General features: G+C 60.3%; 61 protein-coding genes and 1 pseudogene (1 of these 62 cut by a window edge). 22 read left to right on the forward strand and 40 right to left on the reverse strand.

Going from position 1 to position 54,475, the window contains the following annotated elements; genetic code table 11:
* A pseudogene (locus YA0848_RS24720) lies at window positions 1-232 on the reverse strand (hypothetical protein); the annotation flags it as partial.
* Between the two features lie 150 nt (window positions 233-382).
* Window positions 383-646: a hypothetical protein gene (locus YA0848_RS24725; RefSeq protein WP_169902622.1), complete on the reverse strand. Its 264-nt coding sequence runs from the start codon at window positions 644-646 to the stop codon at window positions 383-385.
* Between the two features lie 261 nt (window positions 647-907).
* On the opposite strand from YA0848_RS24725, the gene YA0848_RS24730 reads away from it, so the two are divergent.
* From YA0848_RS24730 to YA0848_RS24740, 3 genes are all read left to right on the forward strand, one after another.
* Window positions 908-1,516, forward strand: a complete 609-nt coding sequence (locus tag YA0848_RS24730; protein WP_034098069.1) for a LysE family translocator — start codon at window positions 908-910, stop codon at window positions 1,514-1,516.
* A 346-nt stretch (window positions 1,517-1,862) separates the two neighbouring features.
* On the forward strand, window positions 1,863-2,846 hold the full coding sequence (locus YA0848_RS24735) for a GlxA family transcriptional regulator (RefSeq protein ID WP_047882161.1): 984 nt from the start codon (window positions 1,863-1,865) through the stop codon (window positions 2,844-2,846).
* Between the two features lie 36 nt (window positions 2,847-2,882).
* Complete coding sequence (locus YA0848_RS24740; RefSeq protein ID WP_034113819.1) at window positions 2,883-3,797, forward strand: ADP-ribosylglycohydrolase family protein; 915 nt, start codon at window positions 2,883-2,885, stop codon at window positions 3,795-3,797.
* 9 nt (window positions 3,798-3,806) lie between these two features.
* Here YA0848_RS24740 and YA0848_RS24745 read toward each other — a convergent pair whose 3' ends face one another.
* The 3 genes from YA0848_RS24745 to YA0848_RS24755 form a co-directional block, all read right to left on the reverse strand.
* Entirely contained in the window at window positions 3,807-5,057 is a 1,251-nt protein-coding gene (locus tag YA0848_RS24745) for an NAD(P)/FAD-dependent oxidoreductase (RefSeq protein WP_169902621.1), read from the reverse strand.
* Between the two features lie 85 nt (window positions 5,058-5,142).
* Window positions 5,143-6,090: a dihydrodipicolinate synthase family protein gene (locus YA0848_RS24750; RefSeq protein WP_169902620.1), complete on the reverse strand. Its 948-nt coding sequence runs from the start codon at window positions 6,088-6,090 to the stop codon at window positions 5,143-5,145.
* Between the two features lie 33 nt (window positions 6,091-6,123).
* Window positions 6,124-7,050 carry a 4-hydroxyproline epimerase gene (locus tag YA0848_RS24755; RefSeq protein ID WP_034113815.1) on the reverse strand — a complete coding sequence of 309 codons (927 nt, stop codon included), beginning with the start codon at window positions 7,048-7,050 and terminating at the stop codon, window positions 6,124-6,126.
* Window positions 7,051-7,342: 292 nt separating this feature from the next.
* Here YA0848_RS24755 and YA0848_RS24760 point away from each other — a divergent pair, with 292 nt between their 5' ends.
* Together YA0848_RS24760 and treS are read left to right on the forward strand one after the other, a co-directional pair.
* Complete coding sequence (locus YA0848_RS24760; RefSeq protein WP_034113813.1) at window positions 7,343-8,131, forward strand: AraC family transcriptional regulator; 789 nt, start codon at window positions 7,343-7,345, stop codon at window positions 8,129-8,131.
* Between the two features lie 75 nt (window positions 8,132-8,206).
* Entirely contained in the window at window positions 8,207-10,270 is a 2,064-nt protein-coding gene (gene treS / locus YA0848_RS24765) for a maltose alpha-D-glucosyltransferase (protein WP_034113811.1), read from the forward strand.
* A gap of 250 nt (window positions 10,271-10,520) precedes the next feature.
* Here treS and YA0848_RS24770 read toward each other — a convergent pair whose 3' ends face one another.
* The 5 genes from YA0848_RS24770 to YA0848_RS24790 all read right to left on the reverse strand — a co-directional run bounded on the left by YA0848_RS24770 (window position 10,521) and on the right by YA0848_RS24790 (window position 15,656).
* Complete coding sequence (locus YA0848_RS24770) at window positions 10,521-12,140, reverse strand: methyl-accepting chemotaxis protein (RefSeq protein WP_169902619.1); 1,620 nt, start codon at window positions 12,138-12,140, stop codon at window positions 10,521-10,523.
* A gap of 150 nt (window positions 12,141-12,290) precedes the next feature.
* Window positions 12,291-13,211: an ABC transporter six-transmembrane domain-containing protein gene (locus YA0848_RS24775; RefSeq protein ID WP_169902618.1), complete on the reverse strand. Its 921-nt coding sequence runs from the start codon at window positions 13,209-13,211 to the stop codon at window positions 12,291-12,293.
* Window positions 13,184-13,582, reverse strand: coding sequence for a hypothetical protein (locus YA0848_RS24780; RefSeq protein WP_034113807.1), 399 nt, complete (start codon window positions 13,580-13,582; stop codon window positions 13,184-13,186). Before YA0848_RS24780 ends, YA0848_RS24775 begins: the two co-directional genes overlap by 28 nt.
* Before the next feature lie 254 nt (window positions 13,583-13,836).
* A complete protein-coding gene (locus YA0848_RS24785) occupies window positions 13,837-14,913 on the reverse strand; it encodes an ATP-binding protein (protein ID WP_169867773.1) in 1,077 nt (358 codons plus the stop codon).
* Window positions 14,910-15,656, reverse strand: coding sequence for a response regulator (locus tag YA0848_RS24790; protein WP_169902616.1), 747 nt, complete (start codon window positions 15,654-15,656; stop codon window positions 14,910-14,912). The genes YA0848_RS24785 and YA0848_RS24790 overlap by 4 nt, the downstream gene beginning before the upstream one ends.
* A 233-nt stretch (window positions 15,657-15,889) precedes the next feature.
* Here YA0848_RS24790 and YA0848_RS24795 point away from each other — a divergent pair, with 233 nt between their 5' ends.
* A complete protein-coding gene (locus YA0848_RS24795) occupies window positions 15,890-16,348 on the forward strand; it encodes a GFA family protein (RefSeq protein WP_169902615.1) in 459 nt (152 codons plus the stop codon).
* Between the two features lie 2 nt (window positions 16,349-16,350).
* Here YA0848_RS24795 and YA0848_RS24800 read toward each other — a convergent pair whose 3' ends face one another.
* The 7 genes from YA0848_RS24800 to YA0848_RS24830 all read right to left on the reverse strand — a co-directional run bounded on the left by YA0848_RS24800 (window position 16,351) and on the right by YA0848_RS24830 (window position 21,336).
* Window positions 16,351-16,878 carry a DinB family protein gene (locus YA0848_RS24800; RefSeq protein ID WP_169902614.1) on the reverse strand — a complete coding sequence of 176 codons (528 nt, stop codon included), beginning with the start codon at window positions 16,876-16,878 and terminating at the stop codon, window positions 16,351-16,353.
* An 84-nt stretch (window positions 16,879-16,962) separates the two neighbouring features.
* Complete coding sequence (locus YA0848_RS24805; RefSeq protein ID WP_034098042.1) at window positions 16,963-17,574, reverse strand: LysE family transporter; 612 nt, start codon at window positions 17,572-17,574, stop codon at window positions 16,963-16,965.
* 75 nt (window positions 17,575-17,649) lie between these two features.
* On the reverse strand, window positions 17,650-18,441 hold the full coding sequence (locus YA0848_RS24810) for an AraC family transcriptional regulator (RefSeq protein ID WP_034098040.1): 792 nt from the start codon (window positions 18,439-18,441) through the stop codon (window positions 17,650-17,652).
* A 53-nt stretch (window positions 18,442-18,494) separates the two neighbouring features.
* On the reverse strand, window positions 18,495-19,181 hold the full coding sequence (arsH, locus tag YA0848_RS24815; protein WP_034098037.1) for an arsenical resistance protein ArsH: 687 nt from the start codon (window positions 19,179-19,181) through the stop codon (window positions 18,495-18,497).
* 12 nt (window positions 19,182-19,193) lie between these two features.
* A complete protein-coding gene (locus YA0848_RS24820) occupies window positions 19,194-19,664 on the reverse strand; it encodes an arsenate reductase ArsC (protein ID WP_034098036.1) in 471 nt (156 codons plus the stop codon).
* 12 nt (window positions 19,665-19,676) lie between these two features.
* A complete protein-coding gene (locus tag YA0848_RS24825) occupies window positions 19,677-20,960 on the reverse strand; it encodes an arsenic transporter (RefSeq protein ID WP_169902613.1) in 1,284 nt (427 codons plus the stop codon).
* Between the two features lie 19 nt (window positions 20,961-20,979).
* Window positions 20,980-21,336, reverse strand: a complete 357-nt coding sequence (locus YA0848_RS24830; RefSeq protein ID WP_034098032.1) for a metalloregulator ArsR/SmtB family transcription factor — start codon at window positions 21,334-21,336, stop codon at window positions 20,980-20,982.
* Window positions 21,337-21,510: 174 nt separating this feature from the next.
* On the opposite strand from YA0848_RS24830, the gene YA0848_RS24835 reads away from it, so the two are divergent.
* The 3 genes from YA0848_RS24835 to YA0848_RS24845 all read left to right on the forward strand — a co-directional run bounded on the left by YA0848_RS24835 (window position 21,511) and on the right by YA0848_RS24845 (window position 22,801).
* Complete coding sequence (locus tag YA0848_RS24835; protein WP_003191339.1) at window positions 21,511-21,726, forward strand: hypothetical protein; 216 nt, start codon at window positions 21,511-21,513, stop codon at window positions 21,724-21,726.
* 71 nt (window positions 21,727-21,797) lie between these two features.
* A complete protein-coding gene (locus tag YA0848_RS24840; protein ID WP_034098030.1) occupies window positions 21,798-22,493 on the forward strand; it encodes an AzlC family ABC transporter permease in 696 nt (231 codons plus the stop codon).
* Window positions 22,490-22,801: an AzlD domain-containing protein gene (locus tag YA0848_RS24845; RefSeq protein WP_034098028.1), complete on the forward strand. Its 312-nt coding sequence runs from the start codon at window positions 22,490-22,492 to the stop codon at window positions 22,799-22,801. Before YA0848_RS24840 ends, YA0848_RS24845 begins: the two co-directional genes overlap by 4 nt.
* Window positions 22,802-22,955: 154 nt before the next feature.
* Here the strand turns inward: YA0848_RS24845 and YA0848_RS24850 are convergent, their stop codons facing one another.
* On the reverse strand, window positions 22,956-23,171 hold the full coding sequence (locus YA0848_RS24850) for a hypothetical protein (RefSeq protein WP_034098026.1): 216 nt from the start codon (window positions 23,169-23,171) through the stop codon (window positions 22,956-22,958).
* Window positions 23,172-23,350: 179 nt separating this feature from the next.
* Here YA0848_RS24850 and YA0848_RS24855 point away from each other — a divergent pair, with 179 nt between their 5' ends.
* A complete protein-coding gene (locus tag YA0848_RS24855; RefSeq protein WP_034098025.1) occupies window positions 23,351-23,704 on the forward strand; it encodes a hypothetical protein in 354 nt (117 codons plus the stop codon).
* Between the two features lie 145 nt (window positions 23,705-23,849).
* On the opposite strand, the gene YA0848_RS24860 is transcribed toward YA0848_RS24855, so the two are convergent.
* The 11 genes from YA0848_RS24860 to YA0848_RS24910 form a co-directional block, all read right to left on the reverse strand.
* A complete protein-coding gene (locus tag YA0848_RS24860) occupies window positions 23,850-24,554 on the reverse strand; it encodes a YoaK family protein (RefSeq protein ID WP_034098022.1) in 705 nt (234 codons plus the stop codon).
* Window positions 24,555-24,623: 69 nt separating this feature from the next.
* On the reverse strand, window positions 24,624-26,246 hold the full coding sequence (locus tag YA0848_RS24865) for an ABC-F family ATP-binding cassette domain-containing protein (RefSeq protein ID WP_034098020.1): 1,623 nt from the start codon (window positions 26,244-26,246) through the stop codon (window positions 24,624-24,626).
* 123 nt (window positions 26,247-26,369) lie between these two features.
* Complete coding sequence (locus YA0848_RS24870; protein WP_034098018.1) at window positions 26,370-27,419, reverse strand: DNA topoisomerase IB; 1,050 nt, start codon at window positions 27,417-27,419, stop codon at window positions 26,370-26,372.
* Between the two features lie 79 nt (window positions 27,420-27,498).
* Window positions 27,499-28,578 carry a molybdenum ABC transporter ATP-binding protein gene (gene modC, locus YA0848_RS24875; RefSeq protein ID WP_047882170.1) on the reverse strand — a complete coding sequence of 360 codons (1,080 nt, stop codon included), beginning with the start codon at window positions 28,576-28,578 and terminating at the stop codon, window positions 27,499-27,501.
* 5 nt (window positions 28,579-28,583) lie between these two features.
* Window positions 28,584-29,264: a molybdate ABC transporter permease subunit gene (modB, locus tag YA0848_RS24880; protein WP_034098015.1), complete on the reverse strand. Its 681-nt coding sequence runs from the start codon at window positions 29,262-29,264 to the stop codon at window positions 28,584-28,586.
* Window positions 29,265-30,017, reverse strand: coding sequence for a molybdate ABC transporter substrate-binding protein (gene modA, locus YA0848_RS24885; RefSeq protein WP_034113791.1), 753 nt, complete (start codon window positions 30,015-30,017; stop codon window positions 29,265-29,267).
* Window positions 30,018-30,115: 98 nt separating this feature from the next.
* Window positions 30,116-31,174 carry an NAD(P)H-dependent flavin oxidoreductase gene (locus tag YA0848_RS24890; RefSeq protein WP_169902612.1) on the reverse strand — a complete coding sequence of 353 codons (1,059 nt, stop codon included), beginning with the start codon at window positions 31,172-31,174 and terminating at the stop codon, window positions 30,116-30,118.
* A 109-nt stretch (window positions 31,175-31,283) separates the two neighbouring features.
* Window positions 31,284-32,336 carry a bifunctional DNA-binding transcriptional regulator/O6-methylguanine-DNA methyltransferase Ada gene (ada, locus tag YA0848_RS24895; RefSeq protein WP_169867779.1) on the reverse strand — a complete coding sequence of 351 codons (1,053 nt, stop codon included), beginning with the start codon at window positions 32,334-32,336 and terminating at the stop codon, window positions 31,284-31,286.
* Between the two features lie 75 nt (window positions 32,337-32,411).
* A complete protein-coding gene (gene alkB, locus YA0848_RS24900) occupies window positions 32,412-33,077 on the reverse strand; it encodes a DNA oxidative demethylase AlkB (RefSeq protein ID WP_169867780.1) in 666 nt (221 codons plus the stop codon).
* Window positions 33,078-33,081: 4 nt separating this feature from the next.
* Window positions 33,082-33,249, reverse strand: a complete 168-nt coding sequence (locus YA0848_RS24905) for a hypothetical protein (RefSeq protein WP_098100993.1) — start codon at window positions 33,247-33,249, stop codon at window positions 33,082-33,084.
* A 24-nt stretch (window positions 33,250-33,273) separates the two neighbouring features.
* The gene (locus YA0848_RS24910) at window positions 33,274-33,576 is read right to left on the reverse strand and encodes a DUF1883 domain-containing protein (protein ID WP_003191319.1); all 303 of its coding nucleotides are present in this window, start codon (window positions 33,574-33,576) and stop codon (window positions 33,274-33,276) included.
* 213 nt (window positions 33,577-33,789) lie between these two features.
* Between YA0848_RS24910 and YA0848_RS24915 the strand changes: the two genes are divergently transcribed.
* From YA0848_RS24915 to YA0848_RS24930, 4 genes are all read left to right on the forward strand, one after another.
* Window positions 33,790-34,140 (forward strand): hypothetical protein, encoded by a 351-nt coding sequence (locus YA0848_RS24915; RefSeq protein WP_034098008.1) that lies wholly within the window; start codon window positions 33,790-33,792, stop codon window positions 34,138-34,140.
* Window positions 34,141-34,313: 173 nt separating this feature from the next.
* Complete coding sequence (locus YA0848_RS24920) at window positions 34,314-34,961, forward strand: c-type cytochrome (RefSeq protein WP_169902611.1); 648 nt, start codon at window positions 34,314-34,316, stop codon at window positions 34,959-34,961.
* Entirely contained in the window at window positions 34,958-35,881 is a 924-nt protein-coding gene (locus YA0848_RS24925) for a c-type cytochrome (protein WP_169902610.1), read from the forward strand. The genes YA0848_RS24920 and YA0848_RS24925 overlap by 4 nt, the downstream gene beginning before the upstream one ends.
* A gap of 76 nt (window positions 35,882-35,957) precedes the next feature.
* Window positions 35,958-36,188: a hypothetical protein gene (locus YA0848_RS24930; protein WP_034098003.1), complete on the forward strand. Its 231-nt coding sequence runs from the start codon at window positions 35,958-35,960 to the stop codon at window positions 36,186-36,188.
* 10 nt (window positions 36,189-36,198) lie between these two features.
* Here the strand turns inward: YA0848_RS24930 and YA0848_RS24935 are convergent, their stop codons facing one another.
* Window positions 36,199-36,480, reverse strand: a complete 282-nt coding sequence (locus tag YA0848_RS24935) for a hypothetical protein (RefSeq protein WP_034098001.1) — start codon at window positions 36,478-36,480, stop codon at window positions 36,199-36,201.
* Window positions 36,481-36,623: 143 nt separating this feature from the next.
* Window positions 36,624-36,809, reverse strand: coding sequence for a hypothetical protein (locus YA0848_RS24940; protein ID WP_016969599.1), 186 nt, complete (start codon window positions 36,807-36,809; stop codon window positions 36,624-36,626).
* A 307-nt stretch (window positions 36,810-37,116) separates the two neighbouring features.
* Here YA0848_RS24940 and galU point away from each other — a divergent pair, with 307 nt between their 5' ends.
* Window positions 37,117-37,956, forward strand: a complete 840-nt coding sequence (galU, locus tag YA0848_RS24945) for a UTP--glucose-1-phosphate uridylyltransferase GalU (RefSeq protein WP_003173830.1) — start codon at window positions 37,117-37,119, stop codon at window positions 37,954-37,956.
* 105 nt (window positions 37,957-38,061) lie between these two features.
* A complete protein-coding gene (gorA, locus tag YA0848_RS24950; protein ID WP_184316309.1) occupies window positions 38,062-39,420 on the forward strand; it encodes a glutathione-disulfide reductase in 1,359 nt (452 codons plus the stop codon).
* Here the strand turns inward: gorA and YA0848_RS24955 are convergent, their stop codons facing one another.
* Window positions 39,421-40,428 carry a DNA-binding protein gene (locus tag YA0848_RS24955; RefSeq protein ID WP_040268400.1) on the reverse strand — a complete coding sequence of 336 codons (1,008 nt, stop codon included), beginning with the start codon at window positions 40,426-40,428 and terminating at the stop codon, window positions 39,421-39,423.
* 170 nt (window positions 40,429-40,598) lie between these two features.
* Here YA0848_RS24955 and YA0848_RS24960 point away from each other — a divergent pair, with 170 nt between their 5' ends.
* The 3 genes from YA0848_RS24960 to ahpF all read left to right on the forward strand — a co-directional run bounded on the left by YA0848_RS24960 (window position 40,599) and on the right by ahpF (window position 43,926).
* Window positions 40,599-41,531: a site-specific integrase gene (locus YA0848_RS24960; RefSeq protein WP_198731445.1), complete on the forward strand. Its 933-nt coding sequence runs from the start codon at window positions 40,599-40,601 to the stop codon at window positions 41,529-41,531.
* 133 nt (window positions 41,532-41,664) lie between these two features.
* The gene (ahpC, locus tag YA0848_RS24965; RefSeq protein ID WP_003191303.1) at window positions 41,665-42,228 is read left to right on the forward strand and encodes an alkyl hydroperoxide reductase subunit C; all 564 of its coding nucleotides are present in this window, start codon (window positions 41,665-41,667) and stop codon (window positions 42,226-42,228) included.
* A gap of 132 nt (window positions 42,229-42,360) precedes the next feature.
* On the forward strand, window positions 42,361-43,926 hold the full coding sequence (ahpF, locus tag YA0848_RS24970) for an alkyl hydroperoxide reductase subunit F (protein WP_034097991.1): 1,566 nt from the start codon (window positions 42,361-42,363) through the stop codon (window positions 43,924-43,926).
* Window positions 43,927-43,977: 51 nt separating this feature from the next.
* Here ahpF and gloA read toward each other — a convergent pair whose 3' ends face one another.
* Window positions 43,978-44,499 carry a lactoylglutathione lyase gene (gene gloA, locus YA0848_RS24975; protein ID WP_034097989.1) on the reverse strand — a complete coding sequence of 174 codons (522 nt, stop codon included), beginning with the start codon at window positions 44,497-44,499 and terminating at the stop codon, window positions 43,978-43,980.
* A 195-nt stretch (window positions 44,500-44,694) separates the two neighbouring features.
* On the opposite strand from gloA, the gene YA0848_RS24980 reads away from it, so the two are divergent.
* Window positions 44,695-45,231, forward strand: coding sequence for a DUF4946 domain-containing protein (locus YA0848_RS24980; protein ID WP_040268397.1), 537 nt, complete (start codon window positions 44,695-44,697; stop codon window positions 45,229-45,231).
* 111 nt (window positions 45,232-45,342) lie between these two features.
* Here the strand turns inward: YA0848_RS24980 and YA0848_RS24985 are convergent, their stop codons facing one another.
* The gene (locus tag YA0848_RS24985) at window positions 45,343-45,705 is read right to left on the reverse strand and encodes a histone-like nucleoid-structuring protein, MvaT/MvaU family (RefSeq protein ID WP_034097985.1); all 363 of its coding nucleotides are present in this window, start codon (window positions 45,703-45,705) and stop codon (window positions 45,343-45,345) included.
* Between the two features lie 190 nt (window positions 45,706-45,895).
* Window positions 45,896-47,452 (reverse strand): EAL domain-containing protein, encoded by a 1,557-nt coding sequence (locus YA0848_RS24990; RefSeq protein WP_034113776.1) that lies wholly within the window; start codon window positions 47,450-47,452, stop codon window positions 45,896-45,898.
* A gap of 448 nt (window positions 47,453-47,900) precedes the next feature.
* Between YA0848_RS24990 and hppD the strand changes: the two genes are divergently transcribed.
* Entirely contained in the window at window positions 47,901-48,977 is a 1,077-nt protein-coding gene (hppD, locus tag YA0848_RS24995; RefSeq protein ID WP_034097982.1) for a 4-hydroxyphenylpyruvate dioxygenase, read from the forward strand.
* Between the two features lie 63 nt (window positions 48,978-49,040).
* Here the strand turns inward: hppD and rarD are convergent, their stop codons facing one another.
* The 3 genes from rarD to YA0848_RS25010 form a co-directional block, all read right to left on the reverse strand.
* A complete protein-coding gene (rarD, locus tag YA0848_RS25000; protein ID WP_034097981.1) occupies window positions 49,041-49,922 on the reverse strand; it encodes an EamA family transporter RarD in 882 nt (293 codons plus the stop codon).
* Between the two features lie 123 nt (window positions 49,923-50,045).
* Complete coding sequence (locus YA0848_RS25005; RefSeq protein WP_034113774.1) at window positions 50,046-51,053, reverse strand: aldo/keto reductase; 1,008 nt, start codon at window positions 51,051-51,053, stop codon at window positions 50,046-50,048.
* Window positions 51,054-51,154: 101 nt separating this feature from the next.
* On the reverse strand, window positions 51,155-51,859 hold the full coding sequence (locus YA0848_RS25010; RefSeq protein ID WP_047882176.1) for an SDR family oxidoreductase: 705 nt from the start codon (window positions 51,857-51,859) through the stop codon (window positions 51,155-51,157).
* Window positions 51,860-51,959: 100 nt separating this feature from the next.
* Here YA0848_RS25010 and YA0848_RS25015 point away from each other — a divergent pair, with 100 nt between their 5' ends.
* On the forward strand, window positions 51,960-52,877 hold the full coding sequence (locus tag YA0848_RS25015; protein WP_169902609.1) for a LysR family transcriptional regulator: 918 nt from the start codon (window positions 51,960-51,962) through the stop codon (window positions 52,875-52,877).
* A 52-nt stretch (window positions 52,878-52,929) separates the two neighbouring features.
* Here YA0848_RS25015 and YA0848_RS25020 read toward each other — a convergent pair whose 3' ends face one another.
* Together YA0848_RS25020 and YA0848_RS25025 are read right to left on the reverse strand one after the other, a co-directional pair.
* On the reverse strand, window positions 52,930-53,778 hold the full coding sequence (locus YA0848_RS25020) for a hypothetical protein (protein WP_169902608.1): 849 nt from the start codon (window positions 53,776-53,778) through the stop codon (window positions 52,930-52,932).
* Window positions 53,779-53,931: 153 nt separating this feature from the next.
* Window positions 53,932-54,475: the 3' end of an MFS transporter gene (locus YA0848_RS25025; protein ID WP_047882178.1), read on the reverse strand. It continues 767 nt past the right edge of the window; the window shows 544 of its 1,311 coding nt (coding positions 768-1,311); its start codon lies off the right edge, out of view; it ends in the stop codon at window positions 53,932-53,934.

A 54,475-nucleotide genomic window follows, 5' to 3' on the forward strand; every position in this document is an offset into this window, starting at 1 on the left:
GGATGGCGTGGAATCCGCAGCCCTTGGCGTTGGCGGCGTTGATGTTGGCTTGAAGGTCGCGGATTTGTTGCTGGCAGGAGGCGGCGTTGTTGGTGTTGCCGGCGTTGCTGTTATTTGCGCCACCCAGTGCGGTCGACAGGGCGCCGGTGAGGGCGGATAGGTCTGCGGCGTGGGCGGGCAGGGTGAACAGGCTGAGCAGAACGGCGGTAGGTGCGAGAGTGGAAAGGCGCATGGCAAACCTCAATGTTTGATTGCCTGCGCAGGTCAGTGGCCCCGGGCTGGCGCATGGCAATTTCCCTATAGATGAGCGCCCAGGTGCGGCGAAATACTATTTGCTCAAATTTTGAGCTTCAACGCTGGGTCTCTTTAAATGTGATCGATTTCACAGTTTGGATTTGACTTCGGACCGGCTGATGCGCTCCTGTTTCACCTCCTGCGCATAACCCCTGAGCTTGCCCTGCTGGGCCGCGAGCAAATCACAAACCTTCTTCAGCGCCGCTGCCTGTTTGGGCAACGCGCCATCTGCCGCCAGGGTCGCTAGCTCCACCACCGACCAGCCGATCACCGCCGCTGCATCTTCCAGGTCATAGAACAGTTCCTGCTGGGCGGTTCGAGGGCCATCCAGATCATTTATTAATTCCGCCATCTGCTTCTCCGCTATTGCGCAATAAACCGTCGGTAAAACTCAGGCAAAGAAAAGCCCGCGATGGGGAGTGCGGGCTAAAAGGGATGTTCATTAGGAGCTGCTGAATTCACCTTAGGCGATCATCTGTGAAAGGTTTGTGAAACTGCATGGCAATGTGCGCCAAAAGTGTATGCCTCGATCCGCGCCTGGCTGTACGGGGCATTCGCCGGGATAAATCACTAGTGTTCCAGGCTTGCCCCATCTTTGTTCGGATACCTCGCGATGGTCATGTCTACCAGTTTGTTGTCAGCCTTTGTGCTGTTTGCCTTTGTCTCTTCGATAACCCCCGGCCCGAATAACACGATGTTGCTGGCTTCGGGGGTGAATTTTGGTTTTCGCCGCTCCATACCCCATGCGCTGGGCATCAGCATCGGCTTTATGCTGCTGGTGATTTCAGTCGGGTTGGGGTTGGGCGAGGTGTTCAAACTGTTGCCCTGGGCCTACACCCTGCTGCGCTACGTGGGAGCGACGTACCTGCTGTATTTGGCTTGGAAGATCGCCACGGCAGGCGGTATGTCCGATAGCACGGACGAGCGCGGCAAACCCATGACGTTCCTCGCTGCTGCCGCGTTCCAGTGGGTGAACCCCAAGGCCTGGATCATGGCGTTGGGCGCGATCACCACCTATACCCCCGCTGAAGGCTATGTGACCAACGTGCTGGTGATTGCATTGGTGTTCGCCGTGGTCAATCTGCCCAGCGTGTGTGTCTGGTTGGGCTGCGGCACGGGGCTGCGCAACTTGCTGCGTGAACCGCGTTGGGTGCGTCTGTTCAACGGGGTGATGGCCAGTTTGTTGGTGTTGTCGCTGTACCCGATGTTCTTGGCAGGGTAGGCGTTCAGACCGGCGAGATGGTCGCCAACAGGCCGATGCCGATGGTCAATACCAGAAAACCGAACAGGAAGATTGCCATCTTGGTCATAGGACCTCCGAAGGGAAGGGGAGTGGGAACGCTGGCCATTGTCCGCCCGGGCAGGTTTTCGGTACAGACGCAGATAACAAAGAAAAAACCGTATCAGATGCATCAGTCGCGCGGCTGCACCGGGCTTTGGAGGGCGTCGGGTTTTTCCAGATCAGTGCTTGAGACAGACGACGCTTTTGCCCCTAAGATGGCGCCCACGGCATCAACACAATAAGAGTGGGCCAACCCTCGATGGAAAGACGTCAATTCAGCGGTGGCATGAAGGGCAAGAACCTGCGCTACCTTAACGAAACCTCTCAACAACTGGCGTCGGTCACTCGCGTCGGGTTTCTGTTGCTCGAACATTTCTCCCTGCCGGCTTTCACCCAGACCCTCGACACCCTGGTCACCGCCAACCTGCTGCGCCCCGAGCTGTTCGCCACGCGCACCTTTGGCTGTGACGATGGCGAGGTTATCAGTGACCTGGGCCTGGTGATTCGCCCTGACGCATGCTTGGACGCGTCCGTGCTGCACGAACTGGACCTGCTGGTGATCTGCGGTGGCTTTCGCACTGAGCTAAAGGCCAGCGAAGACTTCATCCACCTGTTGCGCAGCGCCGCCGAGATGGGCGTGGGCTTGGCCGGGTTGTGGAACGGGTCTTGGTTTCTTGGGCGGGCCGGGTTGTTGCAGGGCTATCAGTGCGCCATTCACCCGGAACATCGCCCGGCCCTGGCCGAGGTATCCAAGGCCGCCAAGGTCACCAGCGAACCCTTTGTGATCGACCGCGACCGCCTGACTGCATCGAGCCCCTCAGGCGCATTCCATATGGCGTTGGACTGGATCAAGAGCCTGCATGGCAAGGCGTTGGTGGAAGGCATCGAAGACATCCTCGCATTTGAGGAGTCACGCTACCGGCGTATAAAGCCGACTGAGAACATCAGCGTCAGCGCCCCGCTACGGGAAGTGGTTAAGCTGATGGATGCCAACCTCGAAGAACCGCTGGAACTCGACCAGTTGGCGGTCTACGCCGGCCGGTCGCGGCGGCAGTTGGAGCGCCTGTTCAAAGAGCAACTGGGCACCACGCCGCAGCGCTATTACATGGAGTTGCGTGTGACTGAAGCGCGCCGACTGCTACAACACACCGAGCTGTCCCAAGTGGAGGTGCTGGTGGCCTGCGGGTTCGTATCGCCGAGCCATTTCAGCAAGTGCTACAGCGCCTACTTCGGCTACCGCCCCTCGAAAGAGAAGCGCCTGGTCAAGTAGCATGGGCACCGTCTGGAATTTTTCCGAGGAGTGCCGATGTCGATCACCTTGAAGGACCGCTACCGTGGCAGCTTGCTGGGCCTGGCCTGCGGCGATGCTGTGGGGACCACCCTGGAATTCAAACGTCGGGGCAGTTTTGCGCCGATCACCGATATGGTCGGCGGCGGGCCGTTCAATCTCAAGCCGGGGCAGTGGACGGACGATACATCCATGGCTCTGTGCCTGGCCGAGAGCCTGCTGCAAAAAGGTGGGTTCGATGCCCGTGACCAGATGGGGCGCTACCTCAACTGGTGGCAGTGGGGCTATTTGAGTTCGACCGGCGACTGTTTCGATATCGGCATGACCGTGCGCGAGGCGCTGACGCTGTTCCAGAACACCGACAACCCGTTCGCCGGCTCAACCGATCCCTATTCGGCCGGCAACGGCTCGATGATGCGCCTGGCGCCCGTGGTGTTGTTTTATTACCCGGACCTGCAAAATGTCCGCACCTTCAGCGTCGACAGTTCCCGCACCACTCACGCCGCCCAGGAAGCCATTGACTGCTGCCTGGTGTTGGCACAGGCCATCTGTAATGCCCTCGGCGGCGCGTCGAAAGCGCAAGTGCTGGAGTTGGCCGATGTACCGTTGACGGCACCCAAGGTGAAGGCCATTGCGGCAGGCGGGTACCGTGACAAACCCTGCGCCGAGATTGTTGGCTCGGGCTATTCGGTGGCCTCTCTGGAAGCAGCGCTGTGGTGCTTTGATCACACCGATAGCTTTGCCGATGCGGTACTGGCGGCGGCCAACCTGGGCGATGACGCCGACACCACCGCCGCTATAGTTGGTCAATTGGCCGGTGCCTATTACGGGCCAGCGGCGATTCCCTCCGAATGGCTGGGACGGTTATGGATGGCGGATGAGATCCAGGGGATGGCCGACGGATTGTGCAATGCCGCAGGTCATGCGGCCTGACACGCGCCGCTAAAAACGCTCCAGCCGATAAGGCGCCAGTGCCGGCAACCCTGCTGGCATTGGCCCGTCTGCCGCCAACCCGGCGACCATCTCTGCCGTGATCGCTGCCTGGGTCAAGCCCAGGTGCTGGTGCCCGAAGGCTAGGAGTACCTTGCCGTCGGCCACCCGATCGATGATCGGTAGCGAGTCGGGTAGCGACGGTCGAAAGCCCATCCACGGCGTGGCGTCCCTGGCGTCCAGTTCTTCGCGGAACAGCCCATGGCTTAACCGCTGCAACTGCCACGCGCGCTGCATATTGGCGGGGCGTTCAAGCCCGGCGAACTCCACCGTACCGGCCAGGCGTAGGCCGCCGGTCATGGGGGTCATGATGAATTTGCGCTCCAGGGAGGTCACGGCGAACGGCAGGCGCTGGTGCTCATGGGGCAGCATCAGGTGGTAGCCGCGTTCGGTGTCCAGCGGGATGGCTTTACCGGTCAGGGTCGCTGTCAGCGCCGCCGAATGCGCGCCGCAGGCGATCAGCACCTGACGCGCCAGTAGCGGCGCGTGGTCGGTGAACAAGCAGACGCCCTCCGCATCGGGTTGCCCGCTGACCACACGATGCCGAAGAAACTGCACGCCCGCAGCTTCAGCGGCGCTGACCAGTTCGCCCACCACGTGGAACGGGTCGACAAAGTGCCCGGTGGCCGGGAAGAACAGCCCGCCTTGTAGGCGTTCGCTCAAGTGCGGCGCCGCCGCGCGAATCGCCTCGGCAGACCAGTACTCCATCGGCACGTTTTGCTGCTGCATGCGGTGCTGCAACCCCTGGATATCCGCCCGTGACTCGGCCCGTTCGAACACCAGCAGCGAGCCGTCCTGGCGCATCAGCTGCGGCCGATCCAGGCTGGCCAGCAAGCGTTGCCAGGCGCCCAGGCTTTGCTCGTTAAGCGCACGAAGGCCGGCCACCGTGCGCTGGTAAGGCGCCGCGCGCAGGTTGAGCAGCAGACGCGTAAACCAGGGCAGGGCGCGGGGCAGGTAGCGCCAGTCCAGGCGTAGCGGGCCCATGGGGTCCATCAGCATGGCGGGCAGGCGCTTGAGAATCGAATAGTCGGCGATCGGGAATACCTGCTCGGTGGCCAGGTGCCCGGCGTTGCCATAGGAGGCCCCCATGCCCGGGGCTTGCGGATCGATGACCACCACCTGGCGGCCCTGGCGCGCCAGATGCAACGCGCAAGCCACGCCGATAATGCCGGCGCCGACCACCACGATATCCCTACGGCTCATCGGCTATGCCTCTCTCTGTGCGTCGGCCAAGGCTTTCACGTTGCGCCGGTTGACCATCGCGGCGATCACGGCGGCGCGTACGCACTCAGGCACAATGCTGTTCCGCCGACCAGTTGGCATACCACTGGCGGAACAACGCGAACTGCTGCTCGGCATAACGCCGCTGGGCGTCACTGAGCACGTCGGTCGCATTGAAGTGCAGGTCGTAGCCTGTGTCGCCGTTGAGCACCATCAAGTATTTGTAGTACAGCACCAGGTCGCAGCCTTCATCGAATGATGACAACACCGCCAGCGCGCTTTCCAGTTCGCGGGCCAGGCGTCGTGCCTTGGCATCGCCCTTGGCCGCCTGTTGGCTCAGCGTCACCAAGTGCAGCACTTCCCGCGGCAGGGCATTACCGACGCCGGTGATGGCGCCGGTGGCGTTGCAGTTGACGAAACCGTGCACCACCTGGGTGTCCACACCCACCATCAGGGTCACGCTATCGTCCTGGGAGGTGATGTGTTCGGCGGCGTAGCGCAGGTCGGCGCCACCGCCGAATTCCTTGAAGCCGATGAGATTCGGGTGCTCGCGGCGCAGTTCGAAGAACAGCTCGGCGCGGGTGGCGAAGCCGTAGTAGGGGCTGTTGTAGATCACCGCCGGCAGCTCCGGCGCGGCATTGAGGATGGCAGCGAAGTGCGCCTTTTGTGCGGTGACGGACGCACCACGGGACAGCACCCGAGGAATCACCATCAAGCCATGGGCGCCGACCTTGGCAGCATGGGCGGCGTGGGACACCGCTTCACGGCTATTGACCGCTCCCGTACCGACAATGGTCGGCACCTCAGCCGCTACCAACCGCGCCACGCCTTCCTGGCGCTGGGCTTCGGTGAGCAACGGCCAGTCGCCCATGGAGCCGCAGTACACCACCGCGCTCATGCCGGCTTCGATCAGTTCGCGGCCCTTGGCGACCAGCGCATCGAAGTCCGGTTGGCGCTGGGCGGTGCAAGGGGTCATCAGGGCCGGGATGCAGCCGGCGAAAACGCTGTCGCTCATAGTCGTACTCCTTCAAGTCAAATGGGGGTGGGCTTAAATGCCCCAGGCGAAAGGGTCTTGCTCGTCGATCAGCAGCACGCTGTCGGCGGTCATATAGGCGCGGCCGGTAATGAAGGGGATGACCCGCTCGCCGTCCCATTCGTAATGGCCCGTGAACTGGCTGCCGGTGATGCTGGCCTGGGTCCATGTCTGGCCGGGCGCGAGTGTTCCATCGGCGGCCAGGCACGCGAGTTTGGCGCTGGTGCCGGTGCCGCAGGGCGAGCGGTCGTAGGCTTTGCCGGGGCACATCACGAAGTTGCGGCTATCGGCGTCGGGGTCGCTGGCGAACAGTTCGATATGGTCGATCAGCGCGCCATCGGCGCCATGGATACCCTGGTTTTCCAGGGCCTTGAGCATCGCCCAGGTGTACTCGGTGAGGGCGTCGACGTTGTTCATCTCCAACGTCTTGCCATGCTCGGAGACCAGGAAAAACCAGTTACCGCCCCAAGCGATATCGCCCTTGACCACGCCGTGGCCGGGCACGTCCACCGCCACCTGGTGGCGAAAACGGTAGGCCGGTACGTTGCGCAGGGTGACCGCGCCGTCCTCGTGCAGCGTCGCGGCCACCGGGCCCACCGGCGTGTCAATCATGTGCACTCCCGGTGCGATATGCCCCAAATGATGCAGCGAGGCGACCAAACCGATGGTGCCGTGACCACACATGCCCAGGTAGCCGGCGTTATTGAAGAAGATCACCCCGCAGGTGGCGCCCGCTGTGACCGGCTCGCAGTACAGCGCGCCGACCAGTACGTCGTTGCCACGGGGCTCCAACAGGCAGGCGCGGCGCCACTGATCGTGTTCGTTGCGCAAGCTATCCAGTTGCGCGGCAATGCTGCCGCCGCTCAGAGCCGGGAAGCCGCTGAGGATCAGGCGCGTGGGTTCGCCGCCGGTGTGGGAGTCGATCACATGCAATCGTTTCATCAGACGCTCCAATCAATGAGTGGCCGAGGGCGGTTGCCGCCGAAAGAACGCGGTTCCCAGCAGCATGTAGAGGGCGGCGGACAGTAGCGCCGAGAAGATCAACGCAATCGGGTCGGTGCGTTGTGGGTTACTGGAGCGCCATCCACGGCCCTACAGTGAACTCACCGGCGCGCAGGCGATTGATGGTTTACGCGGCCATCGATGACGAAATCGGCACAGTTTTACCTGGCTCGACAGTGCGGCGGGCATCATGCAATCTGCTACGCGAAAAGGCTCAACCGGGGAGGCGATCATGCTGCACAGCGTATTTGCGGGCCTTTGCCAGGGTGAGGCAGCCGCTCGCCCCGACAGCCTCGAACAGCTGGTAAGCGCCGTCGCGCAGTTGCTGCCGATGCTGGATGTGATCCCCAACGCCGCGATTTTCATCAAGGATATGCAAGCTCGCTACGCCCTGGCCAACCGCACGTTGGTGCAGCGCTGTGGCCTCAAACAGCTGCAACCGCTGCTGGGCAAGACCAGCGCCGAGGTGTTCCCCGCCCAACTGGGGCCGGGCTATACCGAGCAGGATCGACGGGTGCTGGAGGAGGGCTTGGTGCTGGCAGATCAACTCGAACTGCACCTGTACGGCAGCCGCGAACCGGGATGGTGCTTGACCCACAAATGGCCGCTGTACAACCGTGGGGGCGCGATTATCGGCCTGGCCGGCATCTCGGTGGACCTGCAATCGGCCAGCGAAACCCACCCGGCCTATCAGCGCCTGGCCGCCGTCGATGAGCATATTCGCCGCCACTTCAACCGCCGCGTCACCCTCGGTGAGCTGACGCACATCGCCGGCATTTCCGTGGCGCAGTTGGAGCGTTACTGCAAGCGCGTCTTCAACCTGACGCCGCGCCAGATGATCCAGAAAGTACGCCTGGAACACGCCCACCGCTTGCTGCACAGCGAACTGCCGATCACCGAGGTCGCCTTGCAGTGCGGCTATACCGACCACAGCGCGTTTACCCGGCAGTTCAAGGCGTCCACGGGGTTTACGCCGCGCCAGTACCGGCAGGCGACGGGGGGAGGGCCCGCGTTGGCGTGATTGCGATGCAACGAATGGCGCCCGTACCCCTCATATGCTTACGAGTCACTTTTTACGACGACAGGTATCAAGCTTATGACGGCGGCGGACAACACCCATGTGAACTGGCTGGTGGAACAATCGATGCTGCACGCGGCGCGTCAGCGCGCCAAGCTCTATTCGGGGCAGGGTCGGATGTGGCAACAGCCGTACGCACAGACGCGGCCGCGGGATGCGTCGGCGCTGTCTTCGGTGTGGTTTACCGCGTACCCGGCGTCCATCGTGACCCGCGACGGCGGCACGGTCCTGGAGGCGTTGGGGGATGAAAGCCTGTGGCACGCCTTGTCGAAAATCGGCATCCAGGGCATTCATAACGGCCCGCTGAAAAAGTCCGGTGGCCTTAACGGCACGCGACACACCCCGACCATCGACGGCAATTTCGACCGCATCAGTTTCGAGATCGACCCACAGCTGGGCACCGAGGCGCAATTGCAAGCGCTGACACGCATGGCCGCTGCCCACAACGCGGTGATTATCGATGACGTGATCCCGTCCCACACCGGCAAAGGCGCGGACTTCCGCCTGGCCGAGATGGCTTATGAGGATTACCCCGGCCTCTACCACATGGTGGAAATCCGCGAGGACGACTGGCCATTGCTGCCCGACGTGGCCGAGGGGCGCGACGCGCAGAACCTCAGCCCATTGCAGGTGGACGCGCTGCGCGACAAGCACTACATCGTCGGCCAGTTACAGCGAGTGATCTTCTTCGAGCCTGGCGTCAAGGAAACCGATTGGAGCGCCACACCGGTGGTGGTCGGCGTCGACGGCAAGCCGCGCCGCTGGGTGTACCTGCATTACTTCAAGGAAGGCCAGCCATCGCTCAACTGGCTCGACCCTTCGTTTGCCGCGCAGCAAATGATCATCGGTGATGCGCTGCATGCCATCGACGTGATGGGCGCGAAGATTCTGCGCCTGGACGCCAACGGTTTTCTCGGTGTGGAGCGCAAGCTTGAGGGCGGCGCATGGTCCGAAAGCCACCCGCTGTCGATCACCGGTAACCAACTGATCGGTGGCGCGATTCGCAAGGCCGGCGGTTTCAGCTTCCAGGAATTGAACCTCACCGTGGATGACATCGCCTCCATGTCCCACGGCGGCGCCGACCTGTCCTATGACTTCATCACCCGGCCGGCGTACCAGCACGCCCTGTTGATGGGGGATGCCGAATTCCTGCGCTTGATGCTGCGCGAGATGCACCGCCAGGGCATCGACCCCGGCTCGCTGATCCACGCCCTGCAAAACCACGATGAACTGACCCTGGAGCTGGTGCACTTCTGGACCCTGCATGCCCATGACAGCTTCCTCTATCAGGGCCAGACCTTCCCCGGCAACATCCTGCGCGAGCACATCCGCGAGCAGATGTACGAGCGCCTGACCGGCGAACATGCGCCGTACAACCTCAAATTCGTGACCAACGGCGTGTCCTGCACCACCGTCAGTATCATCACGGCGGCGCTGGGTATTCGTGACTTGGACGCCATCACGGCGGCCGATATTCAGCAGATCCAGCAGATCCACCTGTTGCTGGTCATGTACAACGCAATGCAGCCTGGGGTGTTCGCACTGTCCGGTTGGGATTTGGTGGGGGCGCTGCCGCTGGCGGCGGATGAGGTTGCGCACCTGATGCAGGACGGCGACACGCGCTGGATTCATCGCGGCGCTTACGACCTGGTGGACTTGAACCCGGAAGCGGAACTGTCCGCCGGTCTGATGCCGCGCTCAAAGAGTCTATACGGCAGCCTGAACCAGCAATTGCAAGACCCGCAGTCGTTCGCCTCGCAACTGCAGAAGATTCTCGCCGTGCGCCGCGCTTATGACATTGCCGCCAGCCGCCAGACTCTGGTCCCGGATGTGGAGCATCCAGGGTTGCTGATCATGGTCCACGAACTGCCGGCCGGTAAGGGCACGCAAATCACCGCGCTGAACTTCGGCGCCACGCCCATCACTGAAACCTTGCACTTGCCCAACATTGCGCCGGGCCCGGTGGTGGACATTATCAATGAGCGGGTCGAGGGTGACCTGACCGAAGACGGCGCCTTTACCATCACCCTGGATGCTTACGAGGGCCTGGCGCTGCGGGTGGTCAGCAGCACGCCGATGTAGGGGAGAGGGCCGCTTCGCGTCTCAGCGCGGGGCAAGCCCTAATGCCAGTCAGCTAAGGCTCAGTTGATCCAGCCCAGGCAATGGCTATCAAAAGTTGGAGGGGGCTTACGCCCGATGGCGGTGTGTCAGTGGCAGAGGGGCTGATTGACCCAGCGCTATCGGGGGCAAGCCCCCTCCCACATTCCCGCTCACCACAAAATACGCCCAATGGGCCCGCAGGCACCGGGGCGATGGGGTCTTCCGGAGGGCATCAGACCACGAAGCGATTGACCAACTGGTTCAGGTTCGCCGCCAGCTTCGACATCTCGCCACAGGCGCTGGCCGTCTGGCTGGCACCGGCGGCGCTTTGGGTGGCCAGTTCGCGGATGCTCACCAAGTTGCGGTCCACTTCGCGCGCGACGTGGGATTGTTCTTCCGAAGCGGTGGCGATCAGCATATTGCGTTCGTTGATCTGGATAATCGCCGCTGCAATCTGATCCAGCGAACTGCTGGCTTCCTGGGCCACGCCGAGGGATTCGGTGGCCAGCTCCTTGCTGGTGCCCATGGCCTTGACCGCGTCGTCGGATTCGTTCTGGATCGCGGCGATCATCTGCTCGATCTCCTGGGTCGACACCTGGGTGCGGTGCGCCAGCGCGCGGACTTCATCGGCAACCACCGCGAAGCCACGGCCCTGCTCACCGGCACGCGCGGCTTCGATGGCGGCGTTGAGGGCCAGCAGGTTGGTCTGTTCGGCAATGGCGCGGATTACTTCCACCACTTTACTGATGCCCTGGGCGCGGTTGGACAGGCCCTGGATCTGCTCGCTGGTGTTTTCCACATTACCCGACAGTTTTTCGATGGAGCGCAGCGTCTGCGTGACGCGCTCCAGGCCCACTTCGGTGAAGCCCTGGCTGCGTTTGGATTCCTGGGCGGCGGACTCGGCATTGCGCGCCACTTCATCCACGGCCGCGCTCATTTCGGTAACGGCGGTGGCCGCCTGATTCACTTCATCGTTTTGCGATACCAGGCCACGGCTGGACTGTTCGGTGACGGCGGTCATTTCTTCGGAGGCCGCGGCCAGCTGTGCGGACGAGTCGGAAATCTGCAGGATGGTGTTGCGCAGGTTGGTCTGCATCTGCGCCAGCGCTTTCAACAGTCGACCGGCTTCATCCGTGCCATGCACACTGACTTCTTTGGACAGGTCGCTGTTAGCAATACGTTCGGCCACCGACAGGGCATCGCCAATGGGCGAGGTGATGCTGCGGGTCAACAGGAACGCCAGGCCGGCGGTCATCGCGATCACCAGTACGATCAAGCCAATTACCAGCCAGGTGCCGGCGTTGAAGGTGTCCGTGGCGGTTTGGCCGGCTTTCGCTGCACCTTCGTTGTTGAAGTCGGTCAGGGCCTTGATCTGGCCTTCCATGGCATTGGTCAGCGGGCGGATGCCGCTGGCGACCAATTTGACGACGCCAGCGGTGTCGCCCTGCTTGAGCAGCGGCTCCAGCGCGTCCAGCTGCTTGGAATAACCGTCAGCCGAGGTTTTCACGGCGGTGAACAGGGCTCGTTCCTGATCGCTTGCAATAAGTGGTTCATAGTTGGATACCGCATCGCTGAATGCTGTGCGATAGCCCGGAAAATCCGCCAGCGTCTTCTGAATCGTTTCAGGGTCGGCGACGGCCCGCTGGGTTTCCAGGCGCAGGCGCAATACCGTGGCGTTCATCAGAGCGGTTTGGCGGATGCTCGCCATCCAATTGAGTTCCACATCCTTTTCCGAGTCACGCAACTTGCCCATTTGCAAAATGGCAATTACGCCGAGCACCAGCACTAAGGCGATGATCGCGGAAAAAAACAACGCGGCACGGGGGGCAAGGTTCAGGTTTCTCAGGCGCATGGGGCGTACTCATAAGGAGGAAAGCGAGCAGTTCTTACAAGCTATCGGCCAGACGCCGCAAAATTGAATACCCACGGGCAGCAGCGGACGACTGGTAGGGAAGAGGGTAGTCTGAAAAACCCAATCGCCATGGCGTCGACGTGAGAGCAGTCAAGGCGCCGTTTCACCCAAACCGGGGTCCACGCGCTCGCCGATATCCTTGAGGCGCGCCAGTTGGTCTACTACGCTGGGCGCTTCGTCCAGACAACTCACGAAGGTCCACAGATAAGTCATCACCGCATACACATGCCCGGCCTTCACCGCAGGGGAGAGCGCCAGCTGGGTAATCGCGACCACGAACAGCAAGGCCGCCAACAGCCCGATGGTGAGAAAGGCGATGGCCTCACGGTCCGACAAGCGAATGCGCAATCGCGACAGCACCCGGTAATGACGGCGTAGCGTATGAGCGCCGACTTGCTCCACTAGGCTGATTTCCTTTTCCAGTCGGTTGTTCAGGCGCTCATGCAGTCGTTGATTGCGCCGCGCAAAGCCTGGCACCACCATCAGACACAGCCCCAGTGCCCCAAGGCATGCCAGCCCAACCCAGGGTTCGATCGCCAGCAGCATGGCGGCGGCGCCAACGATGGAGACCAATGCGGTGGCAATGGTGGGCACGTGCTTCTCAAAGAAGTCCACAAATTCCCGTGCCAGTACCACTCTCGCGGCTGACTTGGAGGTGCTGTGGCGTTGCAGGCGCTGATTGAGGATCACCGGCACCGCAAGGTCAGCATAGATGCGGGTAAATGTTCGCGTATCCAATGCGCGTCTCGCCGCGCCGACTACCCAGAAACCCAGGACCACGGCGGCATAAAGTAGTGCGCTCTTGCCATCGCCACGAATAATGGCGTCCACGGCAAACCCCGCGAACATGGGGTAAGCCAGCAGTAAGGCATTTTCCAGCGCCACCAGGGACAGGGTGCAGAACAACTTGCCGGGGTAGGCTTTGGCGATGGCTTTGAGCGTCTGGCTGGCCGATTGTTGGCCGATCTGGCGGCTGGGTTCGTTCAGTAATGGCGGTGTGACGGACGGCATGGGGCACCTGGTGTGCGTAACGTACGGTGTTGAGGCATGGATGTACCGGCATACAGGCCGCGCGTGATGTCGAGCAGGTAGCGCGTCTCTGCGGTCATCAATAACAGGTCGGTTTGCACTTCTTCGATCACCATCTCCAGGATGATCAAGATGCAAATGGCCGGCGCCAGCAGCAGCCAGTGGTAGTAGCACTGGGTAAACAACGAGGCCACAACCCCGATGATCCACAGCGACAGCACCAGACGCGGCGCGTGTTTTTGCAGGGGAATCCAGAAGCGCTGTAGTTTCCTGAGCTTAGCGCTGCAGCGCTTTATGGAGTCTTCCAGTTGCGTCAGGTCAAGCATGGTCCGGTCGCGAATAGAGTTAGACATGGATGCAATCCGTGGGTGAATTACAACGGTGGTGTAGTTGGCCCGCTCAGCGCCCGCGCAGGTAACACACGGTTCAGCCAGGCCAGATTGATATGTTTGACTTGCACCCATTTGCCGTTCTGGGGCGTTCCTTCGCAGCTTTTAAAAGCGATACAGCGTCCTTGTGTGTCCAGCAAGGCGAAATGGCGATAGCGTTCAACGCCCTTGAATCCGAGGACAAAAAAACACATGCCTGCACCTGGGGCGGTTGGGTTTCAGATAGCGACCGGTCGTTCTGGCCACGTCAGTTCGAACAGGCTGCCGCCACTCTCCAGATTGCGGCAGGTCACGCGGCCCTCGTGGGCCATGGCAATGGCGCGCACCACCGCCAGCCCCAGGCCGCTGCCGCCCTGGGCGCGGGAGCGAGAGCTTTCCCCACGCTGGAATGGCTCAAAGATATGCGCGGCGAACGCTTCGTCGATGCCCGGCCCTGCATCCGCGACGCTCAAGGTATTGACGCCGTCCAGGCTGCCCAGGCTCACCGTGACGGTGCCTGGAGTGGCGTGCCGCTTGAGGTTGTCGAGCATGGCTAGCAGGGCCTGACGAATGCGTGCGGGGTCGCAATGCACCGGTTTCCTGAGCAGGTCCATATGCAGGGTGAATCCGCAGGCTTGCAGGCCCGGTTCGAACAGACGCGCGTCAGCCTCGATCTCGTCGGCCAAGTCGGCCCGTTGGATATGCACATCCAGGTAACCATTGTCTGCCAGGCCCACGACCCGCAGGTCTTCGATCAGTCGGGTCAGGCCCTCGACCTGGCCCAGCAGGCTGTAGAACTGTGCTTGATCCGGAGGAAAGACCCCTTCGGCCAACCCTTGCAGGCGACCGCGCAGGATAGTCAGCGGGGTGCGCAGTTCATGGGCAATCGCGGCGTTCCAGAATGACTGCTCTTGGGCCATGCGCTTCAAACGTGCGGCCATGCTGTTGAAGTCATCCACTAGCACGCTGGCCTCGGCCAATGCGCGATCGGACGCCGTCGCCCGGGCATCCAGGTCGCCGTCGGCAAGGCGGCGAAGGCTGGCCGCCACCGAGTTCAACGGCATCAGAATGCGCCGGGACAATTTGATTGCCACCACCGCACCCACGGCCAAGCTGATGGCGGTGACCAAACCCATCCAGAGCCACTCGACACCGGTTGGCAGCCACTCGTCCACATCGATATCCGTGGGTGGCCAGAACATCCAGAGCAGCGCGTAAAACACATAGGAGCCGACGACCGCGAGGGCGATCACGCAGAGCACCACGGCAGACATCGACAGAATAATCTGCCGGCTCAAGCTATTGGCGGTCCTCATGGGTGGCTCCCAAACCGGTAACCCACCCCGCGGATGCTCGCCGGCACACCTTGCAGGCCCAGGTCTTCGATCTTGCGGCGCAATTTGCTGATATGGCTGTCCACCGTACGCTCCAGGCTGTCGCTCTCTGGCGAGCACAGCGCGAGCAACTCGGCGCGACTGAATACGCGCCTGGGGGCTTTGGCCAGCTGTGCCAACAAGCGGAATTCCGTCGCGGTCAGGCTTAATGCGTGCTGTTGTGTGCCGATTCGCACGTTGACTTCATGGCTGTCGACGTCGATTTCAAAACCCTCCACCCGCAACACGCGCTGGCCGCTGCCATAGCCCTGGTCGCGGGAGCGGCGCAGGACCGCCTGGGTCCTGGCCACCACCTCGGCGGGGTTGAACGGTTTGACGATGTAGTCGTCGGCGCCGATGCGCAGCCCCATCAACTTGTCCATGTCCTGGTCCTGGGCGGTCAGCATGATCACTGGGGTGTTGCCGCGGTGGCGGATCTCGGCCAGTACCATCCAGCCATCCAGTTGTGGCATCAACACGTCCAGCAGCACCAGGTCGGGCTTGAGGGTTTGATGCAGTTCCAGCGCGCGCCGCCCATCCAGGGCATGGACGGTCTGAAAGCCACTGCGTTTGAGGTACGCGGCGAGGATGTCGGCGATTTGCGGCTCGTCTTCGGCAATCAATACCAGAGCCTGGGATTGAGCGGCGAAGTCCGCTGGTGTCGAAGTCAGGTGCGATTCAGTCATGGTCGGCTCGGTGGTGCGGTTCGATGGTCGCAGTATGGCCAATTACCAGGGGGCGACGAAGCCTACTGTGCATCACATGCGTGCGCTTTCATGGGAGGTTTTATGGAGGAACGATGGAGACGCGGGATTATTTGCGTATACGGTACTCAGCCAGGTTGGGCGGCGCACCCGAGGCTGCAGAGTGGCGCGAATACCGCTACGCTGGCGCGTCCCATCATAAACAGGAGAGTGTGATGCGTATCGAAGACCTGCCACGAGAAGGCGGTTGCCGCTGTAATCGCGTGCGTTTGCGCGTGGCCCATGCACCGGTGATGACCATGGCCTGTCATTGCACCGGCTGCCAAAAGATGAGCGCCAGTGCGTTCTCTTTGAGTGCGCTATTCATCGCGGATGCGTTTACCGTCACCCAAGGTTCCCCGGTGATCGGTGGCCTGCACGGCGCGGACCGCCATTACTGCTGCCCCCACTGTATGAGTTGGTTATTTACGCGCCCCCATGGCATCGACGGCTTCGTTAACGTGCGGGCAACGATGTTGGACAGCGCGGCCGATTTTGCACCGTTCATGGAGACCTGGACCTGTGAAAAGCTGCCCTGGGCGCTCACGCCGGCGGTCGAAAGCTTCGCGCAATTGCCCGCGCCCGAGGACTTTCCACGCTTGATGCAGGCCTATGCCGAGCTGACCTCGCACTGATCTCAGTCGATCAGCGCCAGCAGGTCGGTGTCGCCCACATCCTGACCCGCCTGGGTCAGCAGGGTGGTTACCTGGCCTCGGTGGTGGGTCTGGTGATTGAAAAAATGCACGATAAGACTGGCGAATGGTTTGTTGGCGCCAACGCCGCGCATATTGTGGTAGTGCAAGCGCTGATCGAGGTCGCTCTCGGTCAGGCTGTGAGCCCAATCGATAATCATCTGGTCCAGCCAGGCGCGCCGTGCGGACAATTCATGCAGGTCGGCGAAGGCCAGTTGTTTGAGGTCCGGGGGCAGGGCGACGCTGCTCAATGGGGCCAACGCCGAGTAGCCGGCAGGGTGCTCGGCAAAGCGTTTGAGCCACACGGTGTCGCCCAGGATCAGGTGGTTGAGGGTGCCGAAGATCGAACCGAAGAACGCGTGACGGTCCATGCGTAAGTCAGCGTCGCTCAGCCTGCCGGCGGCGGCGTAGACCTTGCGGTTCATCCACTGGTTGTAGGTGGCCAAGAGTGTGAAATGTTCGATGCGGTTCATGTGCCATGCCCGGGGGTGGAGGACTGAGCCATCATAGTGCGTGAGCAGCGTGCCCGCATCATCGGACGCTTGGACGCAACCGCTTCAAATACCCTGCGCAGCGAGTACGGCCAGATAGATCAAAACCAGCCCGCACGTGGCATAACTGATGCGGTGCCATCGCGCCGAGGCATGCTTGCGCATCAGGTTGACCAGCGCGGCGGTCAAGAAACACGACAACACCGAGGCGAGCATAAACCCGGCAAAGAACATCAGCGTCTGCCCATGGCTCGGCGTGGCGCCGACGATGCCGGACAAGGCGCTGCCCAGCGCGCCCCAGTACACGATGTTTTTCGGGTTGGCCAGCGAGATTGCCGCGCCCACTGCCAGCGCACTCTGCCCGGAGCCGGCCGGGGCATTGTCCATGGCTGGCAAGCGCCAGGCATCCAGCAGGCTGCGCACGCCGAGCCAGGCCAGGTACAACGCGCAGATCACCGTTAGGGGCACACGCACGGCATCATGCTGGATCAACAGCGCAATGCCGGTCAGACCGATCACGGCCCATACCGCATCGCCCACCAGCGAACCGACTTGCACCAGCAACGCCGGGGTGAACCCGTGCAGCAAGCCACGGCGCAGGGTCTCGGCCAGCACCGCACCGGGAGAGAGGCAAAAGACAAAACCGAATACCAGTGCGTAAAGAAAAATCGTCAGCATGCCCGCGTTCCCATCCAGTGATGGCCGGCAGTGTGCCGCCGCGTCGCACAGGTGTCTTGGATCAGATTGCGTTGTTCAGCGCTGCAGCACGTTTTGGTAGCGCCCCGGCGTGATGCCATAGGCGGCGCGGAAATGCCGGTTGAGGTGGCTCTGATCGGCGAAGCCCAGGTCATGGGCGACCTGGCCGGCCGATACACCGTTGCGCAGTAAGCCTTTGGCACGACGAGTGCGCAGTTGCATGGCCCATTGGCGCGGGCTGAGGCCCGTTTCTTTCTGGAAGGTGCGCAGCAGGTGGAATTTGGACAGCCCCAGCTCATCGCCCAACTGTTCCAGCGGCAGCGATTGATGCAACTGCTCGGCGAGCAATTCCTGGGCACGGCTGATCAGGCTGTTACCGGTGGCCGTGGTGCTGGGCAGGCGCACGCCGCTGAGGCTGACCACCTCGGCGAGCGCCAGGACAAGGGCGTCCTCGTTCAATTCCCGTATCAGCGCATCGGTACTCAAGGCGCCGTGCACCGCAGCCGCCAGGCGCTGAGCAAGGGCTGGCTGAAAGCACACGGCGCGATCGAATTCCACGTACGCCAGCCCCAGGTCGTGGGCCAACTGATCCGCCGTGGCATACAGGCTGACAAATTGCCAAGGCGCGCCATCAGCCGCGCCGCCGCCCTGGATTTGTCCGGGGTTGTACAGCGTGATGCTGCCCGGCCCGGCGACAAACTCACGCCGGTCGAGCCACACGTTTTCCTCGCCGATAAGATTCACGCCGATCACGCACTCGTCGTGGCTGTGACGGGCGAAGTTCAAGCCCGTGCAGTGCGTACTGCTGATTTCGTAGCTGCCCAGCCAGGCGTGGTGCATGTCGTTCATTCAATCGACTCGGTAGAAAACGCAAGCTTCTGAGCATAACCGGGCCCGGTCATTCAGATCGACCGTTGATTGACCCGTTGCGACAACTCGTCGGCACTTTCCTTGCGTTCCGAGTAGCGGTCGACGAGGTCCGGGCGATCGCGCAGCAGCACCGTGAACTTCACCAGTTCCTCCATCACATCCACAACGCGGTCATACAACGCCGAAGGCTTCATGCGGTCGTGTTCATCGAATTCCAGAAACGCCTTGGGCACCGAGGATTGATTGGGGATGGTGAACATGCGCATCCAGCGGCCCAGGACGCGCAGTTGGTTGACGGTGTTGAACGACTGCGAACCGCCGCACACTTGCATCACCGCCAGAGTCTTGCCCTGGGTGGGGCGCACGGCGCCCAGCGCCAGGGGAACCCAATCGATTTGCGCCTTGAATACCGCACTCATCGAACCGTGCCGCTCGGGCGAGCACCATACCTGGCCCTCGGACCACTGCATCAGCGTCAGCAATTCCTGGACCTTGGGGTGGTCGCTGGGAGCATCGTCCGGCAGCGGCAAACCGCTGGGGTTGAATATCCGGGTCTCAGCGCCGAAATGCTCCAGCAAGCGCGCCGCTTCCTCCACCAGCAAGCGGCTGAACGAGCGTGGTCGCGTCGAGCCGTAGAGCAGCAAGATGCGCGGCGCAGGGGGCGGCCCAGTGTGAAGAGGGGTGGAAAGACCTGCATCGAGATTGGGCAGCGTGCTCATTGTTTGCTCCTGTCACAGTTGCGCAATGCGCTCCAGTTCAACCTTCAGTTCTGCCGGGCACAAACGCTCGAACGGCAATGCAAAAAACGCCCGGCAACGGCTTTCGATGGTTTCCAGGGTGGCCTGGAAGGCGGCATTGAGGTGTGCGTCATCACCGTGGACGTCGGACGGGTCCTCCAACCCCCAATGGGTTTTCATTGCCGGACCGAAGTACACCGGGCAGGCTTCGCCAGCGGCCTTGTCGCACACGGTGATCACCAGGTCCGGCGGGCTGCCTTCGAAGGCGTCGTTGCCCTTGCTGTACAAGCCCTCGGTGCTGATACCGGCTGCTTGCAGGGTGCTCAGGCTGCGGGGCAGCACCTGGCCTTTGGGAAAGCTGCCGGAACTGACCGCTTGGAAACCTGCCGGCGCCAGGTGGTTGAACACGGCTTCGGACAGGATGCTGCGACAGCTGTTGGCGGTACACATAAACAGGACTTTCATGAAACGGCTCCTTCAGACACTCAAGCGCAAGGCGAGGGCGGCGAGGGTGATCAGCAGCACCGGCAAGGTCAGCACAATGCCGACTTTGAAGTAGTAACCCCAGGTGATAGTGATGCCTTTGCGCGACAGGATATGCAGCCACAGCAACGTGGCCAGGCTGCCGATAGGGGTGATTTTCGGGCCGAGGTCGCTGCCGATCACGTTGGCGTAGACCATCGCATCCTTGACCACGCCCACCGCATGGCTGGACTCGATGGACAGCGCGCCGATCAGCACCGTCGGCAGGTTATTCATCGCCGATGACAGCAGTGCCGTCAGCACCCCCGTGCCCATGGCCGCACCCCACACGCCATAGGTGGCGAAGGTATCGAGCCAGGTGGCCAGGTAAGTAGTGAGACCGGCATTGCGCAGGCCATAGACCACCAGGTACATGCCCAGGGAAAAAATCACGATCTGCCACGGTGCTTCTTTGAGCACTTTGCGTGTGGAGATTTTGTGGCCCTTTGCGGCGATCACCAACAGGAGCACTGCGCACACCGCGGAAATCGCGCTGATGGGAATGCCCAACGGTTCCAGGGCAAAACAGCCGACCAGCAGAATGCCCAGCACCCACCAGCCGGCGCGGAACGTGGCGCGGTCGTGGATCGCGTTGACAGGCTCATCCAGGTCGGCCGGGTCGTAGCTCTGGGGAATATCCCGGCGGAAAAACCACAGCAGCACCGCCAGCGTGGCCGCGACGCTGACCAGGTTGACCGGCACCATCACCGCCGCGTATTGGTTGAAACCGATCTTGAAGTAGTCGGCCGAAACGATATTCACCAGGTTCGATACCACCAACGGCAGGCTCGCAGTGTCGGCAATAAAGCCCGCGCCCATCACGAACGCCAGGGTCGCCGCCGGCGAAAAGCGCAGTGCCAACAGCATCGACATCACGATGGGCGTAAGGATCAGCGCCGCGCCGTCGTTGGCGAACAGCGCCGAAACCAGCGCGCCGAGCAGCACCATATACGCAAACAGACGTCGGCCGCGGCCTCGGCCCCAACGCGCCACATGCAAGGCGGCCCAGGCGAAGAAGCCGGCCTCATCGAGCAGCAGGCTGATGATGATCAACGCAACAAAGGTACCGGTGGCGTTCCAGATGATGTGCCACACCACCGGGATATCCGCCAGGCTGATGACACCGGACGCCAAGGCCAGGATCGCACCGAGGCTGGCGCTCCAGCCCACGCCGAGGCCTTTGGGTTGCCAGATAACCAGCACGATGGTGAACAGAAAAATGGCGATTGCGACAAGCATGAATTAACGCTCCGATGGCTCAGCAGCAGTTGCTGGCCCGTTGTGGTCTGTCGCCCATTGCACCCAGACGCTGCGCGTCGTCGTGCAACCATGGCTGGTTGGCTTGCAACGTAGTGGTCAGCACCTGATGCACCCAGTCGGGCAGTGCCGGATTGAGACGGTAGTAGATCCACTGGCCTTGGCGACGGTCCACCAGCAACCCGCCGCTGCGCAATTGCGCAAGGTGCCGGGAAATTTTCGGCTGACTGTCGCCCAGAGCATGGATCAGTTCGCACACGCAAAGTTCGCCTTCGCGCAGGATCAACAACGTCAGGCGGGCACGGGTAGCGTCGGCCAGGCATTTGAACAGTTCGGGAGGAGACAGGAGGTCTGACATGGTTCCATCCGCATATACGTTTATTCGAATATACGTATTTCCATATGTTTCGGTCAAATCTTGTTTCGATTGATGTGGATCAAGTTCATGAAGATCAACCACAAGTGTTTGAAATTAAAATGAAACACTCATGTCTTAGAGTGCCTCCCCATTGCAGATGAAGGAAGACCCCGCGTGACCCGAGCCACTCGCAACCTGCGCAAAACCCTGGATTCCGTCGCGGAAAATAACGAAACCGCGGCGTTCGATCTGATGCGCGCCGTGGAAAAACTCGGCGACGAGGTGTTGCGTCAACGCTTGCTCAACACCATTCACCGGCTCAACCAAGATGCCTACGAGTTGCGCGAAGCGCGGGATTCGGTGGAACAGGTGTCCGTGAAGCTCGCCTGAGCAATATCGTTCAAGACAGGCGCCTCGGCGCGCTGGCATGCTTGGCGACTGTCCGTCGATGAGCCGTTTTTATGCCTGCTGCCTTACCCCGTTATGCGTTCGCGCGCGGTGCGATCGCCGTTATTCCGTTATCCCTGGCCTGCGCGCCCTGGGGGCTGCTCGCCGGCTCCATGGCCATCGATGCGCAATTCACCCCGTTGCAAGCCCAGGGGCTGTCGACCATCGTGTTCGCCGGCGCTGCGCAGTTGGTTGCCATCGGTATGGTCAAAAGTGGCGCCAGCCTGATATCGATCGTGCTGACCACCTTGCTGCTGACCTCTCAGCATTTGCTCTACGGCATGCACCTGCGGCCAGTGCTTTCTCCTTTAAGTGCCCGCTGGCGCATGAGCCTGGGGTTCTTGCTGACCGATGAGTTTTTCGCGTTGGTCAGCCACTACGACCGCCAAACCTTCAATCGGTGGTACGCCCTGGGCGTGGGGCTGACCTTCTATATCATCTGGAACCTGTTCACCCTGGCCGGCATTGTGCTGGGCAAGAGCATTCCGGGCCTGGACCAGCTAGGGCTCGAATTTTCGATTGCCGCGACCTTCATCGCGTTGATAACCCCGGTGGTGCGCGATGTACCGACGGTGGTGTGCGTGGCGGTGGCGTTGCTGTGTTCGGTCTGGCTGAGTTTTTTGCAGTGGGAGTCGGCCGTGGTGGTGTCGGGTTTGCTGGGCATGGGCGCCGGCTTTGCCTGTAAGCGACTGGGGGTAGGGCAGCGATGATTTACCTGATGATTGTGGCCATGGGCCTGGTGGTGTTCTTCAACCGCTATCTGTTTATCGAGCCGCGTCTGCCGGTGCGACTTAATCGCGGTGCGCGAGAGTTTCTAGGGTTTGCGGTGCCGGGCATGCTGACGGCGATCTGCGGGCCGATTATTTTCCTGGCCGACCATCACCTCAACCTGAGCCCGACCAATCCGTATTTGCTCGCCGGCCTCTGCGCGGTGGGGTTGATGGTCTGGACGCGCAATGTGTTGCTCACCGTGTTGCTGAGCATGGCGGTGTTCTATTTGCTGCGCTGGTGGCTGTAAAACCCAGGCGAAAAAAAGCCCGCGGGAGAGCGGGCAGAAGGAAGACTTCATAAAAATGAGCCAGGCCAGTGTAGGTGGCTACGGCGCGTATCACAGTGAGAATAAATTTATCCTGCCAAAGCAAAGCGGCCCCAATCGGGGCCGCTTCAGGGCATCAGTTTTTTGCGTTGAGCTTGCGCAGCTCTTCGTAGGTGGCCGACTGGACGAACCAGAAGCCGGAAATGATGCACCACGTCAACGTTCCCCCTACCAGCACCGCCAGGCCCGACAGGAAGCTGGCGCTGAACATCGACACCAGACCGATCAACCAGACGAAGGCCAGGGCGATGTACAAAACCGTGTTGTTAACGCTGATAACGAAATCTTTCATGACGCTTCCTTGTAGAAAATAACCGGTCGACCTCTTCAGTGAAGCCGACCGCGGCATCATAGTGCCATGTTTGTGCCGATGCCACTCCAGCCTCGATCAGGCACCACCAGAGCAACGTAATAGTCTTTGGCGGGTGCCCGTAAATGGTAGAGTCGCGTTTTTTCCAAGGAAGCGATGGCATGCGGAACGTGGTATTGGGCGCATTGGCACTGGCGGTACTGAGCGGTTGCGCGGGTTCGAAGATGAACGAGGCACGCATCGGCGCACCCTACAAAACCCTGGCATCGGACAAGGCCACACTGGTGGTTGCCGAGTGCATTCAGTTCGGCTGGCAGGATGAAAGTGTGTTCGGCGTGGACGCCGGTGGCTTCAAGGAACCGAGCGAGGCAGGTGGTTTCACCGTATACACCACCGGCGGCGATTACTTCGTCGACATTCAGAGCGTGGGCGCAGGTTCCAGCGTCAAGTACTACGCTGCCGAAGACACGATGCCCGCCAAGCGTCGCTTGGCCGCACTGGCGACCTGTCTGTAGTCCCTTGCCTTAGTCATATTCGGAAACGCCCGGCGGGACAGGGGTTGGGCATTGGCTTATGATTCACCTCGCTCGCCCGGGGTGATGGCTCTTTACCGGTACACGGACGTCGAGGCCGTCGCGCCGGGCGAGCATCCCTCCTTGATCAGCGTGGCATGTAGCCCAAGTGCCAACGCCGCGGAATCTTCAACGACACCAACCCCAACACCGCCGCCAATGCAGCGCTGACCCAAAGCGCGCGCAGGCCCATGTGCTGCTGCAACACTGCACCGATCACGGCGCCGACAAACATGCCGCCCCATGGAATCAGTTGCACCCGCCAACCGCTGCGACGTTCGCCCAGCAGCCAACGGCCCAGCCCGCGACCGAAACGCGAAAGTGCGCCGGTCACATAGGTCAGACCCACCGGCAGGCCGTTCACTTCCTCGACCGCCGCGTTAAGCATGCCCATGGCCACGATGGCAGCCAGTAGCGCAGGCAACATGTCTTCGAATGGCCAGAAGGCGCCGCAGCACAGCAACGCAGCGATATACAGCAGCAGCGGCAGGGCGTGGCGCCGGCTGAATCGGCTGACCACAATCCCCAGCGCGTTCCCCAAAACAAAGGTGGCGACCAGCAACAGTAGCCGTACGGTCAGGCTGTGGTCGCCGGCGCCGATAGCCACCGCCAGGCGCGTGGTGTTACCGCTCATGAACGAAACGAAGTCGCCGCTGGCCATAAAGCCAATGGCATCCGTCATACCCGCCAGCACCGATAAGCTGCCTACCAGCATCATGCCGATGCGGCCTCGCCATAAGCGTCGATGAGCCAGTGCAGCGTTGGCGTACGGTTTGCGGGGCGCAGGCAGCATGGACGCGGGTTCCTCGGTGAGATTATCCGGCCACTACGGTAGGACGCTTTGACCTTACGCGCAATGATCTCAGACAGCTTCCAGGCACCATCCTGTGGATGTCCACTGCAACCGATGGGTCGGGCCGATGGCCTGGATAAACGCCTCGTCATGGGATACCACCACCAATGCGCCGGCAAACCCTTGCAACGCCTGTTCGAAGGCAAGCACCGACTCCAGGTCCAAGTGGTTGGTCGGTTCGTCCAGCAGCAGTAATTGCGCCGGGATCTCACGCCACAGGGCAATCGCCATCGCGGCCTTTAAACGCTCGCCACCGCTGAGCTGCGCGACCGGCTGAGTCACACGCACGGCGTTCAGTTGCAGCAAAGCCAGGCGAGTACGCAGCTCGCCTTCGGCCAGCGGCGTTTCGAGCAGATTGAGGTGCTCGATAACCGAACGTTGGTCCTCCAGAAAGGCCAGTTGCTGATCGATGTAGGCGGTGGGTACCGGCACCCAACACTCACCGCTGACTGGGTGGGAATCGCCCGCCAGCACTTTGAGCAAGGTGGATTTACCGCAACCGTTAGGGCCCTGCACGATTACTCGCACGGGGCCCATCAAACTGAGCGTCAGTGCGGGTGTATGCAACCATGGTAGGCGTGCATCCACCAACCTCAGCACCAGACGCCCCTTAGGCACCGTCGACGCCGGCAAGGCGATCAATGTCGGCGACTGTTCCTCCACGCGCTCATGGGCTTGGCGGACCTGAGTATCCAGTTGTTGTTTACGCGCGTATTGCTCACTGCGCACGCTGCTGACCACTTCGCTGGCGGTGCGCTTCCAGCGCGCCTGGGTAAACCGGTCCACATTCGCGGTTTGTGCGTGCTGGTGCGCACGGGCGGCATTGCGTTGCAGTGTATCGTGGTCCTTTTGTAGGCGACGGCGTTCGCGACTGCGCTCCAGGCGCGCCTGTTCCAATGCCGCGACGGCGGCCTGTTGCTCGGCGTCGCGTTGCCGGCGATAAGTCTCGTAATTACCGCCATAGACGAGAAGACCGAGGGGCGACACTTCGACGATGCGCGCCAGGCTATCGAGCAAGGGCCGATCGTGACTGACCACCACCAAGCCGCCGCGCCACTGGCCCAGCGCTCGCATCAGCCAGGCGCGGCCATCGCTGTCGAGGTGGTTGGTGGGCTCGTCGAGTACCAGCACCTGTGGCGACGCCAACAGGGCGCCGATCAGCACTACCCGCGCCAGTTGGCCGCCACTGAGCTGTTCGGCCGATGAATCCGCCGCCAGTGACCCCAGACCGGCTTCATCCAGGGCCGCGCGCAGACGTTCGGGTAGATCCCAGCGATTGTCGATCAGGTCAAAATCGTCGATGTGCGCCGCGCCCGCAGCCATGCGTTCCAGCGCTGCCAGCACGTTGGCAGTGCCGCTAAGATCGGCAACGCTCATTCCCGGATTGACCACCACCCGTTGCGGCACATAGACCGCGCTGGCCGAGCGGGTGATCGAGCCGGATGACGGCACAAGCACCCCGGCGATCAATTGCGCGAGCACGCTTTTGCCACGGCCATTGCGTCCCACAATACCGGTGGAGGTGTGATCGATGGACAGGTTCACGTCAGCCAGCAAGGTTTCGCCATTGGCGAACTGGAAGGTAACGTGTTGCAGGGAAATCATTGCGGGCAGCCGTTTGACGTGAGTCATCAGCACCTCCAAAAAAATGTCGGACAGGCCAACTAGCGCGCATGGCGCTGGTTGCGGATACATTTTGGAAGGCTTAGTGGTTCACGTCGGCGGTCGTCCTAGAGAACAGGAGGGCGGCAGAGCCTAACCTGCCTTGGCCTTTTGCGGCAAGTCGGCGGCCAGTCTTTCCAGGAACATCGCCAGTGCAACTTCCTCGGCTTTCAAGCCTTTGCGCACTCGCGGCTTGGGCAATTTCGACAACTCGCCAAGGCTGAAATGCTCCAGCACCGCCGGGTGGATGTAACACTTGCGGCACACCGCCGGAGTATTACCCAGCTGTTTGGCGACATCCTTGACCATCGCCACCACATGGCGCTTAGCATCGGATTCGGGCTGCCACTCCAACTCGCGCAGCACCGCCAACGCCATGGCGGTGCCGGCCCAGGTGCGGTAGTCCTTGGCGGTGAAGTCTTCGCCGGTGAGGCTGTGCAGATAGGCATTCACATCATGCGAGCTGACCGTGTGGCGCTCGCCGTTCTCGTCCAAGTACTGGAACAGGTTCTGTCCCGGCAATTCCATGCAGCGTTTCACCACATTTGCCAGGCGGCGGTCCTTCACGCTGAGCTGGTGCTCGACGCCGCTCTTGCCGCGAAACTGGAACTGGATTTCGCTGCCTTTGACGTCCACATGACGGTTGCGCAGGGTGGTCAAGCCATAGGATTTGTTGTCGCGGGCGTATTGGGTATTGCCGACGCGGATCAGGGTGGCGTCCAGCAGCATCACCACGGTAGCCAGGACTTTCTCGCGGGTGAAACCGGGCTCGGCCAGTTGTGCTTCCAACTGCTTGCGCAGTTTTGGCAGGGCATTGCCGAAGGCTTGCAAGCGCGCGTACTTGTCGGTGTCGCGCACTTCGCGCCAGCGTGTGTGGTAGCGGTATTGCTTGCGCCCACGGGCGTCGCGGCCGGTGGCTTGCAGGTGGCCGCGCGGGTCGGCGCAGATCCACACGTCGGTGTAGGCCGGTGGCACCGCCAGGGCGTTGAGACGTCGGATCTCGTCAGCATCGGTGATGCGTTCGCCCTTGGGGTCGAAGTACTGGAATTTGCCGCGCACTTTCTTGCGGCGAATGCCCGGCTGGGTGTCATCAACGTAATGCAGGTCGCGAGGCAGGTCGGCGGGCAGCGCGGAGTCGGGCATGGGTCAGGTTCCTTGGCAACAAAATCAGGCCGGTATGTCTGATGGACCGCAGCTGTGTGCGGTCGTGCCAAAAGGTTTGCTAGGCCAGCACCGCCACGGCCTTGATCTGCGCCCACAGAGGCTGGCCGGGATGCAATTGCAACTGATCGCGGGAAAACCGTGTGATGCGCGCCAGTAACGGTGTACCACCGGCGTCCAGGCGCACCAGTACATGGGCGCTGTTGTCCGCGGCGATTTCCTCGGTGACGGTCACCGGCAAACGGTTGAGGATGCTGCTGTGTTCTTCGGCCTGCGGGCTGAGGCTCACGTCACGAGCCTGCACCTTGACCCGCAGGGCCTGGCCGATGCCCAGCGGTGCGTGGGCCACGCGCATGGTCGAGGCACTGCCCGGCAACTGCAACGTGAGTAATTGGTAGTGCGCATCGTAGGCAGTGACCACGCCGTCGATCACCACACCGGCTTCGTCGCCACGCGCCAGGGGCAGGTCCAGGCGCGCCAGCGTGTCGCCGATGGGACCGCTGGCCAAGGCCTTGCCGTCGCTGAGCAGCACGATGTGATCGGCCAGGCGCGCCACCTCATCCTGGGCATGGCTGACGTACAGCACCGGGATGTCTAACTCGTCGTGCAGGCGTTCCAGGTACGGCAGGATTTCGCTTTTGCGCTGGCTGTCGAGGGCGGCCAGGGGCTCATCCATCAGCAGTAAGCGCGGGCTGGTAAGCAGAGCGCGGGCGATGCCGATGCGCTGGCGCTCGCCGCCGGACAGGTGCTGCGGGTGACGTTCGAGCAAGTGGCCGATGCCCAGCAGTTCGGTGGCCTGAGTGATGTCCACCCGCCGTTGCGCGCGCGGTGTGCGCTTGAGTCCGAAGGCCAGGTTGGCGCGCACCGACAAATGCGCAAACAGGCTCGCTTCCTGGAACACATACCCCAACGGGCGCTGGTGCGGTGGTACGAATAGGCCGCTGCGGCTGTCTTGCCAGACCTCATCGTTGATCCGCACAAAGCCGTCGCCGGCCCGCTCCAACCCGGCGATGCAGCGCAGGCAAGTGGTCTTGCCCGAGCCGGAATGCCCGTACAGCGCAGTGACGCCGCGCCCGGGCAGGTGCAGGTCCACATCGAGAGCAAAGCCGGAGTACGACAGTCGCAGGCGTATTTCCATCATCGATATCAGTTCCAGCCCATGTTGGTTTTACGGCTGGAGTAGAGCGCCAGCAACACAAAGAACGCGAACACCACCATGGCGCCGGCCAGCCAATGGGCCTGGGCGTATTCCATGGCTTCGACATGGTCGTAGATCTGCACCGACACCACGCGCGTCTTGTCCGGAATATTGCCGCCGATCATCAGCACCACACCGAATTCACCCACGGTGTGGGCAAAGCCCAGAATGGATGCGGTGACAAACCCCGGCCGCGCCAGGGGCAGGATGACGCTGAAGAACGTGTCCCACGGCCCGGCGCGCAGTGTCGCAGCGACTTCCAAAGGCCGCGTGCCGATGGCCGAAAAAGCGTTTTGCAACGGCTGCACCACAAACGGCATGGAATAGATCACCGAGCCAATCACCAGCCCGGCGAAGCTGAATGTCAGGGTGCCCAGCCCCAGCCACTGGGTGAACTGGCCGAAGTAACCGTTGGGCCCCATGCTAAGCAGCAGGTAAAAGCCGATCACCGTCGGTGGCAGCACCAGGGGCAGGGCGACGATCGCCCCCACCGGCCCGCGCCACCAGGAGCGCGTACGTGACAGCCACAGGGCAATTGGAGTGCCGATGACCAGCAGGATCACGGTGGTCAGTGACGCCAGTTTGATGGTCAACCAGATCGCGGAAAAATCGGCACTCGATAGGGGCATTTACAGCTCGTAACCGTAGGATTTGATAACGGCAGCGGCTTTCGGCCCTTTGAGGTATTCGACCAGCGCTTTGGCAGCGGCGCTGTCTTTGCCTTTGTTGAGGATCACCGCGTCCTGTTTGATCGGGTCATGCAAGGCCGCGGGGACGATCCACGCCGAACCGCTGGTGACTTTGCCGTCTTTATAGATCTGCGACAAGGCCACAAAGCCCAGCTCGGCATTGCCAGTGGAAACGAACTGATAGGCCTGGGTGATGTTCTGGCCTTCGACGAGCTTGTCCTTGACCTGTTCGCTCAGGCCCTGTTTGGCCAATACCTGGGTGGCGGCCAGACCATAGGGCGCGGCTTTGGGGTTGGCGATGGACAAGTGCTTGAACTGATTGCGTTTTAATACCTCACCGTTGGCATCGACATAGCCAGCTTGAGGCGACCACAGCGCTAAGGTGCCCACCGCGTAGGTGAAGCGCGAGCCTTTGACTGTATCGCCTTCGTTTTCGAGTTTCTGTGGGGTGCTGTCGTCGGCGCTGAGGAACACTTCAAAGGGCGCGCCGTTCTTGATCTGGGTGTAGAACTGGCCGGTGGCGCCGTAGGACGCGACCAGTTTATGGCCGGTGTCCTGTTCGAAGCTGGCGGCCAGCGCCTGGATCGGTGCGGTGAAATTGGCCGCCACCGCCACTTGGACTTCATCGGCGTGGGCCGAGCCGAACACGAGGGCGGTAGCCAGGACGGCCAGGCGTGAGGCATGAATCAGCATGAAGCAGCTCCTTGGAATGCACGGCGTGGTTAATCGCTATGTACGGGACTATATAGCGGTTAGCCACTGCCGGTACAGTGCAACGTTGCCGCAACGGATTACGTGAGTTTGGCCAGCGCCTGCTCGGCCAATTGACGCGTCAGTTCATAGGTGCCGATGTCACGGCCCAGACGCAAGGCCTGGCCTGACCACAGGTTGCTGAAACCGCCTTCATCCTTTGCTTTGAGCGGCATCAAGGCGCCGCCGGCGCGGGGAAATGCCGGCGCTGCGGGATTCATCGCGCCCAATTCGCGCATGACTCGATTGACGATGCCTCGCGCCGGGCGGCCGGTGAACAGGTTGGTCAAGGCGGTTTCACTGGCCTGGGCGTGGCGCAACCCATAGTGATGGGCCGCGCTCACATTGGCTTCGGGGGTAAACAGGTACGCCGTGCCGACCTGCACCGCCGAGGCGCCCAGGGCGAACGCGGCGACGACGCCCCGCGCGTCGCCGATACCCCCCGCGGCGATCACCGGCACGCTGACGGCGTCGACGATCTGCGGCACCAGCGCCATCAGGCCGATCTGAGTGTTGAGGTCATCGCTAAGGAACATGCCCCGGTGACCTCCAGCCTCGATGCCCATGGCGATGATTGCATCGCAACCGTGGGCCTCTAGCCAGAGGGCTTCTTCCACCGTGGTGGCCGACGACAGCACTTTGGCCCCCGTGGCTTTGACCCGATCTAACAAAGCTTTTTCCGGCAGCCCGAAGTGGAAACTGACGACCTCGGGGCGGAACGCCTCTACCACCTGACACGCCTCGTCGTTGAACGGCGCACGGTTGGACACCGGCGTCGGCGCCTCGAAATCGGCGCCCAGTTCGCAGTAGAACGGTTGCAGCAGGGCTTTCCAGCGTTGGTCGCGAGCCTCGTCCGGCGCAGGCGGCTGATGGCAGAAGAAGTTCACGTTAATCGGCCGGTTGCTGGCCGCACGGATGACGCTGAGGCTTTCACGCAGCTGCTCGATACTCAGCGCGGCGGCGGGCAACGAGCCCAACGCGCCTGCCTGGTTGGCGGCAATCACCATGGCGGGCGTGGTGCCGACGGCCATGGGCGCCTGGATAATGGGTACCTCGATGCCGAGCAAGTCGAGAATCCGTGTGTCAGGCCAGGTGCTCATGGATGGGGCTCCAGCGAAGGTCAGTGGTTTCGCTGTTTTTAGCAGGGCGTATGCCACGCGGCCAGTCTGTTTTATTCACTGGACGCTGTGGACGTTTCGTGCAGGGCTATCAGCTTTTGCTGTTACGTTCGCGCTCAAGCAATGCCTGCTTGCGTGCAACGCCCCAGCGGTAGCCGGACAGCTCGCCATCGCTGCGCACCACCCGATGGCAAGGGATTGCCACTGCAAGGCTGTTAGCGCCGCACGCCTGGGCCACGGCACGAAACGACTTGGGTGCGCCGATGCGCTGGGCGATCTGCGCATAACTGGCCGTGCTGCCCACAGGGATATCCCGCAAGGCTTGCCACACACGCTCCTGAAACGCGGTGCCACGCAGGTCCAACGGCAAATCCAGGCCCAGCGCGGGCGCCTCGACAAAGCCGACGACCTGGGCCACCAACCTTTCGAACGTCGCATCGGCGCCCACCAGTTCGGCCTTGGGGAATTGGTCTTGCAGGTCGCGCAGCAGTTGTTCGGGGTCGTCACCCAGCAGGATCGCACAGACGCCTCGACTGCTCTGCGCCACCAAAATCGCCCCCAGCGAGCACTGCCCGACGGCGAACCAAATAGCGTTGTGAGCGCCGCCGGCCTTGTAGTCGCTGGGTTTCATGCCAAGCAGCTGATCGGCCGCTTCATAAAAACGACTGTTGGAATTAAAACCGGCGTCGTACAGCGCAGCCGTCACGGAATGCTGGCCCTTGAGCCCGTCGCGCACTTTGCGGGAACGATGGGCATTGGCGTAGCCCTTGGGCGTCAGGCCCGTCACGGCCCTGAAAACGCGATGGAAATGGAATGGGCTCAGACCGGCTCGGTCAGCGAGGGTATTCAAGCTCGGCGCAGTGGCGGCGTGCTCGATATGCCGGCATGCGTCGGCCACCAATTGGGCATGGTGGGCGGCCAGTTGGGTCTGGTCGCCGCTCGCGCGTTTGCTGGGGCGATAGCCGGCGGCTTCGGCCTGCGCCGGGGTGTCGAAAAACTCAATATTCTCCGGGCGCGGCAGCCGCGAAGCGCTGCTGGGGCGGCAGTAGACACCGGTGGTCTTAACGCCATACACAAACGACCCGTCGGCGTTGCTGTCGCGGGCCACAATGGCGGCCCAGCGGGGATCTTGTTCGATAGTCATGCTTGGCACTCTTGACGGCTCCCGGGCAGATTAACCGCGCCGAGACCGCCTGGCACTCCGAAGCTTGCGGTCAAATCAACCGGCGGTGCGTAGCGTCAGGTTGATGCGTTGCGGGCCCATCACCGGATGCACCCCTTCTTTGATCGGCATCACCCCATGAAAACGCAGGCGGTCCACACCGCCCCAGACCACCACATCGCCATGGAACAGCGAGACTTTCTGCGGTTTGTCTGCACGGGCATGGCCACCGAACAGGAAGATCGCCGGCAGGCCCAGGGATATTGACACCACGGGCGCTGCGTAATCGCGCTCGTTTTTGTCCTGGTGCAGCGACATCTTGGCCCGGGCCACGTAGCGGTTGATCAGGCAGGCGTCGGGGGCGAAGGCGGCGAAACCGGCCTCGGCCGCCGCCTCTACAGCCAATGAGCGCAAGGCTTCGGGCAAGGCGGGCCAAGGCTGTTGGGTGCGCGGGTCGAAGGGGGTGTAGCGATAGCCGGTGGTGTCGGTGGTCCAGCCCAGGTCACCACAACTGCTCAAGGCTGCCGACATGGTAAAGCCACCGGGGGTAACCATTTGGCGAAACGGTGCTTGCGCCAACACGCGGCGCAGTTCCGGTAGAAGACGATCAATCCAAGGCAGGGCATAGCCTCTTAGCACGTAGGACTGTTCGCCGATCTGCTCACGCCCTGCGGGTTGCTGCAAGGCGTGGTCGGCGAACAGGTCCGCAGTGGGGCCGGGCATGGGCTTAGAGTGCCTTGCTCACAGTGATGTCGGTAATTTCATCACTGGATTCATGAATTTTCGCCAAGGCTTGCTTGGCTTCTTCCAAGTCGTTGCTGTGCAGGTGGGCAAACTCGAAACGGCGCTCGCCGTTGAGCTTGTACTTGATCACGTATTTGGTGGTGGCAGTCACGGTTATTTCCTGTGGAAGGGCGGATCAGCTCAGCTTGGAGCTGGTACGACGCACGATACGAATCTTGTGGGACAGCGCAGGTTTGCGGGTCACGCTGATGGCGCGGCGGGTGACCACATCCAGGGTGATGTTCCAGAAACCGGTGCTCGGCGCGGTGATCTTCGCAGGGAATTTATCGAACGCACCGCCATGGTAAGTGTGGCGGCCGCCGTTTTTGAAGCTGCGAAAGTTCGCGTCGCTCATCAGACGGATATTGCAGGTTTGCGAGCATTCGATGACGACAATATCTCCCTCGTTGAGGTGCTCGCGCTGGTGGATAAATTTCATGGGAGTGTCTCCAGAAGGACTTTTTCTGAAAAATCAGAATGATACGTAGGTTAAGATGGAGTTTATCAGCCCCAGCGCGTTTATTATCGGCCCGTCTTCAACGGCGTCGACAATTTAAAACAGTTATTTACCGTGTGATCAGGGATAAATCCTACGTGTCCGGGAGAAATTTACCATCCCCGCTGTCGTAGGGTCTTTATCGGAGGTTTTTATATGAAGTGGAGTGTGTTGGTTCTGGCCTTGGCGTTGGGTGGATGTGCTTCGGTTGCAGACATCAAGCAGACCCCGCCAACGTTGGCAGTGATTTCCGGTAAGAAGCCGCAGGAATACGCCGCATGTGTTGTGCAGAAACTCTCCACTACCCGTCGGCCACCGCAGATCGAGCCGCACAAGGAAGGCGTCAGGGTGATCGTGCCGCAGAAGTTCTCGGCCGACCCATCGGCGATTTTTGAAATCGAGGAACGCTCCAGCGGCAGCAGCATCAAGCTCTACGAGAGCATGTCGAATGTGCCGATTCGTCCGGGCGATGTGAAAAAAGCCGGTGAGGACTGCATCTCCGGCTGATCCTTTGAGCCTCATCATCAGACTTCGAATCCGATAAAAGCCTGGCCCTGCCGCTGCAGTGTCAGGCTTTTTTATTCTCGGCGTTAATATTGTGGAAGCAGGGCCATTGCCCTACGCTTTGTAAGGTTTATGCCGTAAGGGCATCAACTCATAACAATAAAAACGGAGTCGTGATGAAAGCTCTGCAACGAGTGCTGATAAGTAGCGCGCTGCTTTTGCTGATGGATAACGCCCAGGCGCTGGATGGTAAGAAAATTTTTATGGAAGGCGGTGCGCAGCCGGGCGCCATGCCCTGTGTGGCTTGCCATGGTGCGGATGGTTCAGGCATGGCGGCGGCTGGTTTCCCCCGGTTGGCGGGCCTGCCAGCGGCCTATGTACGCAAGCAGCTGGAAGATTTCAAAAGCGGTAGCCGCAGCAACCCGGTGATGCGCCCGCTGGCAATTGCCCTGACACAGGCGGAGCTGGACGCACTGAGCCAAGCCATCGCCGCGATGCCGGCGCCAGCACCGGCTGCGCTGCACCGCAGCGAAATACCGACCACAGCCGCGCAGCAACTTGCCTGGCAAGGCGCGTGGGAGCGACAGATTCCTGCGTGCGTCAGTTGTCACGGTCCGGCCGGCAGCGGCATCGGTGACGCGTTCCCGCCACTGGCCGGCCAGCCCGCGACCTATCTGGCTGCGCAGTTGAGCGCCTGGCAGAACGGCACTCGCCGCAACGATGCCAATGATCTGATGGGACACATCGCCAAGTCACTGACCGCCGAGGAAGTCCAGGGTGTCGCTCAGTACTTCGCGTCATTGAACGTGGAGGCTAAGCCATGAAGGCGCATCTGATCACTCCCGCTGTCGGGCTGTTGATGGTCCTGCCAAGCCATGCCGCAACCATCGCCATGGAAGACCAATCCCAGTTAGTGCCCCATTCGGCCGAATCGTCTGCCAGCGTGTTCCAGCCGCCGGCGGAAAAAGACTTGCCCGACAATGCCTATGGCAAGTTGGTCAGGCAGGGATATGCCTTGTTCGTCGACACCAAGCGTCTGGCCCCGCAGTTTGTCGGCAACGGCCTCAATTGCAGCAATTGCCATCTCAACCAGGGCCGCCTGGCCAACTCGGCGCCGTTGTGGGCGGCCTATCCGATGTATCCGGCTTATAGAAAGAAGAACGACAAGGTCAACACCTACGCGGAGCGGTTGCAGGGCTGTTTCCAATTCAGCATGAACGGCGGCACCCCGCCGGCCGCCGACAGCCCGGAAATCACCGCTTTATCGGTGTACTCCTATTGGCTGGCCAGTAAGGCGCCGCTGGGCGTCGAGCTGCCGGGGCGCGGGTACCCAGAGGTGGCGCAACCGGCAGACGGTTACAGCTTGGCTCGGGGCGCACAGGTCTATGGAGAGCAGTGTGCGGTGTGTCATGGGCCGCAAGGCCAAGGGCAAAAGGTAGGCGACGACTACGCGATGCCACCGCTATGGGGTAAGGATTCCTACAATTGGGGCGCGGGCATGCACCGCATCAATACGGCCGCATCGTTTATCAAACACAATATGCCACTGGGTAAAGGCGGCAGTTTGAGCGACCAGCAGGCCTGGGATGTGGCGGCCTACGTCAACAGCCACGAACGGCCGCAGGATCCGCGCCTGGTGGACGGCTCGGTGGAGAAGACCCGACTGAAGTTCCACGCCAACGACGGCGTCAATTTGTATGGCCAAACCGTAGAGGGCGTGCTGATCGGGCAGGGCATCCGTTAGACTGTCGACCATTCAATGCAAAAATGCCGTGCGAGCCCGGGTTCGCGCGGTATTTGTCTTTTTCTGGAAGCCAGTTATGAAACGTGAAGATGTCAGAGCCCGCCATGCCGAGGGTCAGATCTCGGCCACCCATGTCATCCAGAATCCTGCCGACCTCGGCGAGTGGATCGTTTTCTTCAAAAAAAGCGGTGGACGCAGTTTCTTCCTGGTGGACGATCAGGACGAGGTGGAGTCGTTCCAGCGCCTGGACGATCTGATCGAGACCATTCGCGGACTGGGCATCAAGTTCGCCGACATTCAGCTGTAAGCGCCGACGCTTATTTGCACACCACGACGACGCTGCGGCTTTTGTAGTTGCCAACGTCCTGGCCCAGGGTTTTCTCGCTTTCCTTGAGCGACGGCGTGCCTTCGGTGCCGACAATACGGTAGCCGGTGCCTGCACATGAAGCGTCGGCCTTTTCGTAACAGCTGGCCCAGGAATTGGCTTCGCCGGAACAGTCAATGGTCAGGCCTTGTTCGCCGTTTTTCAGGTAGACGTCCGAGGTGGTGGTGCAGCCGGCGAGTGCCAGTGCCGCAGTAAGTGCCAGAATCTTGTTCATAGGTGTTCGTCATCAAGGGTGTAGGAGGGGAGCGCTGACACTGTCGTGGGGCGTTTGGCGAAGATTATAGCGAACTGCCATCTGCGTACAGACAAACACAAAAAAGCCCCATTCTCAGGGGCTTCATAGGTGAAGGCTGACGCTTACTTGCCTTTTGGGCGCTTGCTCGAAGCGTGGCCGGCCTCATCCACGAACACTTCGGCCACTGCGATCGCCTCACGTTCGGTGGCGAAGGTGCCAGCGACGCTGTCGCCGTGGAAGTTGATCAAATGCCAGCCGTCCGCGCGCTGGGTAATCAGGTAGCCGTTCACACCTTTGGGTTCTGACATCTATTAACAATCTCGTGGTCTGGTTCAAGGCCGCAATGATAGCGCCAAATGTCAGGGTTCAGGGCAAGTTAATCCAGTCAATGTTCCAGCGCGCCAGCGTGATAAAAAGGCTTCAGCAGATTGAAACAATAAGCAGTGGGTATTTTTGCCGAAGTAACGGCAGTGCTGTTTGTAAGATAAGTGGAACTTACGCTGAGATTTTTTCTCTATGATGACATCGCAACGCCAGCAGGACCCATTGTAAGGTGGCTGCGGCCTGATTAGACTGCGCCGAATTCCGTACGCATAGCCCTTTGTAAGGACCCATATGATCAAGAAATGCTTGTTCCCAGCAGCCGGTTACGGCACTCGCTTCTTGCCAGCGACCAAGGCCATGCCCAAAGAGATGCTGCCGGTGGTGAACAAGCCACTGATTCAGTACGGTGTGGAAGAAGCTCTGGATGCCGGTCTGAATGAAATCTCCATTGTGACCGGTCGCGGTAAGCGCGCCCTGGAAGACCACTTCGACATCAGCTACGAGCTGGAAAATCAGATCAAGGGCACCGACAAGGAAAAATACCTGGTCGGCATCCGTAAGCTGCTTGACGAGTGCTCGTTCTCCTACACCCGCCAGACGCAAATGAAAGGCCTCGGCCACGCGATTCTGACCGGCCGTCCGCTGATCGGTGACGAACCGTTCGCCGTGGTACTGGCGGACGACCTGTGCGTAAACCTGGAAGGCGACGGCGTACTGACCCAGATGGTCAAGCTGTACCAGAAATACCGCTGCACCATCGTTGCCGTGATGGAAGTGAACCCGACCGAAACCAACAAGTACGGCGTGATCGCCGGTGATGATATTGGTGATGGCCTGATCCGCGTACGCGACATGGTCGAGAAACCTGCACCGGAAGATGCTCCATCGAACCTGGCGATCATCGGTCGCTACATCCTGACCCCGGACATCTTCAAGTTGATCGAAGAAACCGAGCCAGGCAAGGGCGGTGAGATCCAAATCACCGACGCTCTGTTGAAGCAAGCCAAAGACGGCTGCGTGATTGCCTACAAGTTCAAGGGCCAGCGTTTCGACTGCGGCGGCGCGGAAGGCTACATCGAAGCCACCAACTTCTGCTACGAGCACTTCTACAAGACTGGCAAGGCGTACTGATTCACGCCTGCTCGTCGGTTTTAAGAGAAAGCCACCTTCGGGTGGCTTTTTCGTTTTTCAGCCTTATGTAAGTCGGTATGCTGGTGTCCTGCCGAGGAGAGTGAAATGGCCTACGATTTTGATCTGTATGTAATTGGCGCCGGTTCCGGCGGTGTTCGCGCGGCGCGTTTTGCCGCAGGGTTTGGCGCCAAGGTTGCCGTCGCGGAAAGCCGCTATCTGGGCGGCACCTGTGTGAACGTGGGCTGCGTGCCGAAAAAGCTCTTGGTGTACGGCGCGCATTTTGCCGAAGACTTCGAACAGGCCAGCGGCTTTGGCTGGTCCTTGGGCGAGGCGAATTTCGACTGGGCGACGTTGATCGCCAATAAGGATCGCGAGATCAATCGCCTCAATGGCATCTATCGCAACCTGCTGGTCAACAGTGGCGTGACCCTGCACGAAGGGCACGCGCGATTGGTGGATCCGCATCAGGTGGAAATCAATGGTGAGCGCTTTACCGCCAAGCACATCCTGATCGCCACGGGTGGCTGGCCGCAGATTCCGGAGATTCCAGGGCGCGAACATGCCATTGGCTCCAATGAAGCGTTTTTCCTCAAGGAGTTGCCTAAGCGCGTGCTGGTGGTGGGCGGCGGTTATATCGCCGTTGAGTTTGCCGGGATTTTCCATGGCCTGGGCGCTCAGACTAGCCTGCTGTATCGCGGTGATTTGTTCTTGCGCGGCTTTGACGGCTCGGTGCGCAAGCATCTGCAGGAGGAGTTGACTAAACGCGGCTTGGACCTGCAGTTCAGCGCCGATATCGAACGCATCGACAAACAAGCCGATGGCAGCCTGAAGGCCACGCTCAAGGATGGCGGTGTGCTGGAAGCGGACTGCGTGTTCTATGCGACCGGTCGGCGTCCGATGCTGGACAACCTGGGCCTGGAAAACACCGGGGTCGCCCTCGACGAGCGTGGCTTTGTGCAGGTCAATGACCAGTATGAAACCACCGAGCCTTCAATCCTGGCCATCGGCGATGTGATTGGTCGCGTGCAACTCACTCCGGTTGCCCTGGCTGAAGGCATGGCCGTAGCGCGTCGCCTATTCAAACCCGAGCAGTATCGCCCAGTGGATTACGCGATGATTCCGACAGCGGTGTTCAGCCTGCCGAATATCGGCACTGTAGGTTTGACAGAGGAGGAGGCGAAGAAAAACGGCCATAACGTTCAGATTTTCGAAAGTCGCTTCCGCCCGATGAAACTGACCCTGACCGACTGCCAGGAAAAGACCCTGATGAAGCTCGTGGTAGATGCCGATACCGACAAGGTGTTGGGCTGTCATATGGTCGGCCCGGACGCGGGCGAAATCGTTCAGGGCCTGGCGATCGCGCTCAAGGCGGGCGCGACCAAGCGGCATTTTGACGAAACCATAGGCGTGCATCCTACGGCGGCGGAAGAATTCGTCACCATGCGCACGCCAGTGGCCGACTGATCAGTCGGAGGGCTTGGCCTCTGGCGCCGTTGCAACGACGGCGGCCAGACGCAAGGCTTCGATACTGGCCTGGGCCTTGAGCAGGTCCAGTTCCAGGGCTTTATTGGCTTGCTGGTATTCAGTCAGTGCTGCCTGTCGCGACTGACTGTCCAGCAGCGCCACGCGCAGACGCTCTTGAAGCAAGGTGCGCTCGCCGTCGATACGGTTGAGCTGTTCGCTGAGCTGGCGGCGCTCGGTCTGATCTTTCTGGAATTTTTCCTGCAGTGCCGCCAGCTCTTTCGCTGTGACCCGCTGTTCGATCAGCAGCCGCTCATTATCCCGATGCAACTGAGTGATCTCATCCTGACGCACCATAGCGCTTTGCTGGGCCTGGCGTAGCTCTGCCTGAACTTGTTGCAATTGGCCTTCGTGGCGCCGCTGTTCCTGCTCGCGCTGTTCCTTGATGGCGCTGCGGTAGTGCTCCAGGGCATCCCGTGCATGGGTGTGTTTGTCTTCCAGCGAGCGGATCTGCTCATCTTTGTCGTTGAGGCGCAACTCGTAATCGCTGCACGCCTGGCTCAGCCCGGCATTGCGGGTCTGCTCGGTTTGCAGGCTGGTACTGGCGGTTTGCAAGGCTGCGCTTTCTTCCGCCAGGGCAGCGGCTTGAATATCGAATTGCTGCTGAAGCTGCTGATGGGCGTCCTGCAGGGTTTGCAGCTGGGCGTGCAGGGCGGTTTTCTCTTGTTCGAATTGCGCCAAGGCCAGGTCGATCGGCTCCTGAGCCTTGTCTTTGAGGCGCTGGGCCAGCCGCGCGACCAGCTCGCTCAGCTCTTCGTCGATGGGCGCCTCGGTGATGGTGACGCGTGATTCGCTCTCATCCAACTCCTTCAAGTAGCGGTGAATGGTGGTCTTGGAGCCGGTATTGCCCATTTCGATGCGTACTGCATCGATGCTGGGGTGTTCGCCTCTGGCGATGATCGCCAAGCGTGCCGTTTGAACCACTGCTTTATTGATGCCGCCGCGCGCCATGAGGTCTCCGTCGATTTAGTACTGTGGTACGTAATATGTAGTTACGTACTATAACATGGATTATTTCACGTTAAAATTATGGATTTAACAGGTGGGATATTGGCGTATTATCCCGCGTCATGCGCGTCTCCAGCGCAAATGTCCCCGCTTCCAGTACGAATAGGCCCTCCATGAGCGATCTGGATCGATACCTCAACGCCGCCACTCGCGATAACACGCGCCGTAGCTACCGCGCGGCCATTGAACATTTTGAAGTGAGCTGGGGCGGCTTTCTGCCGGCCACCAGCGACAGCGTGGCGCGCTACCTGGTCGCGCACGCGGGTGTGCTGGCGGTCAATACCTTGAAGTTGCGGCTCTCGGCGTTGGCGCAGTGGCATACCAGCCAAGGCTTTCCTGATCCGACCAAGGCGCCGGTGGTGCGTAAGGTGCTCAAGGGCATCCGTGCGGTGCACCCGGCGCGGGAAAAGCAAGCCGAGCCGCTGCAACTCCAACAGTTGGAGCAGGTGGTGGCATTTCTTGAGCAGGAGGTGCAGGAGGCGAGCGAGTCCCAGGACACGGCACGGCTGCTGCGGGCCACGCGCGACAGGGCGTTGATCCTGCTGGGCTTCTGGCGTGGCTTTCGCAGTGACGAGCTATGCCGCTTGCAAGTGGAGCATGTGCAGGTCACACCGGGGGCCGGTATCAGCCTATATGTGCCGCGCAGCAAAAGTGATCGCGACAACCTGGGCAAGACCTACCACACCCCGGCTCTGCTGCGCCTGTGCCCAGTGCGGGCCTATGGCGATTGGCTGAGTACGGCGGCGTTGGTGCGCGGGCCGGTGTTTCGTGCTATCGACCGCTGGGGCAATGTAGGGGAGGAGGGCTTGCATCCCAACAGCGTCATCCCGCTGTTGCGCCAGATCCTACAGCGCGCCGGTATATCGGCCGAGCTGTACACCAGCCATTCGCTGCGCCGTGGCTTCGCCTCTTGGGCCACGGCAAATGGCTGGGATCTCAAGGCCTTGATGACCTATGTAGGCTGGAAAGACATCAAGTCTGCCATGCGCTATGTTGAAGCGACGCCCTTTCTTGGTATGACGCTGGCTAATCAGCCATTGATTTAAGTTTTCTTCTATTAATAGGGTGACCTGATAGGGAAAACCAATCACCAGCATCAGGTTTGCCAATGAGCCATCTATCGAGAGACTGGGTAGGATTCACCTCATCAACTTCTTAACCCCTGACGGAGAGTCAACGATGCCTATCATCAACAGCCAAGTAAAACCGTTTAAAGCCACTGCGTTCAAAAACGGCAGCTTCGTAGATGTGACCGACGCTGACCTGAAAGGCAAATGGTCTGTGGTGTTCTTCTACCCAGCCGACTTCACCTTCGTTTGCCCAACCGAGCTGGAAGACCTGGCCGACAACTACGCCGAATTCCAGAAACTGGGCGTCGAGATCTACAGCGTGTCCACCGACACCCACTTTGCCCACGCAGCCTGGCACAACACTTCGCCAGCCATCGGCAAAATCCAGTACACCATGATCGGCGACCCGACCCTGACCATCTCCCGCAACTTCGACGTGCTGATCGAAGAAGCTGGCCTGGCAGACCGTGGCACTTTCGTGATCAACCCGGAAGGCCAGATCAAAATCGTTGAACTCAACGACGGCGGTGTGGGCCGTGACGCTTCCGAGCTGCTGCGCAAAATCAAGGCCGCTCAGTACGTTGCCGCTCACCCGGGTGAAGTGTGCCCAGCCAAGTGGAAAGAAGGCGAGGCCACTCTGGCTCCGTCCCTGGACCTGGTCGGCAAGATCTAAGTCTGTGAAGTCTCTAGGGCGGGTTTCCGCACCTGTGAAGTAAGCTGCAACCGCCCTCAAAACGCCCGGGCGAGATTCGCTCGGGCGTTTTTTTTCGACTGTAATAAACCGAATGAACAGGAAATCGCCCGTATGTTGGACGCCAATCTTAAAGCTCAGTTGAAGTCATACCTGGAACGGGTCACCCAGCCGATCGAGATCGTCGCCTCCCTCGACGACGGTGCGAAATCCCAGGAAATGCTGGCTCTTTTACAAGACGTAACCAGCCTTACCACGCTGATTACGCTGAAAACCGATGGTGACGATGGGCGTAAGCCGTCGTTCTCCATCAACCGCCCGGGTGCCGAGATCAGCCTGCGTTTTGCCGGTATCCCCATGGGCCATGAATTCACTTCGTTGGTGCTGGCCCTGCTGCAAGTCGGTGGCCACCCGTCGAAGGCCAGTGTCGAAGTGATTGAACAGATCCGCGCCCTCAAAGGCGAGTTCAGCTTCGAGACCTACTTCTCGCTGTCCTGCCAGAACTGCCCTGATGTGGTCCAGGCGCTGAACCTGATGGCAGTGCTCAACCCGAATATCCGCCACGTTGCTATCGACGGTGCGCTGTTTCAGGCTGAGGTCGATGAGCGCCAGATCATGGCGGTGCCCAGCGTTTACCTCAATGGGGTCAACTTTGGCCAGGGCCGTATGGGGCTGGAAGAAATCCTCGCCAAGCTGGACACCAGCGGCGCCGAAAAAGCCGCTGAGAAAATCAGCGCTAAAGACGCCTTTGATGTGCTGGTGGTCGGCGGTGGCCCGGCGGGCTCCTCGGCGGCTATCTATGCTGCGCGTAAAGGCATTCGTACCGGTGTTGCCGCCGAGCGTTTCGGTGGCCAGGTGCTGGACACCATGTCCATCGAAAACTTTATCTCGGTACAGGAAACCGAAGGGCCGAAACTGGCTAGTGCTCTGGAAGCCCATGTGCGCCAGTACGACGTGGACATCATGAACCTGCAGCGTGCCAGCAGCCTGATCCCGGCAAAAAATGCCGGCGAACTGCACGAGATCCGCTTCGAAAGCGGCGCTACCCTCAAGTCCAAGACCGTGATTCTGGCCACCGGTGCACGCTGGCGCGAAATGGGTGTGCCGGGCGAGCAGGAATACAAGGCCAAGGGCGTGTGTTTCTGCCCACACTGCGACGGCCCGCTGTTCAAGGGCAAACGTGTGGCAGTGATCGGCGGCGGCAACTCCGGCGTCGAAGCGGCCATCGATCTGGCGGGTATTGTTAGCCACGTTACGCTGCTGGAATTCGACAGCAAGTTGCGCGCCGATGCAGTCCTGCAGCGTAAGCTGTACAGCCTGCCGAATGTGGACGTGATCACCAGTGCATTGACAAGCGAAGTGAAAGGCGATGGGCAGAAAGTCACCGGCCTGGCGTACAAAGATCGCGACAGCGGCGAGTTCAAGACCCTCGACCTGGAAGGTATCTTCGTACAGATCGGCCTGCTGCCCAACACCGATTGGCTCAAAGGCACGGTGGAGCTGACGCCGCGTGGCGAGATCATCGTCGATGCCCGTGGCGAGACCTCACTGCCTGGCGTGTTTGCCGCCGGCGACGTCACTACTGTGCCGTATAAGCAGATCGTGATCGCCGTGGGCGAGGGCGCCAAGGCCTCCTTGAGCGCATTCGACCACCTGATCCGCACCTCCGCGCCAGCATAAATACAGGCCCGGAAATGCAAAACCCCATGAGCGATCATGGGGTTTTTTCGTTTACATCGGTGCGGGTTGAATAATCTCGACCCAGTAACCGTCCGGGTCTTTGATAAATGCCAGGCTTTTCATGCGGCCATCGGTCAGACGTTTCTGGAAGTCACAGCCCAGGGCTTCGAAACGCTCGCAGGCGGCAACGATATCTGGTACCGAGATGCAGATATGGCCAAAACCACGCGGATCAGTGTTGCCGTTATGGTAGGCAAAGTCCGCATCGTTTTCGGTGCCGTGGTTGTGGGTCAGTTCCAGGATGCCGGGAATCGACTTCATCCACTGAGTACGCTCGGCCGCGTCGGCCGGGATCTGGGATTTATCCACGAGCGCCAGGAAGTACAGGCTGAATTCAGCTTCCGGGAAGTCGCGCTTTTCAACCAGGGAGAACCCCAGGACGCGGGTGTAGAAATCCAGCGAGCGGGTGATGTCCTTGACCCGCAGCATGGTGTGGTTGAACACGAAGTTCGTGGTGGCGGTATCAGGCTGGGCGGTGACGCCCGGGAAAGTGTTCAGTTCGTGCAGGCTCATGGGCCCTCCAGAAAAAAATGGGGCAAACGCGACTCCAGCGTGGAGTGCTCCCTTGGCTTGCGGCAAGCATTTATGCAGCTGGGCCATGATACGCAAGGCCCGTCCGCCGCGCCAAATGAAAAAGCCCGCGTAGGCCTTGCGACCGGTAGGTGGCGGGCCTCACACTTTGCCGCTGGTCCCTGGGGTGTTTTCGCAATGATTGACTGTCGTAAACCGCTGTTGATTGCTGTATGTGTGCTGTTGACCAGTCAGTGGGTGTTGGCTGGCGAGCCGGAAGTTCATTGGCCCAGCGGCTGGCAAATCGAAGAGGTGACGCCCGATGGCGATGCTCCCGTCAGCGCTAAGGCCGTGTCCCGACAGCGGGCGATCAAGAATGACGAGAATGGCCAGACTTTGATGGTCATGGAACTGACCGCTACGCCGATAGAAGCGGGACATAAAGTTAATCTTCAAGGCGTTTTGCTGGAGATGCGTAAGTCTATTCAAAAAGACTTCGCCAAAGGCGGCTATCAAAGCGTGTGCACCAAGATGCACCCTACGACCTTGAGCCGCCTCGACGCACTGGAAACTACTTGCGTGATCACCGAGAACGGGCGGCATGTGTTGTCACAAACATTGGTGGGTGCGGTCGATACTGACAAAGCATATGTATTTTCATACGCCGGCCAAGCCCAAGCCTATGACACAAGCAAGAACGAAGTCAGTTCGGTGCGCGATAGCCTGAAACTCTAAGCATGTGCGACGAACGTTTTTGAACAAAATGAACTTTTATTTAAGTCCGCTTGTGAACCCTTGAATAACAAAAGCCCCGCATGTGCGGGGCTTTTTATTAGTGCGTGTGGATCACTTGCGCAGCCAGGATTCAACGGTTTCCGCGCCGTGCTCTTCTTTCCAGGCTTTGAGGCCACGGTGGTTGCCACCTTTGGTTTCGATCAGTTCGCCGGTATGCGGGTTCTGGTAAACCTTGACCACGCGTGCGCGGCGCTGTTTAGGCGCGGAGGCGACCGCGCTGGCCTTGCTCAGGCTAGGATCCAGGATTGCGATGATATCGCGCAGGCTCTTGCCGTAGGTCTTCATCAGCCCTTGGAGTTTTTCTTCGAATTCGATTTCTTTCTTCAGGCTAGCGTCGTTCTTCAAGGACTCCAGCTGGGCCAGTTGCTCTTGAAGGGCTCTTTCTGCTGCGCGAAATTCGGCGAGTTTGGACAAAATCGGTACTCCAATAGTGTAGTTGGCTGATATCAACTGGGAAAAAAGCTCCAACCCAAGCGCTTTAAGGTGACTCTAAGACTCTAAGAAGAAGCATCCTGCGAGTTCAGCACAGGCAAGAAAAATTGTAGTAGTTAATCCGTCACGAGTAAATCATGTCCTTTGTCTCAGTAACATTATTTGCGCATCACTAATGCATGACTATTGAATCGCTGGCCAAGGATTTAATGAATTCATCGCACGGTAAGGGTCTGCCGAACAGGTAGCCTTGAAGATAGTCTACCCCGCGAGCGGCCAGGTATTCACACTGCTGCGCTGTTTCTACCCCCTCGGCGACAATGCCCAAATCGAGCTTGCCGGACAACTCTATGATGCTGTCCAGGATATGGCTGGAGAGTGCGTCCACACCGATCATGGCGACAAAGCTCTGATCGATCTTTAAGTAGTCCACATTGAAGTTGCGCAAATAGCCTAGGCTGGAATGGCCGGTGCCGAAATCATCAATGGCGATCATCACCCCAAGCTCATGCAAGGCGTCGAACAGGCGTCGCGTGACGTCGGTGGGCTCGATCAACTCGCGTTCGGTCAGCTCCAACACCAGAATGACCTGGCCGGGGACGAATGCGGCGAGGAATTCACGGCAGTCGTCCACCAGTTGCAGATCCTGGCAGTGGCGCGCGGTAATGTTCACACCGATATGAAACCCCGGCGCAAAGCGCGAGGCATGAGGCGCCAATTGAGCGGCGGTCTGCCAGAGCAGGGCGCGGGTCATGGGCACGATCAGGCCGCTATCCTCGGCCAGCGGAATGAACAGATCCGGCCGAACCAAGCCCTCCTTGGGGTGCTGCCAGCGCATCAGCACTTCACAGCCGGCCCATTCGCGGGTATCGCCGCGCACCACGGGTTGAAAATAAGGAATGAACTCATTGGCGCCCAACGCCCGTTGCAGCTCATGGGTCGGTGCCGAGGAGCGCTTTTGCAGCCAATGGGCGAATAGGCCCGCCAACATGCCAAAAAACACCACCAGGCTGAACAGCGCAGGATAGCGAGCTTGCATATATCGCCACACTTCACCCGCTGGCATGCCGGCGTCGACGCTGTAGTGATAACGCTTCGACACCAGGTGGTGATGAGCCACCGCAAATACCGGTGGCAGTGTCTCGTGGACCCGGCCTTGATCGTCGAGCCAGTGCGGCCCGACCTGCAGGATCAATTGCGCATACCGGCTGATCAGGCGCAGCGCGTTGGTCAGGTGGTACCCGTCTATGGAGGCGAACGCGGCCTTGTCGCCGTCTACCAGGCGGTAGACCAGCAGCGCTGTGTCAGGCGTGACCGGGTTGCCATTCATCAACCAAAGGCGCCCGTCTACGTAATCGTCTGGATTGACCGGCGAGACGTGGTCACCGCCGAACAGTGACGTGCAATAGATATTCTTTTGCCAGGACAAGGTGGTCGCCCGCACGAATGGCCGGCGTGTCACTTGCTCACGCAACGCCAACTGCGTGCCGTTGTCGCACGGTTGCCCGGCCAGGGGCAGCAGCGATTGGGCGGCGAGGGCGGTGTTGTCGAGCATCAGATCGAACTGGCGCACGGCTTCCTGCGCTGTCTGCGCACTACTTTGCTCCAAGGTGCGTTCGGCCTGCCAATGCAGAATAAGCACGCCTAGCAGGATCGGCTGCAGCGCGCATATTAGGCTGATGCAGTAACGGGTGATCGGCTTTCGAGGGCCTTGGACACTGAGAGGCATGGGTTCTGGGGCCTATTGCGCAGAGAGCGTGACCGGCGAAACGCTCGGTAATGCTCCGATGATAGATGGCTGGGTTCGAATATGCTCGCGTGATCCAGGCTTCGTGCGTTGTCGATATTGGCCAGGTGGTTGACGTATCTACCTGTGCAACAAACCTCTTGCACGCGCCAGGGCAATGGGGATTTGATAAGAGTACGGACAAACCAGGTTACGCTGTGTAGAATCGATTTACGCATACAAGAATATGACTTGCGCTCACGCAAGCCTAAAGCCGTCAGAGACTGATGTAACCATGAAGCGACTCGGCTCCCCCCTCATCTTTGGTGACTTCCTCGCCCGCAGCGTGCGAGGCCTGTCCTGCGCGCCACCCCTGCACCTCATCCTTGCTGGCAATTGATTTTTCTTTAATCAGACTCTTTATTTCAAAGAGCAGGATGAGGCACCGAACATGACCGACCAACACGCAAACCCAATGGGCCTGATGGGCTTTGAGTTCATCGAATTCGCATCGCCGACGCCCGGCACCCTGGAGCCGATCTTCGAGATCATGGGGTTCAGCAAAGTCGCCACCCACCGCTCCAAGAATGTGCACTTGTATCGCCAGGGCGAGATCAATCTGATCCTCAACAACGAGCCCAACAGTATCGCCTCCTACTTTGCCGCAGAGCACGGCCCGTCGGTGTGCGGCATGGCGTTCCGCGTCAAGGACTCCCAGAAAGCCTACAACCGCGCACTGGAACTGGGCGCGCAGCCGATCCATATCGAAACTGGCCCGATGGAGCTTAACCTGCCGGCGATCAAAGGCATCGGCGGCGCGCCGCTGTACCTGATCGATCGTTTCGGTGAAGGCAGTTCGATCTACGACATCGACTTCGTCTTTCTCGACGGCGTAGACCGCAACCCGCAAGGCGCCGGTCTCAAGGTTATCGACCACCTGACCCACAACGTCTACCGCGGGCGCATGGTGTACTGGGCCAACTTCTACGAGAAGCTGTTCAACTTCCGTGAGGCGCGTTACTTCGACATCAAAGGCGAGTACACCGGCCTGACCTCCAAGGCCATGAGCGCTCCGGACGGTATGATCCGCATCCCGCTGAACGAAGAATCGTCCAAGGGCGCCGGGCAGATCGAAGAGTTCCTCATGCAGTTCAACGGCGAGGGCATCCAGCATGTGGCGTTCCTCACCGATGACCTGGTCAAGACGTGGGATGCGTTGAAGAAAATCGGTATGCGCTTTATGACCGCGCCACCGGACACCTACTACGAAATGCTCGAAGGTCGCTTGCCGAACCATGGCGAGCCGGTGGACCAGTTGCAGGCCCGTGGAATCCTGTTGGACGGTTCTTCGATCGAGGGCGACAAGCGTCTGCTGTTGCAGATCTTCTCGGAAACCCTGATGGGCCCGGTGTTCTTCGAGTTTATTCAACGCAAGGGCGACGACGGTTTCGGCGAAGGCAACTTCAAAGCCTTGTTCGAATCCATCGAGCGTGATCAGGTTCGGCGCGGTGTGTTGACCACCGACTGAACCCACGCGTAGAAAAAAGCCCGACCAGAGTTGACCCTGGTCGGGCTTTTTAGCGCCTGCGTGTTACGGCTGGCGCTGGCGTACCAAATGCTTGAACCCTTCAAACACCAGCACCATGACCGCGATCCAGATCGGAATGTAGGTCAGCCATTGGCCCGCCTTGATCCCTTCGCCCAGCAGCAGCGCCACTACCAGCAACAGCACCGGCTCGACATAACTGAGCAAGCCGAACAGGCTGAAAGCCAGCAAACGACTGGCGATGATGTAGCTCACCAGTGCCGAGGCGCTGATCAGGCCGAGGATCGGAATCAGCGCATAGAGTTTCGGTTGCGCATCCATCACTGCAAAGCCCTGTTCGCCGCTCTGCACAAACCACCAGGCCACGGGCAGCATCAGCGCCATGTCCAGCCACAGGCCGCCCAAATGATCGGTCTTGAGGTATTTGCGCGCAATGAAGTAAAGCGGGTAACCGATGATCACCACCAACGTCGCCCAGGAGAAACCACCGGCCTGGTACAGCTCGTTCAGCACGCCGAGGGCAGCGAAAAACACCGCGATCTTTTGCAGATACGACAATTGTTCGCCCCATACCAGGCGCCCGGTCAGCACCATGGTCAGCGGCAGCAGGAAATAACCCACCGACACATCCAGGCTGCGGCCATTGAGAGGCGCCCACATGAACAGCCACAATTGCACCCCCAACAGGGCCGACGACACCACCACGCCAGCGATCAAACGAGGCTCGGCCGCCAACCTGCGCAGCAGTTCCCGTACTTGCCGCCATTCGCCGCTAACCACCATGAACACTGTCATGCACGGCACGGTCAACAACATGCGCCAGCCGAAAATCTCCAGGCCGCTCAATGGCGTGAGCAAGGACGTGAAGTAATACATCACGGCAAACAACACCGAGGCCGACACCGATAACACCACACCTTTAGACACGCTGTCCTCGCCAAAACCGATTCAATCAAAAGAGGAGGGGATTATGGTGCTTTCGGCGCGCTACGGCTGCTCTGTTTTGGGGCAAATCGCACAAAAGTTTGCCGCGCTGCACTTTCAAAGCGCTTACAGCGGCGTCCGCCCCGACACGAAATGGCCCACATCGTTGAATCCCGGCGTAGACGAATGCCCCGGCGTCACCAGCGAATCGATGAACGCCTCATCTTCCGCCGTAATCTTCACCTGCAGCGCGCCGGTGTAGGCGTCCCATTGCGCCTCCGTGCGCGGCCCAACGATAGCTGAACTCACCGCGGCGTTGTTGAGCACCCAAGCGATGGCGAATTCCACCATGCCCACGCCGCGCCCTTGGGTGTACTGCTGGATCTGCTGGGCGATGCGCAGCGACTCCACGCGCCATTCTGTTTCCAGGATGCGCTTGTCCTGACGCGCGGCACGGCTGCCGGCCTCAGGGGTAACGTCCGGCGCGTATTTGCCGCTGAGCACACCGCGCGCCAGCGGGCTGTAGGGCACCACACCGAGGCCATAGGCTGCGGCAGCGGTAATCTGCTCGACCTCGGCCTGACGGTTGACGATGTTATACAGCGGCTGGCTGATCACCGGTCTGTCCACCCCCAGGCGCTCTGCCACGCGAATGACCTCGGCAATGCGCCAGCCACGGTAGTTGGACAGGCCCCAGTAACGGATCTTGCCCTGACGGATCAGGTCACCGATGGCCGACACCGTTACTTCCAGCGGTGTGTGGTGGTCTTCACGATGCAGGTAGTAGATGTCCAGGTAATCCGTGTCGAGGCGGCTCAGGCTGGCGTCGAGGGCATTGAAAATCCGTTTGCGGCTCAGGCCACTGCGGTTGGGCAACCCATCCGGCGGGCCGAAACCGACCTTGGACGCCACCACCCAGTCCTGGCGCTGCCGGGCGATGGCTTCACCCACCAACTCTTCAGAGCGCCCGCCGGTGTAAACATCCGCGGTGTCGATAAAGTTGATGCCCTGGTCCCAGGCCTTGTCGATGATGCGCAACGAGTCCTCGGTGTTGGTCTGTTCGCCAAACATCATGGTGCCCAGGGTGAGGGCGCTGACCTTCAAACCGGAGTGGCCCAGAGAACGATAAAGCATAGAGAACACCTCAATGTCGCGGGATAGAGCCTATGCAATACCAGATCGCGGCACCGCCGAACAAGCCGGTTATGGACATGAATGCGGTTTATGCCATCGCCTTACAGCAAACCGCCGCCGTCGATGTCGATCACGCTGCCGGTCATGAAGGCATTTTCCATGGCCAGTACATACCCGGCTGCTACTTCGTAAGCCTGTCCCACGCGTCCGACCGGCAAAGCGTGACCGACTTTGGCATACATGGCCTCGCGTTGATCTTCCGACAACCCCGCATACGCCGGTGTGTCGATCACGCCGGGGCTGACGACGTTGACCCGACGCGGTGCCAGCTCCTTGGCTAATTGTTTACCCAGCGCTTCGGTCGCAGCGTTAATGCCGATTTTGATGAATTGCCCAGGCACTAACTTGCGCCCCAACTGCCCGGACGTAAGGACGATACTCCCATGCTCATCGAGGAATGGCAGTGCCAGTTGGATAGCCCGCAAAGCGCCCCAGAGCTTGACGTTGAAATTGTCCTGGGCCAGTTGCAGGTCGGTGTCCTGAAGATTTTTCGCCTGTACGGCAGGGCCGGCGGTGTAAACCAAATGATCAAAGCGGCCCACGCTCTCGAACAGGCGTTGCAATGACGCATTATCCGTCACGTCCACAGGTTCGCTGCGCAGGCCGTTGTGGATCGCCGAAGACAGGCGTCGTCCAGCCAGCACCACCTGCGCGCCTAGTGACCTGGCCTGCTCGGCGACCGCCGCGCCGATGCCGCTGCTGCCGCCAATCACCACCACGGTTTTGCCATTGAGGGGAGATGTCATGGGTACTGCCTCGCATTAAAAAAGGGATATTCATCCTCTCAGCTTGGCAATGTCGGAAAAATAGCGGTAAATCGACAAGATCATTAAAGGATTTTTATCAGTGAGCTCGACTCTCGACCTTGAAGTCTTTGCCCGTACGGCGGATATCGGGAGCCTATCCGCCGCCGCACGCTCCCTTGGCCTGACACCCGCTGCCGCGAGCATTGCGCTCAAGCGTCTGGAAACACGCCTTGGCGTTCGCCTGCTGGCTCGCTCTACGCGCAGCATGCGCCTGACTGAAGAGGGCCGCTGTTACCTGGACAGCGTGCGCCTGGCGCTCGCCGCTTTGTCTGAAGGGGAACAAGGGCTGAAGCGGCACGGCGAAGGCTTGAACGGTGTACTGCAACTGGCCGCTCCCTCGGATTTTGGGCGCACGGTTTTGCTGGAATGGTTGGATGACTTCAAGCAACAGCACCCCCATATCCGCCTGCAGTTACTGCTTAACGATAAGAACGCCGACCTGTTCCGCGAGACCGTGGATATTGCCCTGCGCTTTGGCGTGCCGAATGATTCCAGCCTGGTGGCTTTACCGATCCTAGCGAACCACCACCGCGTGGCCTGCGCCAGCCCTGCGTACTTGGCCCGGCAGGGGACGCCTCGTGAGCCTGCCGATCTGGCGCAGCACAGCGCGCTGATTTACATGCGCCATGGCCGCCCTAACAACACATGGAGCTTTCGCAAAGGCGATGTTGTGCAGGAAGTGCCCGTGCATAGCGATTATTTGTGCGACGACGGTGAAGTGGCGCGGCGGTGGGCGCTGGCGGGGCATGGGGTGACCTATAAAGCTGGGCTGGATGTAGTACGGGACATAAGGGCCGGCCGTTTGGTTCCGTTGTTCGAGGGCTGGCAAGGTGAGCCTGCGCCGCTGAACCTGATGTGTCCCCATCGTGCGCAGGTGTCGGAAAGAGTGAAAGTGTTCCAGGCATTTTTGCAGCAACGCTGCCATGCGCTGTTGAACGACGTACGAAATGATCAATAAGGACGTCCAGGCCACATCCTTATGGAAACATCCTCGTCTGTCGGTAAACCGCTCAGCCTGGGGCTTGGCCGTAGTCCTGAATATTCAGTTGGCCTTTGGCCGAATAAACCGGCAAGGGGGGATGATTGAATTCAACCTTGAAGTACGCGATCGCGTGTCCGGCATGTGGCATTTTTTTGATGGTGAGTTGACCGCTGGTTGCATACAGATGCTGAAAGCCAATCAGGTTTGTCAAAATCCCGATCCGTGGATCGTCCAGGACGACTTTGTATGTGCCCTCTCTGACTTTGGTATCAATTAGCACGGCGAAGAAATACTCGGTGTCGGGGAAAACACGGGACCACCCTAGGATGTTGTAGTACGGGGCGACACCCAAGTGCTCAAACGTATTGACGGCCAGGTTTTCAGCCTTGAATGAGGGCATAGGCAGTATCCCGCCACTGAGCTCAACCTCGAATTTCCCGTTGCCGTTATGTACGTCACAGGTGCCTCGGGACACCATCAACTGAGCTTCCGGTTGGTTATAGGGCTGGGCGGTAAAATTGAACGTTGCGACGATACGGTTTTTCCTCAAGGTGACGGTAATTTCACCTGATACGGCTACAAAGTTGGTGTTGGCGGTAAATATTGCCGCAGAGGCCGTAGTCACTTTGCGTGTGCCGTCGAAGCTGTAGGTATGGGGCTTGCCATTGTCGCGAAGGCTCAAGGGCAGCAAGCAGGAGAGCTCGACACTGGGTTGAGAACCCACTGCACTCTGACGTGCGGTAATAACCCATTGGACATGGGTCTTTTCCAGCCTGACCGTGTCCGCTTTGAATGCCCGCGTGATCACGCCGGACATGTTCGCGCTGGCCGTGCCTTCGGCCAGATGCGAATTTCTGGGCAGTTGAAGAATCTCCATGACGCAGTCCTCATCCAAGTGGGTGGCGCCTGGAGTATGAGAACAAATAAAAGCAGCGGGTACTGTCAAGGTTGACAGGTTTAAAAAGCAAAAAGCTTATAACGGTTATGCGGGCTCAGGATGCACCAGCCCCGGCGCATCCTGAGTCATCGCTCAAGTGCGCAATGAGCGAGTCATGCGCAATGCCAATACACTGCCCGCCACAATCACTGCCGCCAGCAGGTACAGGGCCATATCCGTGGAGCCGGTGGCATCTTTCACAAAGCCGACGATATATGGGCTGAGGAAGCCTGCCATCTGGCCCATGGAGTTGATCAACGCCAGCCCACCGGCGGCGGCACCCGCGCTGAGCATCGCCGTCGGCACCGGCCAGAACATCGGCAGGCCGGTAAGCGCGCCCATGGTGGCGATGGTCAGGCCGAGGATCGCAATGGCCGGCGTGGTAGCGAAATTCACCGCGATCACCAGGCCCACCGCGCCCATCAGCATCGGCACGACCAAGTGCCAGCGCCGCTCTTTGCGCAGGTCGGCGGAGCGGCCCACCAGCAGCATAAACACTGCCGCCAGCAAATACGGGATCGCACTGAGCCAACCGATCACCAGGTTATCGCTGAACCCCAGGTTCTTGATGATCGACGGCAGCCAGAAGTTGATGGCGTACACGCCGCTCTGGATGCAGAAGTAGATCAGGCCAAAT

Source organism: Pseudomonas sp. S4_EA_1b (genome assembly GCF_016307435.1).
GTDB classification, from domain to species: Bacteria; Pseudomonadota; Gammaproteobacteria; order Pseudomonadales; family Pseudomonadaceae; genus Aquipseudomonas; species Aquipseudomonas rhodesiae.

Excerpts from the sequence above, each read along its gene's own strand:
- YA0848_RS24725 (WP_169902622.1), bottom strand. The coding sequence starts at position 646 with ATGGCGGAATTAATAAATGATCTGGATGGCCCTCGAACCGCCCAGCAG.
- YA0848_RS24730 (WP_034098069.1), top strand. The coding sequence starts at position 908 with ATGGTCATGTCTACCAGTTTGTTGTCAGCCTTTGTGCTGTTTGCCTTT.
- YA0848_RS24735 (WP_047882161.1), top strand. The coding sequence starts at position 1,863 with ATGAAGGGCAAGAACCTGCGCTACCTTAACGAAACCTCTCAACAACTG.
- YA0848_RS24740 (WP_034113819.1), top strand. The coding sequence starts at position 2,883 with ATGTCGATCACCTTGAAGGACCGCTACCGTGGCAGCTTGCTGGGCCTG.
- YA0848_RS24745 (WP_169902621.1), bottom strand. The coding sequence starts at position 5,057 with ATGAGCCGTAGGGATATCGTGGTGGTCGGCGCCGGCATTATCGGCGTG.
- YA0848_RS24750 (WP_169902620.1), bottom strand. The coding sequence starts at position 6,090 with ATGAGCGACAGCGTTTTCGCCGGCTGCATCCCGGCCCTGATGACCCCT.
- YA0848_RS24755 (WP_034113815.1), bottom strand. The coding sequence starts at position 7,050 with ATGAAACGATTGCATGTGATCGACTCCCACACCGGCGGCGAACCCACG.
- YA0848_RS24760 (WP_034113813.1), top strand. The coding sequence starts at position 7,343 with ATGCTGCACAGCGTATTTGCGGGCCTTTGCCAGGGTGAGGCAGCCGCT.
- treS (WP_034113811.1), top strand. The coding sequence starts at position 8,207 with ATGACGGCGGCGGACAACACCCATGTGAACTGGCTGGTGGAACAATCG.
- YA0848_RS24770 (WP_169902619.1), bottom strand. The coding sequence starts at position 12,140 with ATGCGCCTGAGAAACCTGAACCTTGCCCCCCGTGCCGCGTTGTTTTTT.
- YA0848_RS24775 (WP_169902618.1), bottom strand. The coding sequence starts at position 13,211 with ATGCCGTCCGTCACACCGCCATTACTGAACGAACCCAGCCGCCAGATC.
- YA0848_RS24780 (WP_034113807.1), bottom strand. The coding sequence starts at position 13,582 with ATGTCTAACTCTATTCGCGACCGGACCATGCTTGACCTGACGCAACTG.
- YA0848_RS24785 (WP_169867773.1), bottom strand. The coding sequence starts at position 14,913 with ATGAGGACCGCCAATAGCTTGAGCCGGCAGATTATTCTGTCGATGTCT.
- YA0848_RS24790 (WP_169902616.1), bottom strand. The coding sequence starts at position 15,656 with ATGACTGAATCGCACCTGACTTCGACACCAGCGGACTTCGCCGCTCAA.
- YA0848_RS24795 (WP_169902615.1), top strand. The coding sequence starts at position 15,890 with ATGCGTATCGAAGACCTGCCACGAGAAGGCGGTTGCCGCTGTAATCGC.
- YA0848_RS24800 (WP_169902614.1), bottom strand. The coding sequence starts at position 16,878 with ATGAACCGCATCGAACATTTCACACTCTTGGCCACCTACAACCAGTGG.
- YA0848_RS24805 (WP_034098042.1), bottom strand. The coding sequence starts at position 17,574 with ATGCTGACGATTTTTCTTTACGCACTGGTATTCGGTTTTGTCTTTTGC.
- YA0848_RS24810 (WP_034098040.1), bottom strand. The coding sequence starts at position 18,441 with ATGAACGACATGCACCACGCCTGGCTGGGCAGCTACGAAATCAGCAGT.
- arsH (WP_034098037.1), bottom strand. The coding sequence starts at position 19,181 with ATGAGCACGCTGCCCAATCTCGATGCAGGTCTTTCCACCCCTCTTCAC.
- YA0848_RS24820 (WP_034098036.1), bottom strand. The coding sequence starts at position 19,664 with ATGAAAGTCCTGTTTATGTGTACCGCCAACAGCTGTCGCAGCATCCTG.
- YA0848_RS24825 (WP_169902613.1), bottom strand. The coding sequence starts at position 20,960 with ATGCTTGTCGCAATCGCCATTTTTCTGTTCACCATCGTGCTGGTTATC.
- YA0848_RS24830 (WP_034098032.1), bottom strand. The coding sequence starts at position 21,336 with ATGTCAGACCTCCTGTCTCCTCCCGAACTGTTCAAATGCCTGGCCGAC.
- YA0848_RS24840 (WP_034098030.1), top strand. The coding sequence starts at position 21,798 with ATGCCTGCTGCCTTACCCCGTTATGCGTTCGCGCGCGGTGCGATCGCC.
- YA0848_RS24845 (WP_034098028.1), top strand. The coding sequence starts at position 22,490 with ATGATTTACCTGATGATTGTGGCCATGGGCCTGGTGGTGTTCTTCAAC.
- YA0848_RS24850 (WP_034098026.1), bottom strand. The coding sequence starts at position 23,171 with ATGAAAGATTTCGTTATCAGCGTTAACAACACGGTTTTGTACATCGCC.
- YA0848_RS24855 (WP_034098025.1), top strand. The coding sequence starts at position 23,351 with ATGCGGAACGTGGTATTGGGCGCATTGGCACTGGCGGTACTGAGCGGT.
- YA0848_RS24860 (WP_034098022.1), bottom strand. The coding sequence starts at position 24,554 with ATGCTGCCTGCGCCCCGCAAACCGTACGCCAACGCTGCACTGGCTCAT.
- YA0848_RS24865 (WP_034098020.1), bottom strand. The coding sequence starts at position 26,246 with ATGACTCACGTCAAACGGCTGCCCGCAATGATTTCCCTGCAACACGTT.
- YA0848_RS24870 (WP_034098018.1), bottom strand. The coding sequence starts at position 27,419 with ATGCCCGACTCCGCGCTGCCCGCCGACCTGCCTCGCGACCTGCATTAC.
- modC (WP_047882170.1), bottom strand. The coding sequence starts at position 28,578 with ATGATGGAAATACGCCTGCGACTGTCGTACTCCGGCTTTGCTCTCGAT.
- modB (WP_034098015.1), bottom strand. The coding sequence starts at position 29,264 with ATGCCCCTATCGAGTGCCGATTTTTCCGCGATCTGGTTGACCATCAAA.
- modA (WP_034113791.1), bottom strand. The coding sequence starts at position 30,017 with ATGCTGATTCATGCCTCACGCCTGGCCGTCCTGGCTACCGCCCTCGTG.
- YA0848_RS24890 (WP_169902612.1), bottom strand. The coding sequence starts at position 31,174 with ATGAGCACCTGGCCTGACACACGGATTCTCGACTTGCTCGGCATCGAG.
- ada (WP_169867779.1), bottom strand. The coding sequence starts at position 32,336 with ATGACTATCGAACAAGATCCCCGCTGGGCCGCCATTGTGGCCCGCGAC.
- alkB (WP_169867780.1), bottom strand. The coding sequence starts at position 33,077 with ATGCCCGGCCCCACTGCGGACCTGTTCGCCGACCACGCCTTGCAGCAA.
- YA0848_RS24910 (WP_003191319.1), bottom strand. The coding sequence starts at position 33,576 with ATGAAATTTATCCACCAGCGCGAGCACCTCAACGAGGGAGATATTGTC.
- YA0848_RS24915 (WP_034098008.1), top strand. The coding sequence starts at position 33,790 with ATGAAGTGGAGTGTGTTGGTTCTGGCCTTGGCGTTGGGTGGATGTGCT.
- YA0848_RS24920 (WP_169902611.1), top strand. The coding sequence starts at position 34,314 with ATGAAAGCTCTGCAACGAGTGCTGATAAGTAGCGCGCTGCTTTTGCTG.
- YA0848_RS24925 (WP_169902610.1), top strand. The coding sequence starts at position 34,958 with ATGAAGGCGCATCTGATCACTCCCGCTGTCGGGCTGTTGATGGTCCTG.
- YA0848_RS24930 (WP_034098003.1), top strand. The coding sequence starts at position 35,958 with ATGAAACGTGAAGATGTCAGAGCCCGCCATGCCGAGGGTCAGATCTCG.
- YA0848_RS24935 (WP_034098001.1), bottom strand. The coding sequence starts at position 36,480 with ATGAACAAGATTCTGGCACTTACTGCGGCACTGGCACTCGCCGGCTGC.
- YA0848_RS24940 (WP_016969599.1), bottom strand. The coding sequence starts at position 36,809 with ATGTCAGAACCCAAAGGTGTGAACGGCTACCTGATTACCCAGCGCGCG.
- galU (WP_003173830.1), top strand. The coding sequence starts at position 37,117 with ATGATCAAGAAATGCTTGTTCCCAGCAGCCGGTTACGGCACTCGCTTC.
- gorA (WP_184316309.1), top strand. The coding sequence starts at position 38,062 with ATGGCCTACGATTTTGATCTGTATGTAATTGGCGCCGGTTCCGGCGGT.
- YA0848_RS24955 (WP_040268400.1), bottom strand. The coding sequence starts at position 40,428 with ATGGCGCGCGGCGGCATCAATAAAGCAGTGGTTCAAACGGCACGCTTG.
- YA0848_RS24960 (WP_198731445.1), top strand. The coding sequence starts at position 40,599 with ATGAGCGATCTGGATCGATACCTCAACGCCGCCACTCGCGATAACACG.
- ahpC (WP_003191303.1), top strand. The coding sequence starts at position 41,665 with ATGCCTATCATCAACAGCCAAGTAAAACCGTTTAAAGCCACTGCGTTC.
- ahpF (WP_034097991.1), top strand. The coding sequence starts at position 42,361 with ATGTTGGACGCCAATCTTAAAGCTCAGTTGAAGTCATACCTGGAACGG.
- gloA (WP_034097989.1), bottom strand. The coding sequence starts at position 44,499 with ATGAGCCTGCACGAACTGAACACTTTCCCGGGCGTCACCGCCCAGCCT.
- YA0848_RS24980 (WP_040268397.1), top strand. The coding sequence starts at position 44,695 with ATGATTGACTGTCGTAAACCGCTGTTGATTGCTGTATGTGTGCTGTTG.
- YA0848_RS24990 (WP_034113776.1), bottom strand. The coding sequence starts at position 47,452 with ATGCCTCTCAGTGTCCAAGGCCCTCGAAAGCCGATCACCCGTTACTGC.
- hppD (WP_034097982.1), top strand. The coding sequence starts at position 47,901 with ATGACCGACCAACACGCAAACCCAATGGGCCTGATGGGCTTTGAGTTC.
- YA0848_RS25005 (WP_034113774.1), bottom strand. The coding sequence starts at position 51,053 with ATGCTTTATCGTTCTCTGGGCCACTCCGGTTTGAAGGTCAGCGCCCTC.
- YA0848_RS25010 (WP_047882176.1), bottom strand. The coding sequence starts at position 51,859 with ATGACATCTCCCCTCAATGGCAAAACCGTGGTGGTGATTGGCGGCAGC.
- YA0848_RS25020 (WP_169902608.1), bottom strand. The coding sequence starts at position 53,778 with ATGGAGATTCTTCAACTGCCCAGAAATTCGCATCTGGCCGAAGGCACG.